At 72.6% G+C, this 57,101-nt stretch carries 52 protein-coding genes, 1 tRNA gene, 2 pseudogenes and 1 riboswitch (2 of these 56 cut by a window edge); of the genes and pseudogenes, 43 read left to right on the top strand and 12 right to left on the bottom strand.

The features are described 5' to 3' along the window. Nucleotides 1-657: the 5' portion of a FadR/GntR family transcriptional regulator gene (locus tag BLV76_RS19175; RefSeq protein WP_090971219.1), read on the bottom strand. The gene continues 75 nt to the left of window position 1, outside the view; 657 of the gene's 732 nt are visible here — the first part of the coding sequence; the start codon lies at nt 655-657; its stop codon lies off the left edge, out of view. A 142-nt stretch (nt 658-799) separates the two neighbouring features. Between BLV76_RS19175 and BLV76_RS19170 the strand changes: the two genes are divergently transcribed. Continuing rightward, nucleotides 800-2,371, top strand: coding sequence for an amino acid permease (locus BLV76_RS19170; RefSeq protein ID WP_090971217.1), 1,572 nt, complete (start codon nt 800-802; stop codon nt 2,369-2,371). A 24-nt stretch (nt 2,372-2,395) separates the two neighbouring features. On the opposite strand, the gene BLV76_RS19165 is transcribed toward BLV76_RS19170, so the two are convergent. Continuing rightward, nucleotides 2,396-3,034, bottom strand: a complete 639-nt coding sequence (locus BLV76_RS19165; RefSeq protein ID WP_090971215.1) for a DUF1345 domain-containing protein — start codon at nt 3,032-3,034, stop codon at nt 2,396-2,398. A gap of 134 nt (nt 3,035-3,168) precedes the next feature. Between BLV76_RS19165 and BLV76_RS19160 the strand changes: the two genes are divergently transcribed. From BLV76_RS19160 to BLV76_RS19105, 12 genes are all read left to right on the top strand, one after another. Then, complete coding sequence (locus tag BLV76_RS19160; protein WP_090971213.1) at nt 3,169-4,140, top strand: FKBP-type peptidyl-prolyl cis-trans isomerase; 972 nt, start codon at nt 3,169-3,171, stop codon at nt 4,138-4,140. Nucleotides 4,141-4,181: 41 nt separating this feature from the next. Beyond that, nucleotides 4,182-4,949 (top strand): thioesterase family protein, encoded by a 768-nt coding sequence (locus tag BLV76_RS19155; RefSeq protein ID WP_090971211.1) that lies wholly within the window; start codon nt 4,182-4,184, stop codon nt 4,947-4,949. A 108-nt stretch (nt 4,950-5,057) separates the two neighbouring features. Continuing rightward, nucleotides 5,058-6,446: a serine hydrolase domain-containing protein gene (locus BLV76_RS19150; protein WP_090971209.1), complete on the top strand. Its 1,389-nt coding sequence runs from the start codon at nt 5,058-5,060 to the stop codon at nt 6,444-6,446. Nucleotides 6,447-6,475: 29 nt separating this feature from the next. Next, on the top strand, nt 6,476-8,086 hold the full coding sequence (locus tag BLV76_RS19145) for an ABC transporter substrate-binding protein (protein ID WP_090971207.1): 1,611 nt from the start codon (nt 6,476-6,478) through the stop codon (nt 8,084-8,086). A gap of 2 nt (nt 8,087-8,088) precedes the next feature. Continuing rightward, entirely contained in the window at nt 8,089-9,099 is a 1,011-nt protein-coding gene (locus BLV76_RS19140; RefSeq protein ID WP_425433736.1) for an ABC transporter permease, read from the top strand. Nucleotides 9,100-9,101: 2 nt separating this feature from the next. Beyond that, the gene (locus BLV76_RS19135) at nt 9,102-11,051 is read left to right on the top strand and encodes a dipeptide/oligopeptide/nickel ABC transporter permease/ATP-binding protein (RefSeq protein WP_090971205.1); all 1,950 of its coding nucleotides are present in this window, start codon (nt 9,102-9,104) and stop codon (nt 11,049-11,051) included. Further along, entirely contained in the window at nt 11,048-11,788 is a 741-nt protein-coding gene (locus tag BLV76_RS19130) for an ABC transporter ATP-binding protein (protein ID WP_090971203.1), read from the top strand. The genes BLV76_RS19135 and BLV76_RS19130 overlap by 4 nt, the downstream gene beginning before the upstream one ends. Then, a complete protein-coding gene (locus tag BLV76_RS19125) occupies nt 11,785-15,123 on the top strand; it encodes a serine hydrolase (RefSeq protein ID WP_090971201.1) in 3,339 nt (1,112 codons plus the stop codon). The genes BLV76_RS19130 and BLV76_RS19125 overlap by 4 nt, the downstream gene beginning before the upstream one ends. Beyond that, complete coding sequence (locus BLV76_RS19120) at nt 15,120-16,250, top strand: M20 family metallopeptidase (RefSeq protein WP_090971199.1); 1,131 nt, start codon at nt 15,120-15,122, stop codon at nt 16,248-16,250. The genes BLV76_RS19125 and BLV76_RS19120 overlap by 4 nt, the downstream gene beginning before the upstream one ends. Further along, nucleotides 16,247-17,179, top strand: coding sequence for a GNAT family N-acetyltransferase (locus BLV76_RS19115; RefSeq protein ID WP_245734764.1), 933 nt, complete (start codon nt 16,247-16,249; stop codon nt 17,177-17,179). Before BLV76_RS19120 ends, BLV76_RS19115 begins: the two co-directional genes overlap by 4 nt. Beyond that, nucleotides 17,176-18,282: an o-succinylbenzoate synthase gene (gene menC, locus BLV76_RS19110; RefSeq protein WP_090971197.1), complete on the top strand. Its 1,107-nt coding sequence runs from the start codon at nt 17,176-17,178 to the stop codon at nt 18,280-18,282. The genes BLV76_RS19115 and menC overlap by 4 nt, the downstream gene beginning before the upstream one ends. A 39-nt stretch (nt 18,283-18,321) precedes the next feature. Further along, on the top strand, nt 18,322-19,980 hold the full coding sequence (locus BLV76_RS19105; RefSeq protein ID WP_090971195.1) for a PucR family transcriptional regulator: 1,659 nt from the start codon (nt 18,322-18,324) through the stop codon (nt 19,978-19,980). Here the strand turns inward: BLV76_RS19105 and BLV76_RS19100 are convergent. Both BLV76_RS19100 and BLV76_RS19095 read right to left on the bottom strand, forming a co-directional pair. Further along, nucleotides 19,968-20,480: a hypothetical protein gene (locus BLV76_RS19100; protein ID WP_090971193.1), complete on the bottom strand. Its 513-nt coding sequence runs from the start codon at nt 20,478-20,480 to the stop codon at nt 19,968-19,970. The two genes, BLV76_RS19105 and BLV76_RS19100, sit on opposite strands and share 13 nt — an antisense overlap. Nucleotides 20,481-20,607: 127 nt before the next feature. Continuing rightward, nucleotides 20,608-20,693, bottom strand: a tRNA-Leu gene (locus tag BLV76_RS19095). Nucleotides 20,694-20,773: 80 nt separating this feature from the next. Here BLV76_RS19095 and BLV76_RS19090 point away from each other — a divergent pair. The 6 genes and pseudogenes from BLV76_RS19090 (at nt 20,774) to ribH (ending at nt 26,651) form a co-directional block, all read left to right on the top strand. Next, nucleotides 20,774-22,105, top strand: coding sequence for a M20/M25/M40 family metallo-hydrolase (locus tag BLV76_RS19090; RefSeq protein ID WP_217630394.1), 1,332 nt, complete (start codon nt 20,774-20,776; stop codon nt 22,103-22,105). A gap of 127 nt (nt 22,106-22,232) precedes the next feature. Further along, nucleotides 22,233-22,362: riboswitch (FMN riboswitch) on the top strand. 83 nt (nt 22,363-22,445) lie between these two features. Next, nucleotides 22,446-23,501: a bifunctional diaminohydroxyphosphoribosylaminopyrimidine deaminase/5-amino-6-(5-phosphoribosylamino)uracil reductase RibD gene (gene ribD / locus BLV76_RS19085; RefSeq protein ID WP_245734762.1), complete on the top strand. Its 1,056-nt coding sequence runs from the start codon at nt 22,446-22,448 to the stop codon at nt 23,499-23,501. Further along, nucleotides 23,502-24,080: pseudogene (locus BLV76_RS19080) on the top strand (riboflavin synthase); the annotation flags it as partial. It abuts the gene before it with no gap. 128 nt (nt 24,081-24,208) lie between these two features. Continuing rightward, the gene (pnuC, locus tag BLV76_RS19075; protein WP_090971187.1) at nt 24,209-24,907 is read left to right on the top strand and encodes a nicotinamide riboside transporter PnuC; all 699 of its coding nucleotides are present in this window, start codon (nt 24,209-24,211) and stop codon (nt 24,905-24,907) included. Next, the gene (locus BLV76_RS19070) at nt 24,904-26,175 is read left to right on the top strand and encodes a bifunctional 3,4-dihydroxy-2-butanone-4-phosphate synthase/GTP cyclohydrolase II (protein WP_090971185.1); all 1,272 of its coding nucleotides are present in this window, start codon (nt 24,904-24,906) and stop codon (nt 26,173-26,175) included. The genes pnuC and BLV76_RS19070 overlap by 4 nt, the downstream gene beginning before the upstream one ends. Continuing rightward, entirely contained in the window at nt 26,172-26,651 is a 480-nt protein-coding gene (gene ribH, locus BLV76_RS19065) for a 6,7-dimethyl-8-ribityllumazine synthase (protein ID WP_090971182.1), read from the top strand. Before BLV76_RS19070 ends, ribH begins: the two co-directional genes overlap by 4 nt. Nucleotides 26,652-26,657: 6 nt before the next feature. Here ribH and BLV76_RS19060 read toward each other — a convergent pair whose 3' ends face one another. After that, nucleotides 26,658-26,915 carry a DUF3072 domain-containing protein gene (locus BLV76_RS19060; RefSeq protein WP_090971180.1) on the bottom strand — a complete coding sequence of 86 codons (258 nt, stop codon included), beginning with the start codon at nt 26,913-26,915 and terminating at the stop codon, nt 26,658-26,660. Between the two features lie 105 nt (nt 26,916-27,020). Between BLV76_RS19060 and BLV76_RS19055 the strand changes: the two genes are divergently transcribed. The 3 genes from BLV76_RS19055 to BLV76_RS19045 are packed head-to-tail and all read left to right on the top strand — an operon-like array spanning nt 27,021 to nt 28,593. Then, nucleotides 27,021-27,284: a phosphoribosyl-ATP diphosphatase gene (locus tag BLV76_RS19055; protein WP_090971179.1), complete on the top strand. Its 264-nt coding sequence runs from the start codon at nt 27,021-27,023 to the stop codon at nt 27,282-27,284. A 21-nt stretch (nt 27,285-27,305) separates the two neighbouring features. After that, the gene (gene hisG, locus BLV76_RS19050; protein WP_090971177.1) at nt 27,306-28,151 is read left to right on the top strand and encodes an ATP phosphoribosyltransferase; all 846 of its coding nucleotides are present in this window, start codon (nt 27,306-27,308) and stop codon (nt 28,149-28,151) included. After that, nucleotides 28,135-28,593 carry a PH domain-containing protein gene (locus BLV76_RS19045; protein ID WP_090971176.1) on the top strand — a complete coding sequence of 153 codons (459 nt, stop codon included), beginning with the start codon at nt 28,135-28,137 and terminating at the stop codon, nt 28,591-28,593. Before hisG ends, BLV76_RS19045 begins: the two co-directional genes overlap by 17 nt. A gap of 32 nt (nt 28,594-28,625) precedes the next feature. Here BLV76_RS19045 and BLV76_RS19040 read toward each other — a convergent pair whose 3' ends face one another. From BLV76_RS19040 to BLV76_RS19025, 4 genes are read right to left on the bottom strand one after another with little or no spacing between them, the layout of a single operon-like run. Next, complete coding sequence (locus BLV76_RS19040; RefSeq protein WP_090971174.1) at nt 28,626-29,531, bottom strand: aldose 1-epimerase family protein; 906 nt, start codon at nt 29,529-29,531, stop codon at nt 28,626-28,628. A gap of 35 nt (nt 29,532-29,566) precedes the next feature. After that, complete coding sequence (locus tag BLV76_RS19035; protein WP_245734761.1) at nt 29,567-30,118, bottom strand: uridine kinase family protein; 552 nt, start codon at nt 30,116-30,118, stop codon at nt 29,567-29,569. A gap of 4 nt (nt 30,119-30,122) precedes the next feature. Beyond that, nucleotides 30,123-31,340, bottom strand: coding sequence for an amino acid deaminase/aldolase (locus tag BLV76_RS19030; protein WP_175539754.1), 1,218 nt, complete (start codon nt 31,338-31,340; stop codon nt 30,123-30,125). Continuing rightward, nucleotides 31,337-31,789 (bottom strand): cellulose synthase, encoded by a 453-nt coding sequence (locus tag BLV76_RS19025; protein ID WP_139306633.1) that lies wholly within the window; start codon nt 31,787-31,789, stop codon nt 31,337-31,339. Before BLV76_RS19025 ends, BLV76_RS19030 begins: the two co-directional genes overlap by 4 nt. 46 nt (nt 31,790-31,835) lie before the next feature. On the opposite strand from BLV76_RS19025, the gene BLV76_RS19020 reads away from it, so the two are divergent. From BLV76_RS19020 to BLV76_RS19000, 5 genes are all read left to right on the top strand, one after another. After that, on the top strand, nt 31,836-32,381 hold the full coding sequence (locus BLV76_RS19020) for an SseB family protein (RefSeq protein WP_245734760.1): 546 nt from the start codon (nt 31,836-31,838) through the stop codon (nt 32,379-32,381). Between the two features lie 247 nt (nt 32,382-32,628). Next, nucleotides 32,629-33,366, top strand: coding sequence for a translation initiation factor IF-3 (infC, locus tag BLV76_RS19015; protein WP_245734949.1), 738 nt, complete (start codon nt 32,629-32,631; stop codon nt 33,364-33,366). Between the two features lie 63 nt (nt 33,367-33,429). Next, nucleotides 33,430-33,642 carry a large ribosomal subunit protein bL35 gene (locus BLV76_RS19010; RefSeq protein WP_090971167.1) on the top strand — a complete coding sequence of 71 codons (213 nt, stop codon included), beginning with the start codon at nt 33,430-33,432 and terminating at the stop codon, nt 33,640-33,642. A gap of 79 nt (nt 33,643-33,721) precedes the next feature. Then, on the top strand, nt 33,722-34,108 hold the full coding sequence (gene rplT / locus BLV76_RS19005) for a 50S ribosomal protein L20 (protein WP_090971165.1): 387 nt from the start codon (nt 33,722-33,724) through the stop codon (nt 34,106-34,108). A 5-nt stretch (nt 34,109-34,113) separates the two neighbouring features. Then, nucleotides 34,114-34,890 carry a TrmH family RNA methyltransferase gene (locus BLV76_RS19000; RefSeq protein WP_342712210.1) on the top strand — a complete coding sequence of 259 codons (777 nt, stop codon included), beginning with the start codon at nt 34,114-34,116 and terminating at the stop codon, nt 34,888-34,890. A gap of 4 nt (nt 34,891-34,894) precedes the next feature. On the opposite strand, the gene BLV76_RS18995 is transcribed toward BLV76_RS19000, so the two are convergent. Continuing rightward, nucleotides 34,895-35,881, bottom strand: a complete 987-nt coding sequence (locus BLV76_RS18995) for a helix-turn-helix transcriptional regulator (RefSeq protein WP_090971161.1) — start codon at nt 35,879-35,881, stop codon at nt 34,895-34,897. Nucleotides 35,882-35,960: 79 nt separating this feature from the next. Here BLV76_RS18995 and BLV76_RS18990 point away from each other — a divergent pair, with 79 nt between their 5' ends. The 7 genes from BLV76_RS18990 to pheT all read left to right on the top strand — a co-directional run bounded on the left by BLV76_RS18990 (nt 35,961) and on the right by pheT (nt 45,681). Beyond that, nucleotides 35,961-37,064: an epoxide hydrolase family protein gene (locus BLV76_RS18990; protein WP_090971160.1), complete on the top strand. Its 1,104-nt coding sequence runs from the start codon at nt 35,961-35,963 to the stop codon at nt 37,062-37,064. A gap of 71 nt (nt 37,065-37,135) precedes the next feature. Then, nucleotides 37,136-37,396, top strand: a complete 261-nt coding sequence (locus BLV76_RS18985; RefSeq protein ID WP_090971159.1) for a DUF4031 domain-containing protein — start codon at nt 37,136-37,138, stop codon at nt 37,394-37,396. A 28-nt stretch (nt 37,397-37,424) separates the two neighbouring features. Then, entirely contained in the window at nt 37,425-38,495 is a 1,071-nt protein-coding gene (locus BLV76_RS18980; protein ID WP_245734759.1) for a PAS domain-containing sensor histidine kinase, read from the top strand. A 93-nt stretch (nt 38,496-38,588) separates the two neighbouring features. After that, nucleotides 38,589-39,314, top strand: a complete 726-nt coding sequence (locus BLV76_RS18975; protein WP_090971157.1) for a response regulator transcription factor — start codon at nt 38,589-38,591, stop codon at nt 39,312-39,314. After that, complete coding sequence (locus BLV76_RS18970; protein ID WP_090971155.1) at nt 39,311-41,923, top strand: DUF4153 domain-containing protein; 2,613 nt, start codon at nt 39,311-39,313, stop codon at nt 41,921-41,923. The genes BLV76_RS18975 and BLV76_RS18970 overlap by 4 nt, the downstream gene beginning before the upstream one ends. A gap of 155 nt (nt 41,924-42,078) precedes the next feature. Continuing rightward, a complete protein-coding gene (gene pheS / locus BLV76_RS18965) occupies nt 42,079-43,176 on the top strand; it encodes a phenylalanine--tRNA ligase subunit alpha (protein ID WP_090971153.1) in 1,098 nt (365 codons plus the stop codon). 18 nt (nt 43,177-43,194) lie between these two features. Further along, nucleotides 43,195-45,681 carry a phenylalanine--tRNA ligase subunit beta gene (gene pheT, locus BLV76_RS18960; RefSeq protein ID WP_090971151.1) on the top strand — a complete coding sequence of 829 codons (2,487 nt, stop codon included), beginning with the start codon at nt 43,195-43,197 and terminating at the stop codon, nt 45,679-45,681. A gap of 75 nt (nt 45,682-45,756) precedes the next feature. Here pheT and BLV76_RS18955 read toward each other — a convergent pair whose 3' ends face one another. Continuing rightward, a complete protein-coding gene (locus tag BLV76_RS18955; RefSeq protein ID WP_090971149.1) occupies nt 45,757-47,199 on the bottom strand; it encodes a calcium-binding protein in 1,443 nt (480 codons plus the stop codon). Nucleotides 47,200-47,270: 71 nt separating this feature from the next. Then, nucleotides 47,271-48,074 carry a maleylpyruvate isomerase N-terminal domain-containing protein gene (locus BLV76_RS18950; RefSeq protein ID WP_090971147.1) on the bottom strand — a complete coding sequence of 268 codons (804 nt, stop codon included), beginning with the start codon at nt 48,072-48,074 and terminating at the stop codon, nt 47,271-47,273. A gap of 85 nt (nt 48,075-48,159) precedes the next feature. Here BLV76_RS18950 and argC point away from each other — a divergent pair. From argC to BLV76_RS18905, 9 genes and pseudogenes are all read left to right on the top strand, one after another. Beyond that, nucleotides 48,160-49,193 (top strand): annotated as a pseudogene (gene argC / locus BLV76_RS18945) (N-acetyl-gamma-glutamyl-phosphate reductase). Beyond that, entirely contained in the window at nt 49,190-50,341 is a 1,152-nt protein-coding gene (gene argJ, locus BLV76_RS18940) for a bifunctional glutamate N-acetyltransferase/amino-acid acetyltransferase ArgJ (protein WP_090971145.1), read from the top strand. Before argC ends, argJ begins: the two are co-directional and overlap by 4 nt. Before the next feature lie 5 nt (nt 50,342-50,346). After that, nucleotides 50,347-51,306, top strand: coding sequence for an acetylglutamate kinase (gene argB, locus BLV76_RS18935; RefSeq protein WP_217630513.1), 960 nt, complete (start codon nt 50,347-50,349; stop codon nt 51,304-51,306). After that, nucleotides 51,303-52,499, top strand: coding sequence for an acetylornithine transaminase (locus BLV76_RS18930; RefSeq protein WP_090971142.1), 1,197 nt, complete (start codon nt 51,303-51,305; stop codon nt 52,497-52,499). Before argB ends, BLV76_RS18930 begins: the two co-directional genes overlap by 4 nt. After that, nucleotides 52,496-53,422 carry an ornithine carbamoyltransferase gene (gene argF, locus BLV76_RS18925; RefSeq protein WP_090971140.1) on the top strand — a complete coding sequence of 309 codons (927 nt, stop codon included), beginning with the start codon at nt 52,496-52,498 and terminating at the stop codon, nt 53,420-53,422. The genes BLV76_RS18930 and argF overlap by 4 nt, the downstream gene beginning before the upstream one ends. Continuing rightward, complete coding sequence (locus BLV76_RS18920; RefSeq protein WP_175539753.1) at nt 53,419-53,961, top strand: arginine repressor; 543 nt, start codon at nt 53,419-53,421, stop codon at nt 53,959-53,961. Before argF ends, BLV76_RS18920 begins: the two co-directional genes overlap by 4 nt. Then, nucleotides 53,958-55,412, top strand: a complete 1,455-nt coding sequence (gene argG / locus BLV76_RS18915) for an argininosuccinate synthase (RefSeq protein WP_090971138.1) — start codon at nt 53,958-53,960, stop codon at nt 55,410-55,412. The genes BLV76_RS18920 and argG overlap by 4 nt, the downstream gene beginning before the upstream one ends. Further along, entirely contained in the window at nt 55,412-56,842 is a 1,431-nt protein-coding gene (argH, locus tag BLV76_RS18910) for an argininosuccinate lyase (RefSeq protein WP_090971136.1), read from the top strand. The genes argG and argH overlap by 1 nt, the downstream gene beginning before the upstream one ends. Continuing rightward, nucleotides 56,826-57,101, top strand: partial view of a DNA-3-methyladenine glycosylase gene (locus tag BLV76_RS18905; RefSeq protein WP_090971134.1) — the 5' end (the start) only. It continues 291 nt past the right edge of the window; the window shows 276 of its 567 coding nt (coding positions 1-276); it begins with the start codon at nt 56,826-56,828; the stop codon falls past the right edge of the window. Before argH ends, BLV76_RS18905 begins: the two co-directional genes overlap by 17 nt.

Raw genomic sequence — 57,101 nt, 5'->3', positions numbered from 1 at the left:
ACGCCCGGCGAGGATGGCCTTGCAGATCTGGCGGTGCTGCTGGTGGGAGTGGCCGATGTTGGGCTCGAGCGACGGGATCGCGCCGAGCATCCGGTCGAGGGTGGACTGGACCGAGGTGACGGCCTCCTGGAGCCTGGCCGAGCCGCTCAGCGAGGCGATCGTGAGGTGCAACCGCGAGTCCGCCTGGCGGTGGGCGCGCTTGCCGGAGGCGTCGGCGACCGCGGCCTCGGCCGAGCTCAGCCGGCCCCGGTCGGCGTCGGTGAGCTCGTGGCTGGCGGCGAGGTGGGCGGCGCCCGGCTCGACGACGCTGCGGAACGCGAGTGCGTCGAGCCACTCGGACTTGGTGGCCGCCGACACGCGGGACAGGCCGGTCGACCGGGAGCGTGCCTGTGCCGTGACGGACGACCCGCCGCCCCGGCCGCGCCGGGTCTCGATCAGCCCCGCCTGCCGCAGTGCGGCGATCGCCTCGCGCAGCGTCGCGCGGCTGACGGCGAGCCGCTCGGCGAGCTCTCGCTCGGGCGGCAGGAGGCTTCCGACGGGGTAGACGCCGAGCCGGATCGCGGTCGCGAGCTGCTCGACGCAGCCCTCGAACGCGTGGTGCCCACGCACCGGCCGCAGGACCGCCGCCGTGAGGTGCTCGTGCGGCTGGGCGGTCATGCCGGTCAGTCTCCGGGGTGACGACCTGCACAGTCAATGGTCGGAGTTCATACCAATTTCCACGAGTTCTCGTCAGACCCCTTCACAATGCTGACCGGGCGGGTCTAGGTTGCCGAGCACCCACTGACGCGAGAGGTGCCACATGTCTGCTGAGCCCGCTGCCGAGCGACACCTGACAGAGGACGAGGAACACCTGGCCAAGCTCGGCTACAAGCAGGAGCTCGCCCGCTCCTGGTCGGGCTTCTCCAACTTCGCCATCTCCTTCTCGATCATCTCGATCCTGGCCGGCTGCCTCACGACCTACGGCGCGGGCATCGCCAACGGCGGCCCGGTCTCGATCTCCTGGTCCTGGCCGATCATCTCGGTGTTCATCCTGATCATCGGGTTCACGATGTCGGAGCTCGTCTCGGCGATGCCGACGTCGGGCGGCATCTACTACTGGGCGTCCAAGCTCGGTGGTCCGGCGGCCGGCTTCTTCACCGGATGGCTGAACCTGATCGGCCTCGTCGCCGTGACCGCGTCGGTCGCCTATGGATGTGCGACGTTCTTCGAGCTCACGTTCCTGGCGTGGGGCTGGATGGACGAGTTCTCGCTCAACACGGTCTTCGCGATCTTCCTCGTGATCCTGGTCTTCATCACGGTGGTCAACATCTTCTCCAGCCACCTGCTCGCACTGATCAACAACGTCTCGGTGTGGTGGCACGTGGCCGGCGCGGCGTTCCTCGTGCTCGTGCTGATCATCGTCCCCGACCAGCACCTCAGCGTGTCCCAGGTCTTCACCGACACCTACAACGGGTCCGGCTGGGCCGACGGGTCGACGAGCAGCCTCGTCTTCTTCTTCGCGATCATCCCGTTCGGCTTCATCCTCACCCAATACACGATCACCGGCTTCGACGCCTCCGTGCACCTCTCCGAGGAGACCCAGGGCGCGGCGAAGACCGCGGCCCGCGCCATCTGGCAGTCGATCTTCTACTCGGCCGTCGGCGGCTACATCCTGCTGCTGGCGGTGACCTTCGCGATCCCGCAGGTCGACGGTGCGCCGGACTACGCGAGCATCCCCGCCGGAGGAGTGGCGTACGTCTTCGACGCCGCGCTCGGCTCGACGTGGGGCGGCCTGCTGCTCTTCATCTCCTCGTGCGCCCAGCTCTTCTGCGCGACCGCCTGCCTGACGTCCACGTCGCGGATGATGTTCGCCTTCAGCCGTGACCGCGCCGTCCCCGGCTCGCGCCTCTGGTCCAAGGTCAACGCCCAGCGCACCCCTGCCAACGCCGTCATCTTCGCCGCGGTCCTCGGTGCGCTGATCACGCTCCCGGCCCTGAAGTCGGTCAACGGCATCCCGACCGCGTTCTACGCGGTCACCTCGGTCTCGGTCATCGGCCTCTACTTCTCCTTCGCCGTCCCGATCTTCCTGCGCTGGCGCGCAGGCGACTCGTTCGAGGTCGGCAGCTGGAACAACGGCAGCAAGTACAAGTGGATGAACCTCGTGGCCACGATCGAGATCGTCGTCGTCGGCATCATGCTGATGCTGCCGACGTCGCCGTTCGGCGCACCGTGGCGCGACGAGTTCGACTGGGCCGCGGTGAACTACGCGCCGATCATGGTCGTCGCCGTGCTCGCGCTGCTCGCGATCTGGTGGAACGTGTCGGCGAAGCACTGGTTCACCGGTCCGGTCAACACGATCGACCAGGCCGTGGTCGACGCCTTCGAGGACTGATCCGCACGCACCCGGGGCGGGTGCTCACCCCAGGTAGCTGGTCGTGAACGTGATCGCCACCGTCAGCACGAGGGTGTTGAACACGAAGGCCAGCACCCCGTGGGTGAGCACCTGCCGCCGGAGCGCGGAGTGCCGCACCTCGACGTCGGTGGTGCCGAAGGTCGTCCCCACCGCGACGGTGAAGTAGAGGTAGTCCACGACGCCGGGCTCGGCACCCTCGGGGAAGGCCAGCCCGCGGTGCTCGCTGTGGAGGCCGACGTAGCTCATCAGGAACCCGGCCTGCAGCACCATCCACGCCGTGACGACCGCGAGCAGGCAGACAGCCAGCACGTAGGACTCGGCGGCGGACTGGTCGTCGGCCCGCGGCATCACCAGGAGCACCGACACCAGCGCGACCATGGCGGCGGCCTGCGCGAAGCTCTCCGGCGAGATGGCGAACCACCGCTCGGCGCGCGACATGCGGCGCGACTGGCGTGCCATCGCGGTGAGCCCGTTCAGCCCGCCCCGACGGACCGCGGCCCACGTGAGGGCCAGATAGAGCAGGGCGTACAGGTCCCAGGACGCCAGGAAGACGAGCAGCGCCTCGCCGGGGGTCAGGAGTCCGACCACGATCCCGACGCCGGCCAGGACCTGACGGGAGATCTCGCGCTGCCACCACTGCATGCCACCGGAGCCTAGGTGCCGGACTGCGCCCGGGACGTCCTACCAAGGTCGCTCACAGGTCCGGCACACGGTCCTCCCAGCCTCGCCGCCTACCCTGTCGTGGTCCCCCTCATGACCCCGACGCAGAGGACACCGTGACTTCACGCCCCATCGCCGCGCTCACCGCCAGCATCGTGCTGGCCCTGGGCGCGACCGCCTGCTCCAGCACCACCGACGAGAGCGACACCGCGAAGGACAGCACGTCCTCGGCGCCCGCCACCACTGATGCCCTCGACGGCGTGACCGTCACGGGTGACTTCGGCGAGGAGCCCGAGATCGAGGTCGCCGACCTCACGGTCGACGAGCCGGTGAGCGCCGTCGTCATCCCGGGCTCCGGCGAGGAGGTGGCCGACGACAGCAGCGTCAACTACCGCTTCCGGATCGTCTACGCCAAGGACGGCACGGACGTGTCCGGCAACTACTCCGAGGAAGCGCCCCAGAAGCTCGACGTGACCCAGCAGGCTCCCTTCATCACCGATGCCGTCGTGGGCGCCACGATCGGCACGCGGGTCGCGATCGCGCTCAAGGTGAAGGACCTCGTCGGCGACGGACAGGCCTCGCAGTACGGCATGAAGGGTGCCGACGACCTCGTCATGGTGCTCGACCTGATCTCGATGACGCAGGACCCGCTCGACGGTCCCGAGGGCGACGTGGTCGACCCGCCGGCCGACGCGCCCACCATCACCGAGGAGGACGGCGTCGTCACCGGCATCGGCTTCGACGACGCCCCGAAGACGCCCAGCGACGAGCTGCAGGTCATCACGCTGATCGAGGGCTCCGGTGACGAGGTTGCCGAGGACGACAACGTGACGGTCGACTACTTCGGCACGGTCTACGGCGACGGCAAGGCGTTCGACGAGTCCTACTCGGCGGAGCCGGTCGCGTTCCCGCTGACGCAGGGAAGCCTCATCGACGGCTGGGTCGAGGGCCTCCAGGGCGTCACCGTCGGGAGCCGGGTGATGCTGATCATCCCGGCGGACCAGGCCTACGGCGACCAGGACTCCGGCGACATCCCCGCGGGGTCCACGCTCGTCTTCGTCATCGACGTGCTGGGGGCGAACCTCTAGTCCGCCGTCGCGGGCCGCGCCGGCGACTAGCATCCGGCTGCGTGGCCTACTTCGAGCGCACCGGCGCGGACACGTTCGAGCCGACCCGGCACGCGGGCGGCGCGTGGAACACCGAGGAGCAGCACATCGCACCCGCGCTCGGACTCCTGGTCCACGTGCTCGAGCAGGACCGGGACGCCCGCCGGGACGACGGGCTGCTGCCGGGTCGCCTGTCCTACGACATCTGGGGCACCGTGCCGATGGCCGAGGTCACCACGTCGGTGCGCGTCGTGCGGCCGGGTCGCACGATCGAGCTCGTCGAGGCGGCCCTGGCCCACGGCGGTCGCACGGTCGTCACGCTCCGCGCCTGGCTGAGCGGTGGCGGTGACACCACGGCGATCGCGGGCACGCACCTGGCCGGCGTGGCCGGTCCGGAGCGGGTGCCGGCGTGGGACCCCACGACGGTCTGGCCGGGAGGCTTCATCGCCTCGGTCGAGGTCCGTCGACAGCAGGTCGCGCCGGGGCGGGCCGTGGTCTGGGCGCGTGCGTCGGAGCCGCTGCTGGCCGGTGAGGAGGTCAGCACGCTCGCCCGGACGGCCGGCATGCTCGACGTCGTCAACGGGATGAGCGTGCGAGCCGACCCGCGCGAGGTCTCCTTCCCCAACCTCGACCTCACCGCCCACCTGCTGCGCGAGCCCGTGGGGGAGTGGGTCGGGTTCGACGCCACCGTCTCCTTCGGGGCGTCCGGGCTCGGCCTCACCAGCAGCGTCCTGCACGACGCGTCCGGACCGCTCGGCACCGTGGCGCAGACCCTGACCCTGCGGACCTGATCGACGGCGGGTCCCCACCACGCCCCTTGTCCGGTCGGACGGATCCGGGGCAGCCACCTTGTCTGCTCGCACCAACATCCGATCCACGGCGCTTCCTACCGTGGCGACATGAGTGACCTGGCGCACATCAAGTCGTGGTTCGAGGAGCACCTGCCCGAGCTGCTCGCGCGGCATCGCGTGCCGTCGGCGGCATGGGCCGTCCTCAAGGACGGTGAGGTGGTCGACGGGGCGCACGGCGTGCTCAACCTCGCGACCGGCGTGACAGCGACGCCGGACTCGGTCTACCAGATCGGGTCGATCACCAAGCTGTGGACGAGCACCCTGGTCATGCAGCTCGTGGACGAGGGCCTCGTCGACCTCGAGGCGCCGGTGCGCACCTACCTCCCGGAGCTCCGGCTCGCGGACGAGGACGCCGCCGCTGCGATCACCGTGCACGAGCTGCTCAACCACACGTCCGGGTTCGAGGGCGACATCTTCACCGACACGGGCGTCGGGGACGACTGCGTCGAGAAGTTCGTGGCGACCCTCGCCGACACCCCGCAGCTCTTCGCGCCCGGCGAGCAGTTCTCCTACAACAACGCTGGCTACTGCGTGCTCGGCCGTCTCGTCGAGGTCGTCCGGGGCACGACGTACGACCAGGCGCTGCGCGACCACCTGATCGAGCCGCTCGGCCTCGCGCACGCCGCGCCGAGCGTGCAGGAGGCGATCATGCACCGCGCCGCCATGGGCCACGTCGAGTCCGGTCCCGACGGGGCGATCGAGCCCGCGCCGTTCTGGTCGATGGCGCGCTCCAACAGCCCGGCGGGGTCGATGCTGTCGATGAGCCCGCGCGACCTGCTCGTCTTCGCCCGCATGCACCTGGAGGACGGCGTGGCGCCTGACGGGACCCGCGTCCTGGCGTCCGGCACGACGTCGCGGATGCAGGCCCGCGAGGTGGACCTGCCCGACCTCGGGCTCATGGGCAGCTCGTGGGGGCTCGGCTTCGAGCGGTTCGACACCCCTGAGGGACCGATCGTCGGCCACGACGGCAGCACCGTTGGCCAGGGCGCGTTCCTCCGCATGGTCCCCAGCGAGGGGGTCGCGGTGGCGCTGCTGACCAACGGCGGCGACATGATCTCGCTCTACCACGAGATCGTCGGCCAGGTGCTGGACAGCATCTCCGACGTCCACCTGCCCAGCCTCCCGCAGCCACCGGCCAAGCCCTCGCGCATCGACGCACGCCGGTTCGTCGGCACCTACTCCGCCGACGTCTTCGACCTCACGGTCAGCCAGGACGACGACGGCCGGATCTGGATCGAGCAGGTGCCCAAGGGCGCCTTCATCGAGCTCGGCGGCCAGGTCGAGCGATCCGAGCTGGTGGCCTACCGCGACGACATGCTGATCCCGATCGAGCCCGACCGCGGGATGCACATGCCGCACGCCTTCCTCGGCGACGACGGCGAGGGTCGCGCCCTCTACCTCCACCTCGGCCGCGCCGTCCGCCGCGCCGGCGCCTGACCCGCACTCCCCACGGAAGAGAGACCGGCATGACGCGCACCCTGATCGGCCCGGCTGCACTGGCCCTGGCCCTGTCGGCCACCCTCAGCGCCTGCGGGGGCGGTGGCGGCGGTGGTGGCGGCGGCACCGGCGGCGGTGAGGCGCCGTACGTCGACGGGGCGACGTTCACCCTCGGCCTGTCCTCCGACCCGGGCAACCTCGACCCGCAGATGGGCGCAGGCAGCTCGCTGTTCGCCGTGAGCCAGTTCGCCTACGACCCGCTCGTGAGCGTCGACGGCGAGACGGGTGAGATCGGCTCCCAGCTCGCCGAGGAGTGGAGCGTCGACGGCACCACGGTCAGCCTCACCCTCGCCGACGGCATCACCTGCTCGGACGGCGACGAGCTCACCGCCTCCGACGTCGCCGACAGCCTCAACTTCGTGACGGACCCGGAGAACCAGAGCCCGTTCCTCGGCACCTTCATCCCCGTCGGCGCCACGGCGAAGGGCGACGACGCGTCGCGGACGGTCACCCTGACGCTGGAGACGGCCTCGCCGTTCGTGCTCAACGGCCTCGGCAGCCTGCCGATCGTGTGCCCCGGTGGCATGGACGACCGCGACAGCCTGGCCCAGGCCACCAGCGGCACCGGCCCCTACGAGCTCACCGAGGCGGCGCCGGGCGACCACTACACCTACACGCTGCGCGACGGCTACACGTGGGGACCCGGCGGAGCCACGACCGACGAGCAGGGACTGCCCGCGACCGTCGTGGTCCAGGTCGTCGAGAACGAGACCACCGCCGCCAACCTGCTGCTCTCCGGCGGGCTCAACGCTGCGCAGATCGCCGGGCCCGACGGTGACCGGCTGGAGAAGTCGGGCCTCTTCGTCGCCGGGACCACCGGCCTGGTCGGGGAGCAGTGGTACAACCACGCCGACGGTCGCGTCACCAGCGACCCCGACGTGCGGATGGCCCTCACCCAGGCCCTCGACCTCACCGAGCTCGCCGGCGTCGTGACCTCGGGTCGCGGCGGTCCTGCCACCACCCTCGCGGTCAACGAGCCGGTCGCGTGCCCCGGGGACTCGGTCTCCGGCGCGCTGCCCGCCCACGACCCGGAGGCGGCCGCCGACCTGCTCGACGCGGCCGGCTGGCAGGAGGGCAGCGACGGCATCCGCACCAAGGACGGCGAGCCGCTCGCCGTCACCTTCCTCTACCAGAACGACCTCGGCAGCAGCGGCGACGCCGGCGCCGAGCTCGTGGTGCAGCAGTGGAAGGCGATCGGCGTCGACGCCACCGCCAAGAGCCAGAACGAGACCCAGTTGACCGGCACCATCTTCTCCGCCGGCGACTGGGACGTCGCCTGGGTCGGCCTCAACGTCAGCTCGCCCGACCAGCTCGTGCCGTTCCTCTCCGGCCCGGCCGCACCGGACGGCACCAACTTCTCCGCGATCGCCAGCGACGACTACGACGCGGACGTCGAGGAGGCGATGGGGATGGACGGCACCGCGTCGTGCGACACGTGGCTGGGTGCGGAGGCGACGCTCGTGGAGAACGCCGACATCATCCCGTTCGCCAACAACACGGTGCGCACGTTCGGCAAGGGCGCGGAGTTCGAGACGCCGGGTCAGCTGATCCCGCTCAGCATCCGGATGCTGGCCCCGTAACGGTGTCCGCCACGACGATCCCGCTCGGTGCGGGACCCAGGACCGGGCCGAGGCCGCCGGCGTGGGAACGGCCGTGGGTCAGGTTCGCCGGGCGGCGGCTGGCGCGGTTGCTGGTCTCGCTGTGGGTGCTGGTCACCGCGTCCTTCGCGATGATCCACCTGATCCCCGGCGACCCGGTGCGCGCCGCGCTCGGGCCCACCGCTCCGGCCGAGCTGGTGGCCGCGCGCCGTGCCAGCCTCGGCCTCGACGACCCGCTGGTCGTGCAGTACGGCCACTACCTCCGCTCGCTGGTCACCGGTGACCTCGGCACGACGCTCGGGTCGCAGCTGCCGGTGGCCGACGTGGTGGGGCAACGGCTCCCGGCGACGCTCCTGCTCGCCCTGCTGGGGTTCCTCCTCACGGTCGCCATCGCGGTCCCGGTCGGCACGCTCGCCGGGGTGCTCACCCGGCGCGGCCACGGCCGGCGCGCCGAGCTCGGCTTCACCACCTCCAGCATCGTGGTGGCCACCGTCCCCGACTTCCTGCTCGGCGTCGGCCTGGTCTACGTCTTCGGCGTGCACCTCGGCTGGCTCCCCGTCGCCGGCAACGCCACCCCGTCGGCCTACCTCCTGCCGGTCGTCTCGCTGGCGGTGGGACCCGCGGCCATCCTGGCCCGCATCGTGCGGGTCGAGCTCGTCGAGGTGCTCGACGCCGACTACATCCGCACCGCCCGCGCCAAGCGCCTGGCACTGTGGAAGATCTACCTCGGCCACGCCCTGCCCAACGCGGTGACGTCCGCCCTGACCCTCGGCGGGCTGCTGCTGGGGTCGATGGTGGCCGGGACCGTGCTGGTCGAGAACGTCTTCGCGTGGCCCGGCCTCGGCAGCACCATCGTCTCCTCGATCCTCGCCAAGGACTACCCGCTCGTGCAGGCGATCGTCCTCGTCTACGGCGTCGGCGTGCTGGTGGTCAACACCCTCGTCGACGCGGCCCTCGCCGTGCTCGACCCGCGATCGATGATCAGGGAGGACTGATCATGTCCGAGCCGATCTCCCGGGTCCGCGCCTGGCGCGACGTGCTCACCACGCCGCTGGGTGGCACGGCAGCCGTCCTGGTCGTGGTGGTGCTCGCGCTGGCAGTGGTGGGTCCCCTCGTCTGGGGCGACGCCGCCGACGCCGTCGACACCGGCGACATCCTGTCGGTGCCGTCGGGCGAGCACTGGGCCGGCACCGACAACCTCGGCCGCGACATCCTGGCCCGGGTGCTCGTCGCCGCCCGGCTCTCGATGCTGCTCGCGATGGGCGCGATCACCATCGCGATCGTCGTCGGCCTGGTCCTGGGCTCGGCACCGTTCCTGCTCGGCGGCCGCGCCGGTCGCCTGGTGTCGGCCGTGGTCAACGTCGCGGTGGCCTTCCCCGGCCTGCTGCTGGCCCTCTTCTTCGCCGTCATCTTCGGCGTCGGTGCCACGGGTGCGGTGCTCGCCATCGGGCTGTCCGGTGCGCCCGGGTTCGCCCGCCTCGTGCAGACGCTGGTCGCCGGCCTCGCCGGACGGGAGTACGTGGCCGCGGCGCGGGTCGCGGGCGTCGGCCGCCTGCGCATCCTGGTGCGGCACGTCCTGCCGAACCTCGCCGAGCCGCTGGTGGTCAACGCGACCATCGGCGCCGGCAACAGCCTGCTCGCCTTCGCCGGTCTGTCCTTCCTGGGCCTCGGCGTCCAGTCGCCGGCGTACGACTGGGGACGGCTGCTCTACGACGGGCTCAGCGCGCTCTACGTCAACCCGGCCGCGGCGCTCGCGCCCGGCGCCGCGGTGCTCGTAGCCGGGCTGGCGTTCAACCTCTTCGGCGAGTCCGTGGCCAAGGGCTTCGGGGTCACCGACCTCGCCGGACCGCGCGTGCGGACGGCGACCACGCGCCCGGCTCCCGAGCCACAGGTCGACCACGACCCCACCGACGCTCGACCCGAGCGCGACGTCGTCCTCGAGGTGCGCGAGCTGCGCGTCGGCTTCGCGGGCCGCCACGGCACGGTGCGCCCGGTCCGCGGCGTGAGCTTCTCGGTGCACCGCGGGGAGGCCGTGGGCGTGGTCGGGGAGTCGGGGTCGGGCAAGTCGCTGACCGCGCTCGCCGTCACCCGCCTCCTCGGCGACGACGCGACCGTCGAGGCCGACCGGCTCCGGCTGCTGGGCGAGGACCTCCTCGGCGCAGCCTCACCCGCCCGGCGGCACCTGCTCGGCACCTCGCTCGCGATGGTCTTCCAGGACCCGATGTCGTCGTTCAACCCGACGCGGCGCATCGGTCGCCAGCTCGCCGAGGTGGCCACCGAGCACCAGGGCCTGTCGCGCGCCGACGCGCTGGCGCGGGCCGTCGACCGGCTCGCCGCGGTGCGCATCGACGACGCGGGCGACCGGGTGCGGCAGTATCCCCACGAGTTCTCCGGTGGCATGCGCCAGCGCGCGATGATCGGCATGGGCCTGATGGGCTCCCCGGCGCTGGTGGTGGCCGACGAGCCGACCACCGCGCTGGACGTCACCGTGCAGCAGCAGGTGCTCGGCCTGCTCGCGAGCATCCGCGAGGCCGACGACGTCGCCCTCGTGCTCATCAGCCACGACGTCACGGTGGTCGGCGAGGTGTGCGACCGGGTGCTGGTGATGTATGCCGGGCGCATCGTGGAGGACCTGCCCGCGGCCGACCTCACGAGCCGCGCACAGCACCCCTACACCCGCGCCCTGGTGAGCTCCGTCCCCGACATGGCGACCGACATCACCCAGCCGCTCGCGACGATCCCGGGCCGCCCGGTCGGTCCCGCCGACGTGCCGCCGGGATGTGCGTACGCCGACCGGTGCCCGCTCGCGGACGCCCGCTGCCGCACCGACGAGCCCGTGCTGGAGGAGACGGCCGCCGGTGGGCGGGTCGCCTGCTGGCACCCCGGCGGCGGTCCGGTGCTGGTCGGCCAGGACCTGCTGGCTCGGCCGACGGGGGAGGAGCGATGAGCGAGCTCTGCTTCGACGCCGTCACCGTCCGCTACGACCGGCACACCGCGGTGGACGCGGTCAGCCTGACCGTCCCGCCCGGGACCGTCGTCGGCCTCGTGGGGGAGTCGGGGTCGGGCAAGTCGACCCTCGCCCGCGCCGCCGTAGGCCTCGTCGAGCCCACCTCGGGCAGCATCACCCTCGGTGGCGCGGCGATGCCGCGACGCGGCCGGCGGCCGGTGCAGATGGTCTTCCAGGACCCCTACTCCTCGCTCGACCCGCGGATGAGCATCGGCGACAGCGTCGCCGAGGCGATGCCGAAGGAGGGCGACACCCGCACCCGCGAGGGTCGCCGCGAGGAGGTGCGCCGCCTGCTGGACCTGGTCCACCTCGGGTCGGCCGACCCGGGCGACCTCCCGGGTCGGCTCTCCGGCGGCCAGCGCCAGCGCGTCGCGCTCGCCCGCGCCCTGGCCGGGCGTCCCGACGTGGTCATCGCCGACGAGATCACCTCGGCGCTCGACGTGTCCATCCAGGGCGCGGTCCTCAACCTCGTGCGCGAGCTCCAGCAGGAGCTCGGCCTGTCGATCCTCTTCATCTCCCACAACCTCGCCGTGGTCCGCTACGTCGCCTCACGCGTCGCCGTGATGCGGTCGGGCCGGATCGTCGAGGAGGGCACCACCACCCAGGTGCTCGAGCAACCCGAGCACGCCTACACCCGCGCGCTGCTCGACGCCGTCCCCGGAAGGAACCCGCGATGACCACTGAGCCCACCGACGTCGACGCCACCACGAGCGGTCCGCGCCGACTCCGCATCGACGACCTGCTCGACCTGGCCGTGCCCTCGCAGCCCGCGCTGTCGCCCGACGGGAGCCAGGTGGCCTACGTCCTGCGGACCCTCGACGGTGCTGCCGACCGGGCCGTCGACGAGCTCTGGCTGACGGACACCTCCGGCGAGGTGCCACCGCGCCGCCTCACCCGCGGCCCGACCGACACGTCACCGGCGTGGTCACCGGACGGCACGACCGTGGCGTTCCTCCGCGAGGGCCGGGTGGCCGTGCTGGCGGTCCGGGGCGGCGAGGTGGACGTCCTCGCCGACCTGCCTGCCGGGGCCGGGGCGCCGCTGTGGAGTCCGGACGGCCAGCGGCTGGCCTTCACCGCTCCTGTGGATCCGGCCGGCGCCGGTGCGTCGTCGACGGCGCCGATGGTCACCGGCGGCACCGACTACCAGTCCGACGGCGCCGGCATGCACGGCGCCGTGCGCGCCCAGCTGCACGTGGTCGCCGCGGACGGGACGGACCTGCGCGTGCTCACCGACGGAGAGCACGGCGTCGGCAGCCCGGCGTGGTCGCCGGACGGCGGGAGCATCGCCTTCACCCGCGGCACCGGCGAGCGCTTCCGGGTCCCGGTCCACGTGCTGCCGGCGGACGAGGTGGGCGCCCGCTCCCGGCTCGTCGGGCTCGCCGACGGCATCACCTCCGTCGTCACCTGGTCTGCCGACGGCGACTCGCTGCTGGCCGTGGCCCACCCGGGGGACCCGGTCGGCCACCAGCACCTGCTCCGCGTCCCCCTGTCCGGGGACGACGTCGTCGACCTGTCCGCCTCCGTCGACCGCAACGTGATGGGCGGCGCCCCCGCCTACCCCGGCGGCACGCCGGTGGAGGAGGGCGGCCGCACCTGGTTCTGCCTGCGCGAGCACGGGTGCACGCACCTCTGGTCGGTCGCCGACGACGGCGGCGACGCCCGCGCGCTGGTGGCCGGTGAGGGTCGCGTGGTCTCCGGGCTCTCGGTGGGCCCGGGACGTGCGGCGTACGTCCTCACCACCCCCGACTCCTACGGCGAGGTCGCGGTGGTCGACCTCGCCGACGGCACCGAGACCGTGCTGACCGACCACGGCGCCCCGCTCGCGGACGTGGTCCACCACCCGCGCGAGCCGCGCACCTTCACGATCTCCGACGGCACCGAGGTGGAGGCCTGGCTGGTGCACGACCCCGACCAGCGGGGCGCCCGCCCGGTGCTCCTCGACGTGCACGGCGGTCCGCACAACGCGTGGAACGCCGCCGCCGACGAGATCCACCTCTACCACCAGGAGCTGGTCGAGCGCGGCTGGGCGGTCCTGCTGGTCAACCCCCGCGGTAGCGACGGCTACGGCGAGGAGTTCTTCGCCGCCGTGCGCGGAGGCTGGGGGACCGCGGACGCGAAGGACTTCCTCGAGCCGCTCGACCAGCTCGTGGCCGAGGGGCTGGCCGACCCCGACCGGCTCGCGGTGGCGGGCTACAGCTACGGCGGGTTCATGGCGTGCTGGCTCACCGGGCACGACGACCGGTTCGCCGCCGCCGTCGCGGGTGGCACGGTGAGCGACCTGATCAGCATGTACGGCACCAGCGACGACCTGTGCCTCAGCGCGTACGAGCTGGGCGGGACGCCGTGGACGGAGCCGGAGCTCTACGCCGCGATGTCGCCGCTGACGCGGGTCGCCGACGTGCGCACCCCGACGCTCGTCCTCCACGGGGCCGAGGACCGCACCTGCCCGCTGGGCCAGGCGCAGCAGTGGCACACCTCGCTGGTCGAGCTGGGCGTGGAGACCGAGCTGGTCGTCTACCCCGACGCCAGCCACGTGTTCCTCCTGCTCGGCCTCCCCTCGCACCGGCTCGACCTCAACCGCCGGATCCTCGACTGGGTCACCACCCACACCACCGGAAGCGGGCGTGCAGCCCTCGACGCCGCCCACTGGGAGCGCCGGCTGCGCACCCTCGCCGAGCGCTACGGCACCCCCGGTGCACAGCTCGGCATCCTGCGGATGGCCGACGTCCCGGGCGCCGACGAGGTGGTCACCGCGACGCACGGCGTGCTCAACGTCCGCACCCAGGCCCCCGTGTCGGCCGAGGCGCTCTTCCAGATCGGCTCGATCAGCAAGGTCTGGACCTCGACCCTGGTCATGCAGCTGGTCGACGAGGGACTGCTCGACCTCGACGTCCCGGTCGTGAAGGTGCTGCCCGGGCTCGAGCTCGCCGATCCCGAGGCGACGGCCACCGTGACCACGCGGCACCTGCTCACCCACACCAGCGGGATCGACGGCGACGTGTTCACCGACACCGGTCGCGGCGACGACTGCCTGGAGAAGTACGTCGGCATCCTCGGCGACGCCGGGCAGAACCACCCGGTCGGCGCGACGTGGTCCTACTGCAACTCCGGCTTCACCGTGCTGGGGCGGATCGTGGAGGAGCTGACCGGCCTGACCTGGGACCAGGCGCTCCGCGAGCGCATCTACGAGCCGCTCGGCCTCGACCACACCGCGACGCTGGCGGAGGACGTCCTGATGCACGCCGCTGCGGTCGGCCACGACGACCACGACGGCGTGCCGGCTCCCGCGGCCGCCTGGCAGCTGCCGAGGTCGATCGGCCCCGCCGGCCTCATCTGCTCCGACGCCGCCGACGTGCTGGCGTTCGCGCGGATGCACCTGGCCGGCGGTGTCGCCGCCGACGGCACGCGCGTGCTGAGCGAGGAGAGCGCGGCCGCCATGACGTCGCACCAGGCCGACCTGCCCGACACCCTCGTCCTCGGCGACTCCTGGGGCCTGGGCTGGATCCGGTTCGGCTGGGACGGGCGGCGCCTGATCGGGCACGACGGCACGACGCTGGGGCAGAACGCCTACCTCCGCATCCTGCCCGAGCAGGGCCTGGCGGTGGTCCTGCTCACCAACGGCGGGCACGCCCACGACCTCTACCAGCGCCTCTACGAGGAGATCTTCGCCGAGGTCGCCGGGGTCGCGCTGCCCGAGCCGTTCGCGCCGCCCGCGGAGCCGGTGGACGTCGACGTCACGCCCTTCGTCGGCACCTACGAGCGCACCTCGGTGCGCATGGAGGTCGAGGCGGGACCCGACGGCCCGCTGCTGCGCGCCACGCTGCTCGGCCCGCTCGCCGAGCTCGAGCCGGACCCGGTCGAGGAGCACGAGATGGTCGCGGCGGGACCGGGCCTGTTCGCGGTCCGCCCCGGTGGCGGCGAGACGTGGATGCCCGTGACCTTCTACGAGCTCGAGACCGGAGAGCCCTACCTCCACTTCGGGGTGCGCGCGACCCCCCGGGTCTCGCCGTGAGCGACCTGCTCGACGAGCTGCTGGCCGACGTCCGGGCGCTGGTCGAGTGCGAGTCCCCGTCGCACGACCTCGAGGCCGTCGCCCGTTCCGCCGACGTGGTCGCCGCCGTCGGTACGACGCGGCTCGGGGTCGAGCCGGAGCCGATCGTGCTGGACGGGCGGACGCACCTGCGATGGCGGCTCGGTGACACGCCCTCGCGCGTCCTGCTGCTGGCCCACCACGACACGGTGTGGCCGATCGGCACGCTCGCGCGGCGTCCCTTCTCCGTCGAGGACGGCGTGCTGCGGGGTCCGGGCTGCTTCGACATGCTGTCCGGTCTGGCGATGGCACTACACGCCGCCGCCGGACTGGACGGCGTGACCCTGCTGGTCACGGGTGACGAGGAGATCGGGTCTCCCTCGTCGCGGGGCCTGATCGAGGAGGAGGCTCGCGCCGCCGAGGCGGTGCTGGTGCTGGAGGCCTCCGCCGACGGCGGTGCCCTCAAGACCGAGCGCAAGGGAGTCTCCCTCTACGACGTGCACGTCACCGGGCTCGCGGCGCACGCCGGCCTCGAGCCCGAGCGGGGCGTCAACGCCACCCTCGAGCTGGCCCACGCCGTCCTGGCGCTGGCCGGGCTCGGTGATGCCGACCTCGGCACGACGGTGACACCCACCGCCGCGCGGTCGGGCACCACGACCAACACCGTCCCGGCGAGCGCGACGCTCGCCGTCGACGTACGCGTCCGGACCCGGGCCGAGCAGGAGCGGGTCGATGTCGCCGTGAGGTCGCTGGCCCCGGTGCTCCCCGGTGCCGCGCTCGAGGTGAGGGGTGGTCCGAACCGACCGCCGCTCGAGGCCGCGTCGTCCGCCGGCCTGCTGGAGCGCGCCCGGTCCGTCGCGACGTCGCTCGGGCAACCGGCGCCCGGGTCGGCGGCGGTCGGGGGAGCCTCCGACGGCAACTTCACGGCCGGCGTCGGCACCCCGACGCTGGACGGCCTGGGCGCGGTCGGCGGGGGAGCCCACGCCGAGCACGAGCACGTCCTGGTCGACCACCTCGTCGGCCGCACGGCCCTCCTGCGCGGTCTCGTCCGCGACCTCCTCGCCGACCCGGCGCCGGTGCGGGAGCACGTGGGCGGTGGCCCCCGGTGACGGCGCAGGGTGAGAGCGGTGCCGCCGTGCCCGTCGTGCGCGCGGTCTCGCCGCACACGCCGATCGGCGTCGACGACCTGGAGCAGGCCAGCCAGGTGTGCGACGCCGCCGCCCGCCAGGCCGGGGTGACCGTGCGCAGCCTCACCGACCTCGCCGACCTCGCAGCGGTGGTGGAGCTCTTCGCCGACGTGTGGGGCCGCTCGGCCAACCCGCCGGTCTCGCTGGAGATGCTGCGCGCGCTGACCAAGGCGGGCAACTACGTCGGCGGCGCGATGGACCGGGGTCGGCTCGTCGGTGCCTGCGTCGGTTTCTTCCACGCTCCTTCCGAGGACGCCCTGCACAGCCACATCGCCGGGGTCGCACCCGGGTCCACCGGCCGCAACATCGGCTTCGCGCTCAAGCTGCACCAGCGGGCCTGGGCCCTGGGCCGTGGCGTGGAGGAGGTCGCCTGGACCTTCGACCCGCTGGTGTCCCGCAACGCGTGGTTCAACCTGGTCAAGCTCGGTGCCCACCCCACGGAGTACCTCACCAACTTCTACGGTCCGATGGTCGACGACCTCAACGGGACCGACGACACCGACCGGCTGCTGGTCCGCTGGCGGCTGCGCGACCCGGCCGCTGCCGCGGCGTGCGTGGGAGACGTACGTCCCGCGGACGCGGCCCGCGAGGTCGCGCTCGGCGCCGCCGTGCTCCTCGACGTGGACTCCGGTGGCCGTCCGGTGCGGGCGCGCGGGCGGACCCGGGCGGAGGCACCGGTCGCGCTCGTGCGGGTGCCACCCGACATCGAGGCGCTGCGGGGCAGCGACCCCGTCACGGCGCGGCTGTGGCGGGAAGAGGTGCGCGAGGTGCTGGGAGAGCTGGTGCAGGCCGGTCACCGGGTCGAGGGGTTCGACCGGTCCGGGTACTACGTCGTCAGGAGGAACCCGTGAAGATCACCGGAGTCGAGCTCCGTCGGATCGCGATGCCGCTCGTGGCGCCGTTCCGCACGTCCTTCGGGACCGAGACCGCCCGCGACGTGCTGCTCGTGCGCGTGGTGGGGGAGGACGCCGAGGGGTGGGGCGAGTGCGTGGCCATGTCGGCACCGCTCTACTCCAGCGAGTACGTCGACGGGGCCGTGGACGTGATGCGTCGCTACCTGCTGCCCCGGCTGCTCACGGGGGCACCCCTCGCCGCGCACGAGGTCGCGCACCGGCTCGAGCCGGTGAAGGGGCACCGGATGGCCAAGGCGGCGCTGGAGATGGGAGTGCTCGACGCGGAGCTCCGCAGCGAGGGACGCTCGTTCGGTCGCGAGCTCGGTGCGGTGCACGACCGCGTCCCGTGCGGCGTCTCGGTCGGCATCATGGACTCGGTGCCCGAGCTCCTCGACGCCGTGGACGGCTACCTGGGCGAGGGCTACCTGCGGATCAAGCTCAAGATCGAGCCCGGCTGGGACGTCGAGCCGGTGCGTGCGGTCCGCGAGCGGTTCGGGGACGACGTGCTGCTGCAGGTGGACGCCAACACCGCCTACACGCTCGGCGACGCCCCGCACCTGGCCCGGCTCGACCCGTTCGACCTGCTGCTCATCGAGCAGCCGCTGGACGAGGAGGACCTGCTCGGCCACGTCGACCTCGCCCGGCTGATCCGCACGCCCGTGTGCCTGGACGAGTCGATCACCTCCGCGCGTGACGCGGCGGCGGCGATCCGGCTCGAGGCCTGCCGCATCGTCAACGTCAAGCCCGGCCGGGTCGGTGGCTACCTCGAGGCCAGGCGGATCCACGACGTGTGCGTCGCCGCCGGGGTGCCCGTGTGGTGCGGCGGGATGCTCGAGACCGGGCTGGGCCGCGCAGCCAACGTCGCGCTCGCCGCCCTCCCCGGGTTCACGCTGCCGGGCGACACCTCCGCGTCGGGGCGCTACTTCGCCACCGACATCACCGAGCCCTTCGTCCTCGACGACGGCCACCTCGCGGTGCCCGCGGGCCCCGGGCTCGGGGTGGCCCCGGACCCCGACCGGCTGGAGGCCGTGACGACGTGGAGCGAGTGGTTCGCCGGGTGAGCGCTGGCGGAGCCGCGACCCCCTGCCTACGGTGACCCGGTGGAACCCGAACAGCCGCGACCGCGGCTCAGCCTGCGCCGCGTGCTCGACGACCTCGGAGTGACCTTCCTCGAGCTGGCGGTCGGCCGGGCCGAGGAGTCCGGCGAGGTGCGCGGCCTGGTCATCTGGGACCCCGCCGACCCGCCGACGCTGCTGCCGCGCTCCCTCGTGCTGGGTGTCGGGGTCACCTCGGACGAGGAGGTGCTCGACCTCCTCGACCGCGTCGCCGGGCACGACGTCGCCGGGGTCGTGCTCCGGGCACCGGTGCCGCGCACCGGTCGGGTCGTCGAGCAGGTCGAGCGCACCGGCACCCCCGTCCTGGGCCTGTCCCGGGGAGCGTCCTGGGCCCAGCTCACCGAGATGCTGCGCTCGATGCTCACCCCGGGCGACCTGTCCTCGGGCCACCAGACGTCCGACTCGCTGGGTGGGCTGCCGTCCGGCGACCTCTTCGCGGTCGCCAACGCGATCGCGGCGCTGATGGGGGCGCCCATCACCATCGAGGACCGCAGCTCACGGGTGCTCGCCTTCTCCGGGCGCCAGGACGAGGCCGACCCCTCCCGCGTGGAGACGATCCTGGGCCGCCAGGTGCCCGAGCGCTACGCCCGGATCCTCCAGGAGCGTGGGGTCTTCCGCGACCTGAACCGCAGCAACGAACCCGTCTTCATCGAGCCGCTGCCCTCCGACGAGGGCCACTTCACGATGCCGCGGGTGGCGATCGGCGTACGAGCCGGGGACGAGGTGCTGGGCTCGATCTGGGCGGCGGTCACCGAGCCCCTCGACGCCGGGCGCCTCGAGGCGCTGCAGGACTCGGCCAAGCTCGTCGCCCTGCACATGCTCCGTCACCGGGCAGGCTCGGACGCCGCGCGTCGCATCCGGGCCGACCTGCTGAGCACGGCGCTCGCCGGCGGCGCCAACGCCCACGACGCGCTCGTGCGTCTCGGCCTGGCCGCGCGCCCGCTGACGGTGATGGGCCTGCGCCCGGTGCTGGCAGCCGGCGACGCCGGCACCGAGGACGCGTCCGTGGCGCAGGAGCGCCAGCGACTCACCGACGCCTTCGCGATGCACCTCGCCGCCGTCCAGCCGGTCTCCGCCGTGGCGACCATCGGCGACACGACCTATGCGCTGCTCGCCGCGACCGAGCCGCTGGAGGAGGCCGACGCCCGCGCGGTGCGCCTGCTCCACGACTTCGTCAGCCGGGTCGACGACCGCATCCACCCCCTCGCGGCGGTCGGGCCGATCGCCGCCGACCTGCAGGGCATCGCGCGCAGCCGGGTGAGCGTCGACCGGGTGCTGCGGGTGCTGGCCGAGAACAGCGGTGCGCACCGGGTGGCGCGGCTCGAGGAGCTGCAGGCCGAGGCCATGGTGCTCGACCTGCGTGACCAGGCCGCCCAGCGCGGCGACCAGGTGAGGGGCGCGCTGGCCCGCCTGGTGGCCTACGACGCCGAGCACGCCACCCACCTCGTCGAGACGCTGCGCGCCTGGCTGGACGCCTTCGGCGACGTGGGCGCCGCCGCCGAGGCGATGTTCGTGCACCCCAACACCTTCCGCTACCGCGTGCGCCGGGCCTCGGAGGTCGGCGAGGTCGACCTCGCCGACCCCGGGCAGCGGTTCTCGCTGATGCTGCAGCTGCGGGTGTTCGGTCCCGGTCAGCGCGGGTAGGACACGACGGCGTCGCCGTCGTAGCACGTGCGGGACGGCACGATCGCGGCCGGCACGTCGAAGCGCTCGAGCACCCGGCACCCGTAGACCTCCTGGGTGCCCAGCCGGGTCGGGGTGCGCCAGCGGCCGTCGGTGCGCACCGCGATCTGCACGTAGCCCCCGTCGGGGCAGGGTGCGAAGTTGCCCATGTCGCTGATCAACGCGTAGCCGTCCGAGCGCCACTTCTTCACGACCATCGTCGCCGCCGTCCGGCACTTCTCGCGCGGGTCGTTGGCCTTCCAGAGCTGCGTCAGTCGCCGCTCGACGAAGTCCCCGAAGGCCGGTGACGTGTCGGCGATGCGGTCGAGGTGGTCGAGGGTGACCTCGGCGCCGGCCCCCGGATAGGTGACGGTGCGCACGTACGCGCTCGCGGGCGCCGACGCCGTGGCCGGGAGGGCGAGTGCCGGGGCCAGGACGGTCGAGGCGACCAGGGTGAGGAGGACGGTCAGGGTGCGGCGCATGTGCGACTCCCGAGGTGGTGCGGCCGCCGATCGGCCGTTCACTGGAATGGACGCGATCGGAGGGCGTGACGTTGCACGTGCCCGTAAAGCGGAGAACCCCAGGCCGGAGGCCTGGGGTTCGTTCCTGTGTCCGAGGGGGGACTTGAACCCCCACGCCCTAATACGGGCACTAGCACCTCAAGCTAGCGCGTCTGCCAATTCCGCCACCCGGACGAGTGCTGGAGAAATGTAGCAAAGCACCTCCGGACCGACGAATCGGGGCTGGTGCTTGCTCGTGGGGCAGGATGGACGACATGGACCAGGTGCCTGCTGACGCCCAGACGGACCGCGCGTACGACCCCGCGAAGGAGGTCGTCGAGCTGTGCCAGGAGCTCATCCGCATCGACACGTCCAACTACGGCACCGACGACGGGCCGGGGGAGCGCAAGGCGGCCGAGCACGTCGCCTCCCTCCTCGACGAGGTGGGGATCGAGAGCCAGGTCATCGAGGGCCGGCCCGGTCGGGCCAACGTCGTCGCCCGCTGGGGCGGGGGCGACGGCAGGGCCCCGCTGCTGCTCCACGGCCACCTCGACGTCGTACCCGCCGAGGCGTCGGACTGGCAGGTCGACCCGTTCAGCGGCGAGATCAAGGACGGCCACGTCTGGGGTCGCGGCGCGGTCGACATGAAGGACTTCGACGCGATGCTGCTCAGCGTCGTGCGCGCCCGTGCGGCCGCGGGTGCGGCGCCCGACCGCGAGGTGGTGCTCTGCTTCACCGCCGACGAGGAGGCGGGCGGCGGCCACGGCGCCAAGGTGCTCGTCGAGGAGCACCCCGACCTGCTCGCCGACTGCACGGAGGCCGTCGGCGAGGTCGGCGGCTTCTCGGCGACGATCCGCGGTCGCCGCGTCTACCTGATCGAGGCGGCCGAGAAGGGCATGGCGTGGATGCGCCTCACCGCCCGCGGTCGCGCCGGCCACGGCTCGATGATCAACGGCGACAACGCCGTGACAAGGCTCGCCGGCGCCGTCGCGCGGATCGGTGCGCACGAGTGGCCGGTCCGGCTGACGCCGACGATGGAGGTCCTGCTCGCCACGGTCGGGGAGCTCGCCGGCACCGAGGCCACGCCCGACAACGCCGAGGCGCTGGTCGAGGAGTTCGGCGACGCCGCGCGCATGCTCGGCGCGGTCATCCGCAACACCGCCAACCCGACGATGCTGCGGGCCGGCTACAAGACCAACGTCATCCCGACCGAGGCGACGGCGACGGTCGACGGCCGCTTCCTGCCCGGCTACGAGGACGAGTTCTTCCGGACCCTCCACGAGCTCGCCGGCGACGGCATCGAGTTCGACTTCGAGTCCAAGCAGGACCCGTGGGAGACGCCCTACGACGGCGACCTGGTCGGTGCGATGACCCGCAGCCTGGTCGCCGAGGACCCCGACGCGCTCGTCGCGCCCTACCTCATGAGCGGGGGCACCGACGCCAAGCACTTCCGCAAGCTCGACATGCGGTCCTACGGCTTCGCGCCGCTGCGCCTGCCGGCCGACCTCGACTTCACCGCGCTCTTCCACGGCGTCGACGAGCGCGTGCCCGTCGACTCGCTCGAGTTCGGCGCGCGGGTCTTCGACCGCTTCCTCGACGACATCTGACCGAGGCCGGGCCGGGCACGGCCCGACAAGCACCGCCGATCGCACCCTCGGAACTGTTGCGCACGCCACAGCCGGACACCGGCGAGGGAATGCATCGCGCTGTGGCACAGTTGCGACCACGAAGAGCTTGCGTGCTCTGGGGGCGGTGGAACTCCGCACCGGCGGTCACAGTCCGCGACCCGACCACAGCCAGTGGCCGGTTGACCAGGTGGAACTCCTGGACCGACGGTCACAGTCCGGATGAGAAGTGCACGCAGACGGCTCCGCGTCCCTCGCCTGGAGGGATGCGCGCCCGTCGCCCGCGCCCCCGGAGTCCGACCACCCGGACCGGAGGGCAGTGATGACGACCAGCGACGCCGAGCAGCGCGCCATGCAGCGTGCATTGGCGCTCGCCGTCACGCCGGGCGTGCCCCTCGGCCCCAACCCTCGTGTCGGCTGCGTGCTGCTCGCCCCGGACGGTACGACGATCGCGGAGGGCCTCCACCGCGGCGCGGGCACGCCCCACGCCGAGGCCGCTGCACTCGCCGAGGCCGGCGAGGCAGCCCGCGGCGCGACCGCGGTCGTGACCCTCGAGCCGTGCAACCACACCGGCCGCACCGGGCCGTGCAGCGAGGCGTTGATCGCCGCGGGCGTACGACGCGTCGTCTTCGCCCAGCCCGACGCCAACCCGGTCGCCGTCGGAGGCGCGCGACGCCTCCGCGAGGCGGGGGTGGAGGTCGTCGGGGGCGAGCAGGTCGAGGCGGCGCAGGCGATCAACCGCGCCTGGACGTTCGCGATCGCGCACCGCCGCCCGTTCGTCACGTGGAAGTTCGCGACCACCCTCGACGGCCGCAGCGCGGCGGCGGACGGCACCAGCCGCTGGGTCTCCAGCCGGGCCGCCCGCCTCGACACCCACCGGCTCCGCAGCCTCTGCGACACGATGCTCGTGGGCACGAACACCGTCGAGGTCGACGACCCCGAGCTCACCGTCCGCGACGAGGTCGACGAGCCCGTCGCGATCCAGCCGCTCCGCGCCGTGATGGGCCTGCGCGACCTCGACCCCGGCCGCCGCGTCCTCGACGACCGCGCGGAGACCGTCCACCTCCGCACCCGCGACCCCGAGGAGGCGCTGGCCCGGCTGCACGAGCTCGACCGCCAGCACGTGTTCCTGGAGGGTGGCCCCACGCTGGCGCGCGCCTTCCTGGCCGCCGGCCTCGTCGACGAGGTCGTCACCTACGTCGCCCCGATGCTCCTCGGCTCGGGGCGCAACGCCGTCGCCGACCTCGGCATCGGCACCATCGCCGACGCCCTGCACCTCCACGTCACCGACGTGGTCGTGCTGCAGGGCCACGACGGCGAGGACACCAACGTGCGGCTCACCATGAGGCCGCTGATCCCCCAGAAGAGGAGTGCCTAGATGTTCACCGGGATCGTCGAGGAGCTCGGCACCATCGCCGAGGTCACCGACCAGGGCGACGCCGTCCGGCTCACCGTCGAGGCCGGCACGGTGCTCGAGGGCACCGGGCTGGGCGACTCGATCTCCGTCAACGGCTGCTGCCTCACCGTCGCCGAGCTCGGCGACGGCCGGTGGACCGCCGACGTGATGCAGGAGACGCTCGACAAGACCTCGCTGCGCGGCGTCACGCCCGGTGACCGGGTCAACCTCGAGCGCGCGATCACCGTCGACAAGCGGCTCGGCGGCCACATCGTCCAGGGCCACGTCGACGGCGTCGGCGAGGTCGTCTCCCGCTCGCCCAGCGAGCACTGGGACGTCGTCGAGATCTCCCTGCCCACCCACCTCTCGCGCTACCTCGTCGACAAGGGCTCGATCACCGTCGACGGCGTCAGCCTCACCGTCGTCGAGGCCCGCGACTCCAGCTTCACCGTCAGCCTCATCCCCGAGACCCTGGCCCGCACGACGCTCGGCACCCGCCGCGTCGGCGACCTGGTCAACCTCGAGGCCGACGTGATCGCCAAGCACGTCGAGAAGCTCCTCGGGGGCTACCTCCCCACCCCTGACTCGACGCCGGACCCGACGCCGGACTCGACGCCGGACTCGACGCTGGGCTCGACGCTGGGCTCGACCACCGTGCACGACCTACTCACGAACGACGAGGAAGACTGATGAACGACCTGCTCGAATGGCTCGTCCACGGCACCATCCCGGTGCCGGGTGGCGAGCTCGGTGCCCGCGAGGTCATCGGCAACCTCTTCGGCCTCGCCAGCGCGATCCTCGGCATGAAGCGCGTGATGTGGGCCTGGCCGGTCGGTCTCGTCGGCAACGTCCTGCTCTTCACGGTCTTCGCCACCGGTGAGCTCTCCGGCCACATCGACGAGCCGCTGTGGGGCCAGGCCGGCCGCCAGGTCTTCTTCGCCGTCGTCTCGGTCTACGGCTGGTGGCGCTGGTCGCACGTCAGCCGGGCCGGAGGAGCCTCCGACGGTGGCGCGATCGCCCCCCGCTGGGCGACCCGCACCGAGCGGCTCCAGCTGCTCGCCCTCGGCGTCGTCGGCTACGCGGCGGCCTACGTCGTGCTCACCCAGGTGCTCGGCTCCTGGGGCCCGACGACCGAGGCGTGGATCCTCGCGGGCTCGATGCTCGCGACCTACGGCATGGCCCGCGGCTGGGTGGAGTTCTGGCTGGTCTGGGTCCTCGTCGACGTCGTCGGCGTGACCACGCTCGTCCAGGCGGGCTACTACCCGACGGCCGGCATGTACCTCTTCTACGCCGTCTTCGTCGTGATCGGCTTCGTGGTGTGGCTGCGCGACGCGCGCACCGTGGTCGACACCTCCACGGTGGACGAGAAGGAGGCGATCCCCGCATGAGCGACAGCAGCGTGAGACTCGACTCCGTCGAGCGGGCCATCGCCGACATCGCCGCGGGCAAGGCGGTCGTGGTCGTCGACGACGAGGACCGCGAGAACGAGGGCGACATCATCTTCGCCGCCGCCAAGGCGACGCCGGAGCTGATGGCCTTCACGATCCGGCACTCGTCGGGGGTGATCTGCGTGCCGATGCCGGCCGAGATGCTCGACCGGCTCGAGATCCCGCTGATGACACCGCACAACAAGGACAAGCTGCGCACCGCCTACACGATCTCCGTCGACGCCCGCGACGGCGTCAGCACCGGGATCAGCGCCGCCGACCGTGCCCACACCGCGCGCACCCTCGCCGACTCGGCGACCGAGCCGTGGGAGCTCACCCGTCCCGGCCACGTCTTCCCGCTGCGCTACCGCGACGGCGGCGTGCTCGTACGCCGTGGGCACACCGAGGCGGCCGTCGACCTGGCCATGCTGGCCGGCCTCACGCCTGCGGGCGTGCTGGTCGAGGTCGTCAACGACGACGGCACGATGAAGCGCGCGCCCGAGCTGCGGGAGTTCGCCGACGAGCACGGGCTCGCGATGATCTCCATCGAGGACCTCGTCCGCCACCGCCGCCGCCACGAGGTCCACGTCGAGCGGGTCGCCGAGACCCGGCTCCCGACGCGCCACGGCGAGTTCACCGCCTACGGCTACCGCATCACGATCGACGGCAGCGAGCACGTCGCGCTGGTGCACGGCGACGTCAGTGGTGACGAGCCGGTCCTCACCCGCGTGCACAGCGAGTGCCTGACCGGCGACGTGTTCGGCAGCGAGCGCTGCGACTGCGGCCCGCAGCTCGACGAGGCGCTCCGCGCAGTCGTCGCCGAGGGCAGGGGAGTGGTGGTCTACCTGCGCGGCCACGAGGGCCGGGGGATCGGCCTGGTCGCCAAGCTCCAGGCCTACGAGCTCCAGGACGGCGGCCGCGACACCGTCGACGCCAACCTCGACCTCGGTCTGCCCGCCGACGCCCGCCACTACGGCACGGCGACCCAGGTCCTGCGCGACCTCGGCATCTCGGCGGTCCGGTTGATGACCAACAACCCCGACAAGACCGCGAGCCTCGAGGACTTCGGGATCACGGTCACCGAGCGGGTCCCGCTCGCGCCGCACGCGACCGACCACAACCTCGCCTACCTGCAGACCAAGCGCGACCGGATGGGCCACGACCTGCCCGACCTCGCCGTCGACCACCAGGCAGAACATCCCCTCGACCAGCACGGAGAAGCACGATGAGCGGCCACGGCGCCCCCACCTCCCAGCCCTTCGACGCCAGCGGCCTCAAGGTCGCCGTCGTCGCCGCGACGTGGCACACCCAGGTCATGGACGGCCTCGTCGCCGGCGCCGAGCGCGCGTTGGCGGCCTACGGCATCACCGAGCCGGAGGTGGTCCGGGTGCCCGGCACCTTCGAGCTCCCGGTCGTCGCCGCAGCCCTCGCCCGGGGCGGGTACGACGCCGTGGTGGCCCTCGGCGTCGTCATCCGCGGCGGCACCCCGCACTTCGACTACGTCTGCTCGGCCGCGACCGTCGGCCTCACGCAGGTCAGCGTCGACCACGCCATGCCGGTCGGCTTCGGCGTGCTGACCTGTGACACCGAGGAGCAGGCGCTCGACCGTGCCGGGCTCGAGGGCTCGGCCGAGGACAAGGGCTGGGAGGCCACGGCCGCCGCCCTGGACACCGCGCGCGTCCTCAGGACCGCACGCGCGAGCTGAGTCGGGTCAGCTCGTCCGGTCGCTGCCCTTCTGGAGCCGGTCGATGTGCTCGGAGGCCTCCGCCTTGGTGAGGTCGGCGGAGATCTCCTCGCCGTTCTCGCGGGCGAGGGTGTCGAGGTAGCTGCGCTGGGCCCCGGTCATCGGCTCGTCGCCGGTGACCCACTCCTCGGGATCCTTGCGGGTGCTGTCGCCCTGGGGTCCGCCGAGGGTCTCCTGGGTGGGGTCGGGTGTCACGTCGTCCGAATGTGTGTTCGATTCAGTCATGGTCCGACCGTACTCCTCCCTGCCGACAGGGCCACCACTCCTCGGGGTGGTCCGCGCCCGGGACCGGCGGCGAGCCGGAGCCGCGAGCGCCGTAGGCTTGCCTCCGTGAAGACGTTCGAGGACCTGTGGGCAGAGCTGTCCACCAAGGCCGTGGAGCGCCCCGAGGGCTCCGGCACCGTCCAGCAGCTCGACGCCGGCGTCCATGCCATCGGCAAGAAGCTCCTGGAGGAGGCCGCCGAGTCGTGGATGGCCGCCGAGCACGAGGGCAAGGACGCGACGGCGCTGGAGATCAGCCAGCTGCTCTACCACGCCCAGGTGCTGATGCTCGCCTCCGGACTGACCCTCGACGACGTCTACGCCCACCTGTGACCCGAAGCCTGTGAGTTCCTCATGACCCTCCGCATCGCCGTCCCCAACAAGGGGGCGCTGTCCCAGGCCGCCACCGACATCCTGCGGGAGTCGGGCTACCGCCAGCGCACCGACTCCAAGGAGCTCGCGCTCGTCGACCACGACAACGACGTCGAGTTCTTCTACCTGCGTCCGCGCGACATCGCGCTCTACGTCGGCGAGGGCACCCTCGACGTCGGCATCACCGGCCGCGACCTGCTGCTCGACTCCGGTGCCAAGGCCGACGAGGTGATGAACCTCGGCTTCGGCCGTTCGCGCTTCCACTTCGCCGGCCCGGCCGGGCGGTACTCCTCACTGGAGGACCTCCGCGGCCTGCGGATCGCGACGTCCTACGTCGGCGTGGTCGAGGACTACCTCTTCCGCCACGGGATCGACGCGACCGTCACGCGCCTCGACGGCGCCGTCGAGACGAGCATCCAGCTCGGCGTCGCCGACGTGATCGCCGACGTGGTGGAGACCGGCTCGACCCTCCGGGCGGCCGGCCTGGCCACCTTCGGCGACGTCATCCTCGACTCGCAGGCCGTGCTGATCACCCGCGGCGGGGACGTGTCGGCCGACTTCGACATCTTCCGTCGCCGGGTCGAGGGCGTCCTGGTCGCGCGCAGCTACGTGATGATGGACTACGACATCGAGGAGTCCCACCTGCCCGAGGCGACCGCGCTCGCCCCCGGCCGCGAGGGCCCGACGATCTCCCCGCTCGGCAAGGCCGGCTGGGTCGCGGTCCGGGTGATGGTGCCCCGCGCCAACTCCCAACGGCTGATGGACGACCTCTACTCGATCGGGGCGCGTGCCATCCTCCTCACGGACATCCATGCCTGCCGCCTCTGAGGTCGCCCTGCCCCGCACGTGGCGGCCGGCGGGCGTGCGCTTCGCCGTCATCGGCTTCGGCGTGATGCTGCTCGTGGTGTGCGTGGCGTGCTGGTTCGGCTTCGACGAGTCGGTGCGCGAGCGCTTCTCGTGGCTCCAGCGCATCACGGTGCTGGCCATGGGTGCCGGTCTCGCCACGTGTGGCTGGGCGCTCGCCCGCGCGCGGGTGACCGCCGACGCCGAGTCGCTCACGGTCGTCAACGGGTTCCGCACCCGCCGGCTGGAGTGGGCCGAGGTCGTCGCCGTGCACCTGCCCGCGGGGGCCCCGTGGGCGACCCTCGACCTCGCCGACGGCACGGAGATCTCGGCGATGGCGCTCCAGGGCAGCGACGGCCGCGGCGCCCGCGACGGCGTGCGCGAGCTGCGCGCGCTGATCGACCGCCAGCCCTCCGACGACAGCTGACGCCCGGCCCTCGGATGGCCCTCAGAGGGCCCTCAGAGGGCGTGGATGCCCCACGACACCGACAGCTCGTCACCGTCCGTGCCGGCGGGCGCGAGGGTGGCGAGGTCGGTGCCGGAGTTGTACGCGTCGGCCGGCGCGGTCATCGGCTCGACCGCGATCGCAGGGCGGGGTCCGTCCGTCGGGGCCGTGTAGAGCTGGAGCCACCGGTGGCGCCCGTCCACCCAGAGGGCTGCGCCGTCGCCGCTCGCCGGGTCGCGGAGCGTCACGGTGGCGCGGCCGTCCTCGTGGTCGAGGTCGCCGAACCCGTGGTCGAGCTCGGTGTCACCGATCCGTCGTGGCGTCGTGAAGTCGCTCTCGCCCGACACCGGCTCGGTGCCGGTGGGGAGCTGGCGGTCGTCGACGAGCAGGCGGGTGCGTGCCGGCACGTGCAGCTCGAGGTCCTCGATGGCGTCGCCCACGCAGAGGTACGGGTGCGCCCCGCTCGCGTACGGCGCGGGCTCGGGCGCGAGGTTGGTCGCGGTCTGCGTGACGACGAGCCCGTTCGCCGACAGGTCGTAGAGCACGTGCAGGTCCAGCGTCCACGGGTAGCCGGTCTGCGCCATCACCCGGTAGACGAGCGAGACCGAGGTCCCGGTGTGTTCCTCCAAAGTCCACGCGGCCCAGCGGGCCAGGCCGTGCGAGGCGTTGCCGTGGCCGGGGTCGGTCAGCCCCAGCTGGAGGTCGCGCCCGCCGAAGGAGTAGCGCCCGTCGCGGATCCGGTTGGGCCACGGCATGAGCAGCTGGCCGCGGCCGCCACCCGACATGGCGTCCTCGGCGAATCCGTGCACCAGGTCGCGCCCGTCGCGGGACAGGACCCGGAGGGCCGCACCGCTCTCGGTGACGACGGCCCGGTAGCCGGCCGCCGCGATCTCGTACTGCTCACCGCTCGGAAGCACCATGCTCGCCACCCTAGACATCGGCGGGCCTGGTGACGTCAGTCGGTCGACACGACCAGGTCGGCGTGTTCCCGCGTGCGGTGCGCGGCGTGGAGCGCCTCCTCGTCCGTGCGCCAGCGCAGCAGGTGCTCGCGCATCGCCTCGCCGTCGCGTGCGACCCCGCGCTCGAGCCTGAGGTCGCTGTCGGCCTCCAGCCAGACGAGCAGGCCCACGAACGGTGCGATCGCCGGTGACCAGCAGCCGACGCCGTCCAGCACGAGCAGTCCGCCGGGCGCGACCCGGTGGGTCTCGGCCCACGCGCTCGCGTGCCAGTCCCACCGGGTCCACGACCCCGGCTCGCCCCAGGCGAGGGGTCGGACGAGCGCGTCGACGCTGGCCGCCAGTCCCGGCAGGCCGTCCCACCCGTGCAGGAGCTCGTCGGTGTGCACGAGCGTGGTCCCCGGTACGACCCGGGCGAGCGCCCCGGCCAGGGTGGTCTTGCCCGAGCCGGTCGGCCCGTCGATGCACACCAAGCGACTCGCGCCGAGCGTGGGCGGTGCGGAGAGCGCGCGGTCAGCGACCTCCCGCGCCAGGGAGCCCGGCGTGGTCACGGTGTCAGAACGCGAGGCCGTGGCCACGATAGGACGGCACCACGTCGGTGACGGCCTCGCCGCGGACGAGGTGCACGTCGCGGACGTGCTCGAAGAGCTCGCCGGACTTCGCGTGCCGGAACCACACCAGGTCGCCGATCTGCAGCAGCGCCGCGGGGTGCCCCGTGAGCGGCGTCTGGACCTCCCCGGCTCCCTCGAGCCCGGTCAGGTGCAGGCCGGGCGGCGCCCACGGGACCGGGGACCGGTCCTCCCCGGTCGCCCCGCTCGCGATGAGGCCGCCGCCGTGCACGGTCGCCATGGTCGGGAGGGGCTTGCGGCTGACCCGCAGCCCGAAGAAGGCGGCCGGGCGGGGGTCGAAGGACGCGTAGTGGTCGAAGATGCCGGGCACCAGCAGCCCGGAGCCGGCGGCGATCTCGGTGACGGCTCCGTCGGCGGCGGTGGCCTCGACCGAACCCGAGCCGCCGCCGTTCCAGAACTGGAGGTCGGCGAGCCGGGCCAGCGCGTCGGCGATCTCGCGGCGGCGCACCTCGAGCTGCGTCATCGACGCCTGCTTGAGGCGGCGGACGAGCAACGACTTCGTGCGCTGGTCCGGGACGTCGTCCTGGACGCCGGCGACCTGCCCCTCGTAGGTCATCACGCCGACGAGGTCGAACCCGTCGCGCTCCACGACCTTGCGGGCCAGCGCGACGACGTCGGCGGTGTCGAAGAGGGGCGAGCGCTTCGGGCCGATGTGCTGCCCGCCGAGTCGGAGCCCGGCGTCGATGTCCAGGGCGATCCGCACGGGCACGTCCAGGGACAGCCGCGTCTCGTCGACGATGTCGAGGTGGGCCGGGTCGTCGACCATCAGCGTGATGGCCGCGGCCGCAGCCGGCGACGAGGTGAGCCGCCGCAGGGCGGTGAGGTCGACGCTCGGGTAGGCGACGACGATGTCGTCGCTGATGCCGGCCTCGTGCAGCCACAGCGCCTCGGCCACGGTGTAGGCCAGGACGCCGGCGAACCCGCCGTGCGCGAGCGCGCGCTCGATGAGCCCCGGCACCCGCAACGACTTGGACGCCACCCGGACCGGCTTGCCACCGGCCCGCCGGACGAGGTCGGCGGCATTGGCGTCGAACGCGTCGAGGTCGACCACCGCGATCGGCGTGGCCGGCGCGTCGGGAAGCGCCCCGATCGCGGTGCCGAGGCGCGACCAGAGGCGGTTGCGGTCGACGAAGTGGTCGCTCACTCGATGCCCCGCTTGCGCAGCAGGGCCTCGATGTCGGCCAGGTCGTCGTCGATCGGGGACCCGCCGGCAGCCCTCGCGGAGCTGGGCGGCAGCGACTCGCGCGCCCCGGGCTTCGTGGCAGCCTTGCCGCCGCCCGCCTGGGCCTTGCCGAGCTGGCGGTCGCGCAGGAAGCCGCTGATGACGTAGAGGACGACGGCGAGGCCGGCCAGGCCGACGCCGACCCAGGTGCGTACGTCGAAGACGAGGCTGGTCGCCCAGTCGGTCACCGAGCCGCCGATCTCCACCACCATCTCGAGCGTCCCGGTCAGCCAGGCGGCCGCGGGGAGCAGGGTGAAGCCGAGCGCCCGCAGCCCGTTGACGGCTCCGCGGCGACGGAACGCGATCCACGTCCAGATGGCACCGGCCACGGTGAGCGCGGCGGTCAGGGCGGCCCAGGTACTCGCTTCCACGGCCCCAGAGTCCCACAGCGCACCACGGCGCTGGGACAATGTCGGCGTGCCCCACGACGACCACGCCCACGATGGCGAGCTGGTCCGGACGGTCCCGGACTCCGGCTTCGCCGACGACAGCGGCGCCGCCGACCCGCGGGTCGCAGCCGCCCTCGTCGCGCACGCCGCGGGTCGGACGTCGTCGGCCGAGGCCCTCGCCGCGCTCCAGGACGCGCGCCTGCTCGTCCCGGTCGTGGCCGTGCTCGGCGAGGTCGAGCTCGACGCGGCCGGGCTCGCCCACGACAAGTCGTCCGACATGGCGGCCGTGCTCGTGCAGGCTGCTGACGGCAGCAAGGGCCTGCTCGCCTTCACCTCGACGGAGACGATGTCGAGGTGGGACCCCGAGGCCCGCCCGGTCCCGGTCACGACGCCCACCGCGGCCACGGCCGCCGTCCAGGACGGCGCCGAGGCGCTGCTGGTCGACCTCGCCGGCCCGGCGACCTACGTCCTCGACGGCGACGACCTCACCCGCCTCGCCGCCGGTTGGCGCCTGGTGGCCATCGGTGACGGCCCGGGGGAGGGCCACGGCTGGATTGGCCCCTCGACGGAATGATCGGCTAGTCTTCGGTGTTGACCGATCAGTGCCGCCACGCTTCACGGCGGCGCCGATCCCGCCAAGCGGAGTCGAGCACCACCCGTCTCCCACCCGCATCGATCGCCCAGCACCACAGATCGTCGGGTCCGGTCCAGTGACACGGTCGTCGAGAGACACCCGTGGACACCAGCTTTCCCGTGAGGGGAGGCGTGTGATGACTGGCTCCCGCTTGGCAACAGCGGGAGCCCTTGTTCATTTCACACACCTGCATGACCAGTGCGGACAGGGACTCCCACCCACCCGAACCACTGGAGGACCCATCAGCACCGAGCTGCGCATCAACGACCGGATCCGCGTACCCGAGGTCCGGCTCGTAGGACCCAACGGCGAGACCGTTGGCATCGTGCCGACCGACCAGGCACTCAAGCTGGCCGTGGAGGCCGACCTCGACCTCGTCGAGATCGCCCCCCAGGGTCGCCCCCCGGTCTGCAAGCTCATGGACTACGGCAAGTTCAAGTACGAGAACGCCCAGAAGGCGCGCGAGTCCCGCCGCAACCAGACGAACGTGATCATCAAGGAGATGAAGCTTCGTCCCAAGATCGACAAGCACGACTACGAGACCAAGAAGGGTCACGTCGTGCGGTTCCTGGGTGCGGGCGACAAGGTCAAGATCACGATCATGTTCCGCGGCCGCGAGCAGCACCGCCCCGAGCTCGGCTTCCGCCTGCTGCAGAAGCTGGCCGAGGACGTGCAGGAGCTCGGCTTCGTCGAGTCCTCGCCCAAGCAGGACGGGCGCAACATGACCATGGTCATCGGCCCGCACAAGAAGAAGGCCGACGCCAAGATCGACGCCGACGCCGCCCGGGCCTCGAAGGCCCAGGAGCGTGCCGACCGTCAGGCCGAGGAGGACGCCGAGCGCGAGGCAGCACACGCCGCCGGGCCCGTCGCCCAGAAGAAGGAGCGTCGCCGCTCCGAGAACCTCGACGCCGACATCGACGTCTGAGACCCACCGTTTTCCGCCGCCCCGTCCACGAGCCGGGGCAGCACCGATGAGGAGAGAATCAACATGCCGAAGAACAAGACCCACTCGGGCGCGAAGAAGCGCTTCAAGGTGACCGGCTCGGGCAAGATCATGCGCCTGCAGGCCGGCCGCAAGTCCGGCGCTGCGTTCGCCTCCGCGCCGACCACGGGCAGCCGCAAGAAGCACCGCCGCAACGCCGGCATGGTCGAGCTCGAGAAGGGCGACGTCGCCCGCGCCAAGAAGATGCTCGGCATCTGAGCCTCACCCCACCTGGTGGCACCAGACCTGGCTCAGCCGCCGTCCCGATCTTCAACCCATTGCACCAAGGAGTAACCCCATGGCACGCGTGAAGCGCGCAGTGAACGCCCAGAAGAAGCGTCGTACCACCCTCGAGCGCGCCAGCGGCTACCGCGGCCAGCGCTCGCGGCTCTACCGCAAGGCCAAGGAGCAGGTCACCCACTCCTTGGTCTACAGCTACAACGACCGCCGCAAGAACAAGGGCAACTTCCGCAAGCTGTGGATCCAGCGCATCAATGCCGCTGCCCGCGCGAACGGCATGACCTACAACCGCTTCATCCAGGGCCTCGGCCTGGCCGGCATTGAGGTCGACCGCAAGATCCTCGCCGAGCTCGCCGTCAACGACGCCCCGGCCTTCGCCGCGCTCGTCGAGGCCGCCAAGGCCGCGCTGCCCGAGGACGTCAACGCGCCCAAGGTCTCCGCCTGAGCCACGTGACGCCCCTCGCCGCGAGCAACGCTCGCGTCAAGGACGCCCGCAAGTTGAGCCGCCGCTCGGTCCGCACCGAGCGGCGGCTCTTCCTTGCCGACGGCCCGAAGGCCGTCGAGGGGGCCCTGTCGGTCGACGGCTGCGTCGTCGAGGTCTTCGCCACGCCAGCGGCCCTCGAGCAGCACGCCGACCTGCTGGCTCCGGCGACCGTCACGCTCGTCGACGAGCGTGCCCTCGCCTCCCTGTCGGACGCGGTCTCCCCGGCCGGGGTGGTCGCGCTCTGCCGCCACTTCGATGCCCCGCTCGAGCACGTCGTGGCCGCCTCGCCCCGGCTGCTCGCGATCTGCGCGGACGTCCGCGACCCCGGCAACGCCGGCAACGTGATCCGCACCGCCGACGCCGCCGGGGCGGACGGCGTCGTCCTCGCCGGCCAGTCGGTCGACGCCTACAACCCCAAGACCGTGCGCAGCACGGTCGGCAGCCTGTTCCACCTGCCCTTCGCCGTGGAGCCCGACCCGGCGACGGCGGTCCGCACCGCCCAGGCGCGAGGCCTGACCGTCCTCGCCGCCGACGGCGCGGGCGAGGTCGACCTGTTCGAGGCCGACCTGTCCGGGCCGACGGCCTGGCTCTTCGGCAACGAGGCGTGGGGCCTGCCCGACGACCTCGCCGGGCTGGCCGACCACCGGGTCGCGATCCCGATCCACGGGCGCGCCGAGAGCCTGAACCTCTCCACCGCGGCGGCGGTGTGCCTCTACGCCAGCGCCCGCGCGCAGCGTTCCTGAGACCTCATCGCACGCGGGTGGACGGCACCGCTCCGGCGTACCTCTCGGCGAGGGTCGCGACGTGCGCGACCAGCTCGTGCGGCTCGTCGACGTGGAAGTCGAGCCCGAGCATGCCGATCCAGACGGCGACCATCTCGACGCTGTCCGCGCCGGTGACCAGCACGCTGTGGTCGTCGTCGACCTCTTCGACGACCCCGACGGTGGGGTTGATCCTGCGCAGCACCTCGGCAGCGGACGCGTCCACCGCGATCCGGCAGTGCACCGACCATCCCGAGTGGGCGACCTCCCGGAGCACGAAGGCCGCGTAGTCGCCGCCGTCCATCGGTCGGGGCGCGAACCTCCCTGCCCCGGGCGTGCGCACCTCGAGCCAGTCGACCCGCAGCGCCCGCCACGCCCCGTCGCGGCTGCGGGCGACGACGTACCAGCGCTCCTGCCAGCTCACCAGCCGGTAGGGGTCGACCTCGATCGGCTCCTCGGCCTCGTGGTCGCCGCCGGCGCGGTAGCGCAGCCGCAGCCCCTCGTGGTCGCGGATCGCGGCCGCGAGCTCGGCCAGGAGGGCGACGTCCACGACGGGTGCCTCGACGTTGGTGCCGGTGTTCGCGGGGCCGACGTCGGTGCTCTCGTGCAACGCCCGGACCCGTCGTCGCAGCCGGTCGGGCAGCACCTGCTCCAGCTTGCCGAGCGCGAGCAGGCTCGGCTGCTCCAGACCGCGCACCGCGGCCGCGGTGCCGAGCCCGACGGCGACCGCGACCGCCTCGTCCGGCTCGAGCAGCAGGGGCGGGAGCCGGCCGTGGTCCCCGAAGCGGTAGCCGCCCGACGGCCCGCGCACCGCGTCGATCGGGTAGCCGAGCTCGCGCAGCCGCTCCACGTCCTTGCGCACCGTCCGTTCCCCGACGCCGAGCCGCGTGGCGAGGTCGGTGGCCGGCACGACCGTGCGCGCCTGGAGCAGCCCGAGCAGGGCCAGCAGCCGGGACGAGGTCTGGAGCGGCACGTCGGCCTCCTGGAAGCTCGTGAGGTGGTGTCGAGAGTAGCGGAACGATCGGTGCCGGAATGGTTCCTACCGTCCCTCCATGACCACTCACCAGCACCTCACCGTCCGCCCGTTCACCGTCGCCGTCGACCAGGACGCGATCGACGACCTCCAGTCCCGGCTGGCCCGCACCCGCTACGCCGCCGAGCCGGCCTCGACCGCGCCCGGCGACTGGTCCGCCGGCGCTCCCGTCTCCTGGCTCCGCGACATGGTCGACCACTGGCGTCACGGCTTCGACTGGCGCGCGCAGGAGGAGCGGATGAACGCCCACCCGCAGTTCCTCACCGAGATCGACGGCCAGACGATCCACTTCGTGCACGTCCGGTCATCGAACGACGACGCCACGCCGCTGCTCCTGCTGCACACCTACCCCGGGTCGTTCGTCGACTTCCTCGACCTCGTGCCGCACCTGACCGACGACTTCCACCTCGTGATCCCGAGCATCCCGGGGGTCGGCTTCAGCCAGCCGCTGACCGACGGCGCCTGGGACTCGCGCCGCAACGCCCGGCTGTGGGACGCGCTGATGCGCGGCCTGGGCTATCCGTCGTACGGCGCACACGGCTCCGACAACGGCGCGATCGTGGCCCGCGAGCTGGCGATGCTGGCACCGGAGGGCTTCCTCGGCGCGCACGTGCTCCAGCTCTTCTCGTTCCCGTCGGGCGACCCGGCGGAGTTCGAGAGGATGACGCCCGCCGACCACGCCGCGCTCGAGTTCGCCGGCTGGTTCCAGACGGTCAACGGCTACGCCACGATGAACGCCTCCCGCCCGCGGACCATCGCCGCCGCGCTCAGCGACTCCCCGGTCGGGCAGCTGGCCTACAACGAGCTCTTCGAGAGCTTCGGCAACGGCACCGCGAGGGTGACCCGCGACCAGGTCCTCACCCAGGTCAGCCTCTACTGGTTCACCAACAGCAGCGGGGGAGCGGTGCAGACCTACCGCGCCGAGCAGTCGGTCGAGCCTCAGGTCAACCACGGCAGGATCGGCGTCGCCGTGTTCGCCGACGACTTCCGCTCGATGCGGCCGTTCGCGGAGCGCGACAACACCGACATCGTGTCGTGGACCGAGCACGAGGGCGGCGGTCACTTCGCCTCGATGGAGGCACCCGAGGAGCTCGCGGGCGCGATCCGCGCCTTCTACGCCTGACCCCCGGCGCCCGACGGCGGCCCAGCGGCGCACGGACCCGTCCGTGCGCCGCTGGGCTACGCTCGCCCGCGATGATCCTGATCGATCCACCGGCCGTCCCGCGCTGGGACCGGCTGTGGTCCCACCTCGCGAGCGACACGTCCTACGACGAGCTCCACGAGTTCGCGGCCGCCCACGGCATCCCGGCCCGGGGCTGGGACCGGGACCACTACGACGTGCCCGCCGACCACTACGACGCGATGGTCGCGGCCGGGGCGGTCCCGGTGACGTCGCGCGAGCTGGTCGCCGCCCTGCGACGCGCCGGGCTGAGGCGGCCCAAGGCGAGCTCGTGAGGCTCGCCTCGCGACTAGGGTGACGGGCGTGTCAGCACAGCGGAGGGTCGACAGCGCGCCGACACGCCTGCGCTCGCTGGCCGACGCGTACCCCGACGGCATCCTCGGCGCCACCCGCGAGGGGATCGTCACGATCCTCAACGCCCAGGGCGCCGCACTGCTCGGCATCGACGCCCAGGAGGCGCTCGGGCTGCCTCTGCCCGAGGTGCTCCGGCTCCTCGACCAGGACGGGAAGACCTGGCTCGAGGTCAACCGGCCCTTCGAGAGCATCTCGATCGTGCGCGGCGTGCCCGAGCAGTCGTGGCTCAACGCGTCGGGCGAGGAGGTGCTCACCACCGGCAAGCTCGTGCGCGACGGCGACCTCGGGCCGGTCCTCGGGATCGCCGTGGGCCTGCGCAGCGGACGCGGCCGAGCCCGTCTGGACCGCGAGCGCTCCGACCTCGTCGCGATGGTCGCCCACGAGCTGCGCTCGCCGCTGACCGGCGTGAAGGGCTTCGTGCAGGCCCTGCTCAACCGGTGGGACAAGCTCAGCGACGACCAGCGCAAGCTGATGCTCACCACGGTCAACGCCGACGCCGACCGGCTCGCCCGGCTGATCGCCGAGCTGCTCGACGTCGCCCGCATCGACACCGACCGGCTCCAGCTCTATCCCCGCGAGTCGTCCGCCGAGGTGCTGGTGCGGCGCGTGGTCGACAACATCGAGGCCGGCACGTCGCGCGCGATCCGGCTCGAGGTCGAGGACGACCTGCCCGAGGTCTTCGCCGACCCCGACAAGTTCACCCAGGTCGTCACCAACCTCGTCGAGAACGCGATCCGGCACGGACAGGGCCAGGTGAGCGTGGGCCTGGCGGCCTCGCCCAGCCTGGACGGCGTCCGCATCACCGTCGACGACGAGGGAGACGGCATCCCCGTCGAGCTCCGCCGGCGCGTCTTCACGAAGTTCTGGACCACCGGCGACTCCGGTGGCACGGGGCTCGGGATGTACATCGTCGGTGGGCTGGCCCGCGCCCACGGCGGGTGGGTCACCATCGACGACGCCCCCGGCGGCGGTGCGCGGGTGATGGTCGACTGGCCGACCGAGGACCGCCGGCCCGACTGAGCCCGCCTGGTCACGGCTGGTCCCGGCTGACCTCCACACAACCTTCACGAGTCGTCCGCACCTCCCGACCGGCTCGGCTCCTAGGGTCGTGCCATGACGTCTCAGCACTCCTCGAGCGGGTCCGTGAGGACGGCCCTGGTGGTCGAGGACGAGCGCACCATCAACGACGCGCTGGCCCAGCGGCTGGTGGCCGAGGGCTTCCGGGTCGTCCAGGCCTACGACGGCCCGGCCGCGGTCGAGCTGGCAGCCGTGAAGCGCCCCGACGTGGTGCTCCTCGACGTGATGCTGCCCGGCTTCGACGGCCTCGAGGTCTGCCGCCGGATCCAGGCCGATCGTCCGGTCCCGGTGCTCATGCTGACCGCCCGCGACGACGAGGCCGACGTCCTCGTCGGGCTGGGCGTCGGGGCCGACGACTACCTGACCAAGCCGTTCTCGATGCGCGAGGTCGTCGCGCGCGTGGCGGCACTCCTGCGTCGCGTGGACCGGGCCGCGGCGCTGGCCGAGGAGCGTCCGGGGTCGATCACGGTCGGGGGACTGTCGATCGACCCCGGCACCCGGCGTACGACCGTCGCGGGCGAGCCCGTCCACCTCACCCCGACCGAGTTCGACCTGCTGCTCTGCCTGGCTCGCGAGGCCGGCCAGGTGCTCACGCGCGATCGCCTGCTGCGCGAGGTGTGGGACTGGGGCGACGCGTGGGGGAGCGCCAGCGCGGCACGCACGGTGGACAGTCACGTGAAGGCGCTGCGGAGCAAGGTCGGCGCCGCCCGGATCCGCACGGTGCACGGCGTCGGCTATGCACTCGAGGCGATCGCAGGATGAGCACCCTCCTCGACGCCGTCTCGAGCCTCAAGGTCAAGCTCGGGCTCCTCGTCGCCGCCTCCGTCGTCACCGCGGTGCTGCTGACCCTGCTCGGGTCGGCCGCCCACGTCTCCCCGTTGCTGGTGCTGCCGGTCAGCGTCGCCCTCGCCCTCGGCGTGACCCAGCTCCTCGCGGCCGGCATGGTCGCGCCGCTGCGCCGGATGACCGAGGTGACCCGCGCGATGGCGCGCGGCGACTACTCCGGGCGGGTCCGCACGTCCGCGACCGACGAGGTCGGCCAGCTCGCCGCCGCCTTCAACACGATGGCGGAGGACCTCGCGACCGTCGACCGGGAGCGGCGCGACCTGATCGCGACCGTCTCGCACGAGCTGCGTACGCCGCTCACGGCGATGACGGCGCTCCTCGAGAACCTCGCCGACGGCGTGGTCCCCGCCGACGCCGACCACCTCGCGGCCGCGCTCGAGGAGGCCCAGCGGCTCGGGAGGCTGGTCGACGACCTGCTCCAGCTGTCGCGTCTCGAGGCCGGGGTGGTCGACCTCGACCGCCAGGAGCTCGGGCTGCGGGCGCTGGTCGACGAGTCGGTGGCCCAGGTCAGCGCGGCCGGCCGCGCGGGCGTCGTCGTGGCCGAGGTGGCCGACGACCTCGTGGTGCCGGGCGATCCCGCGCGGATGCGCCAGCTGCTCGTCAACGTCCTCGACAACGCACTGCGCCACGCGCCGCCCGGGACCGTCGTCCGGGTCTCCGGTGCCGCCGTCGTCGACGGCTGGTGGCTCGAGGTCGTCGACGACGGCAGGGGAGTCGCCCCCGCCGACCGGGAGCGCGTCTTCGAGCGATTCGGCACCGACGGTGCCGGCGGCACCGGCCTCGGCCTCGCCGTCGCCCGCTGGGTGGCCCAGCTCCACCACGGCACGCTGCGCTTCCTCGACCCGGCCTCCGGCCACGGCGCGCGCCTGCGCCTGGAGGTCCCCACCGCCTCTTCCCCGACACCCGAGCCCACCCAGGGCCTGCGCCAGGAGACCGATATGACCACGACCGCACCGCAACCGGCCCAACCGCCGGCACCCCCGGCGCCCCCGACCGTCCGCGCACCCGGCCTCGACTCCCTCTTCGGCCGCTTCTGGCCCGAGCAGGGCCCGTCGTCGGGGCTGCACACGGTCGTGGCCGCCGCCCTCGCCGGCCTCGTCGCGGGCGTCGCGCTGTCCTTCACCGACGTCGGCGCCAGCTGGACCCTCGTCGCCCTCACGTGCGGTGCCGCCGCCCTGGCCACGGCGCAGCGACGCCGCGAGCCCTGGACGCTCCTGTGCGCCGGGCTCGCCCTCTTGCTCGTGCTGCCGCTCACGCTCCTCGACGCGTGGTGGCTGCGCCCCCTCTGCATCGTCGCGGCCACGGCGGTCTTCCTCTGCGGGGTCACCGGCGCCCGAACCGTGGCCGGCATCCTGCTCTCGGGCATCTCGTGGCCGCTCGCCTCGCTGCGCGGACTGCCCTGGTTCGGTCGCTCGCTGCGGATCGCGGGCACCGGGTCGCGCACGCCCGCCCTCGTCCGCACCACGGCCTGGTCGCTGCTGGGCCTGGCCGTGTTCGGCACGATCTTCGCGAGCGCCAACCCGGTGTTCGGCTCCTGGGTCGACCAGCTCGTCCCCAACCTCACCTTCAACGACCTCGTCGGCCGGGCCTTCCTCGCCTGCTTCGTCTTCGCCACCACCCTCGGGGCGGCCTACCTCGCCCTCAACCCCGCCCACGTCGAGGTCCTCGGGAGCCGTCGCCCGACCGCGCTGTCGAACCGCTTCGAGTGGCTGGTCCCGGTGCTGGTGGTCGACGTCGTCTTCCTCGTCTTCATCGCCGCCCAGGCCCGTGCGCTGGTCGGGGGCGAGGACTACATCCAGCAGACCACCGGCCTGACCTATGCCGACTTCGTGCACCAGGGCTTCGGCCAGCTGACCCTCGCGACCGCACTCACCGTGCTGGTCGTCTGGGTCGCGTCGCGCCGGGCCGGCGACACCCCGACCGACCGGCGCTGGCTCTTCGGGGCGGTCGGCCTGCTCTGCACGCTCACGCTCCTCGTGGTCGCGTCCGCGTTGCGCGGGATGGCGGTCTACCAGGACGCGTACGGCTTCACCACGCTCCGGCTCTTCGTCGACGTCTTCGAGGGCTGGCTGGGGTTCGTGGTGCTCGCGATCATGGTCACGGGGGTCGCGCGACGCTCGCACTGGCTGCCCCGCGTCGCGCTCGTGTCCGGCGCGGTCGGCCTCATCGGGCTCGCCGCGATCAACCCCGACGCGTGGGTGGCGGAGCGCAACATCGACCGTTACGAAGTGACCGGCAAGCTCGACCTCTCCTACCTCCAGGGGCTGTCCGCCGACGCGACGCCGGTGATCGCGGATCGGCTGCCCACGGAGGTCGCCCGCTGCGTCCTGGACCTCCTGCCCTACAACTCGATGAACGCCCAGACGCTGGACGACCCCCGCGCGTGGAACCTCGGGCGAGCCCGCGCCGAGGGTCCGCTCACCGACCTCGGGCTGCTGCCGGTCCGCGAGCCCCGCGCGAGCACGGTGGGCCAGCAGCCGCCGGTCGATCCGTGCGATCGGGTCTGGGCGGCGTTCGAGGAGTAGCATCGCCGTCGTGGACACGAGCTTGCGATTTCAGCGCCCCGGACCTGGTCCGACGGGCAGCTGACGTCACCGGGTCCGGGGAGTCCCCGTCCGACCCGACGCTCATCCACTTCTAGACTCTGCGGCGACGTCATGCCACCGCTGGAAAGGGAGCCATGTCCGGCCCCAACACCGACTACGACCCTGTCGAAGTGACCCCGCTCAAGTCCGAGCAGGTCGAGGAGATGCGTGAGGCGGCGCTCGCCGCGATCGCCGCCGCCACCGACCTCGACGCGCTCAAGCAGGTCCGCCTCGACCACGCAGGAGACCGGTCGCCGATCGCCCTCGCGAACCGCGAGATCGGCGCCCTCCCGCCCCAGGCCCGCAAGGAGGCCGGCCAGCGCATCGGCCAGGCCCGCGGGGCGATCAACCAGGCGCTCGCCGCCCGTCAGGCCGTGCTCGAGGCCGAGCACGAGGAGCGGATGCTCGTCGAGGAGACGGTCGACGTCTCCCTGCCGACCACCCGCCGTCGCCGCGGCAGCCGCCACCCGCTGACGCTGCAGTCGGAGCTGATCGCCGACCTCTTCGTGGCCATGGGCTACGAGGTCGCCGAGGGCCCGGTCGTCGAGGCCGAGTGGCTCAACTTCGACGCGCTCAACCTGGGCCCCGACCACCCGGCCCGCACGATGCAGGACACCTTCTGGACCGAGCCGGCCGACCACCACGTCGTGCTGCGCACCCAGACCTCGCCGGTCCAGGCGCGCACCATGCTGACCCGCAAGCCCCCGATCTACGTCGTGTGCCCCGGTCGTGTGTTCCGCACGGACGAGTACGACGCCACGCACTCGCCGATGTTCCACCAGGTCGAGGGGCTCGTGGTCGACGAGGGCATCACCATGGCCCACCTCAAGGGCACGCTCGACCACTTCGCCTCGCAGCTGTTCGGTGACGGCATCAGCACGCGGTTCCGCCCGTCCTACTTCCCCTTCACCGAGCCGTCCGCCGAGGTCGACGTGCTCTGCTTCGTGTGCCGCAACGTCGACCCCGAGTCGTGCCGCACCTGCCGTGGCGAGGGCTGGATCGAGTGGGGCGGCTGCGGCGTGGTCAACCCGCGCGTCCTGGTTGCCTGCGGCGTCGACCCCGAGGTCTACAGCGGCTTCGCCTTCGGCATGGGCATCGACCGGTCGTTCATGTTCCGACACAACCTCGAGGACCTGCGTCCTCTGTTCGAGGGGGACGTGCGGTTCTCCAGCTCCTTCGGCAGTGAAATCTGAGTGGGAGAGATCTGAGCCATGAAAGCCCTCAAGTCCTGGATCCTCGACCACGTCGACGTACCCGCCGGCACGACGACCGACGACCTCACCGCCCGGCTGACGCTGACCGGCCTCAAGCTCGAGGCGATCGTCAGCCCCGGCCGTGACATCACCGGTCCGCTGGTGATCGGCCGCGTGCTGACGATGGAGCCCGAGCCGCAGAAGAACGGCAAGACGATCAACTGGTGCACCGTCGACGTCGGCGACGCCAACGGCACCGGCGAGCCGCAGGGGATCGTCTGCGGAGCGCACAACTTCGCGCCCGGTGACCTCGTGGTCACGGTGCTGCCCGGCGGTGTGCTGCCCGGCGGCTTCGAGATCGGTGCGCGCAAGACCTACGGGCACATGTCCGCGGGCATGATCTGCTCAGCGCGCGAGCTCGGCCTCGGCGACGACCACGACGGCATCATCGTGCTGCCCGCGGACGCCGGCACGCCCGGTCAGGACGTCCGTCCCGTCCTCGGCCTCGACGAGGAGACCATCGAGTTCGAGATCAACCCCGACCGCGCCTACGCGCTCTCGCTGCGGGGCATCGCCCGGGAGGTGCTGGTGTCGGTCGACGGAGCCAGCAACCTTCGCGACCCCGCGATCCGCGACACGCCTGCCGCCAACGCCGTCGGCCACCCGGTCGTCGTCGAGGACGCCGCCGGCTGCCCGGTCTTCGTGGCTCGCAAGGTCACCGGCTTCGACCCGACCGCCTCCACGCCGGACTTCATGGTCCAGCGGATCACCGCCGCCGGGATGCGCCCGATCTCGCTCGCGGTCGACGTCACCAACTACGTCATGCTCGAGACCGGTCGGCCCATCCACGGCTACGACGCCGACAAGCTGCAGGGCGCGATCGTCGTACGACGTGCGCGCGACGGCGAGACGCTGACGACCCTCGACAACACGTTGCGCACGCTCGACGCCGCCGACCTCGTCGTCACCGACGACTCCGGCATCATCGGCCTGGGTGGCGTCATGGGCGGCGAGACCACGGAGATGTCAGGGTCCACGACCTCGATCCTCGTCGAGTCCGCCCACTGGGACGCGGTCTCGATGTTCCGCACCGGGCGACGGCACAAGATCACCTCCGAGGCCGGCAAGCGCAACGAGCGCGGGGTCGACCCGACGATCTGCGAGGCGGCCGCCGACCGGGTCGTCGAGCTGCTGGTGGAGCACGGCGGCGGACAGGCCGACCCCGGAGTCACCGTGGTGGGCACCCCGCCCGCCATGCCCGTGGTCGACGTGCCCGGTCACCTCGCCGAGCGGGTGTCCGGCATGCCGATCTCCGAGGAGCGCAGCATCGAGGCGCTCCGCGCGGTCGGTTGCGTCGTGGAGGGCTCGGGCACCCTGACCGTCACCCCGCCGCCGTGGCGACCCGACCTCACCGACGCGCAGGACTTCTCCGAGGAGGTCATCCGGCTCGTCGGCTACGACCGGGTCCCCTCGGTCCTGCCGACGCCGCCGTCCGGTCGCGGGCTCACCCGCGCCCAGCAGCTGCGCCGACGCATCGGTCGCACCATGGCCGGCGACGGCTTCGTGGAGGTCGTGAACTTCCCGTTCGTGGGGGAGACCGACCTCGACGACCTCGGCCTGCCCGCCGAGGATCCGCGCCGTGACCTCCTCCGGCTGTCGAACCCGCTCAGCGCCGAGGCCGGGTTCATGACCACGACGCTGCTGCCCGGCCTGCTCCGCACGGCCGGCAAGAACGTCGGGCACGGCAACGCCGACGTGGCGATCTTCGAGACCGCCACGGTCACCCTGCCGCGCGACTCCGGCGCGGCCGCGATCCTCCCGGTCGACCGGCGCCCGACCGAGGCCGAGTTCGCGGCGCTCGACGCGGCGTTGCCCGCGCAGCCGCTGCACCTCGCGCTCGTGGCCGCGGGCGACGCCGCCACCGACGGCTGGTGGGGCGACGCGCGTCCGACCACCTGGGCCGACGCGGTCGACGCCGTCCGCTCGGTCGCTGACGCGCTCGGTCTCGAGGTGACTGCGACCTCGGCCGAGGTGGCCCCGTGGCACCCCGGTCGCTGCGCCGAGCTCTCCGTCGACGGCGAGGTGGTCGGCCACGCCGGCGAGGTGCACCCGACCGTCTGCCAGGCCTTCGGCCTCCCGAAGCGCACGGTCGCCGCCGAGGTCGACCTCGACCTGCTCATCGAGAAGGCGGTCCACCTGCGCCAGGCGCCGACCTTCTCGTCGTACCCGGTCGCCAAGGAGGACGTCGCCCTCGTCGTCGACGACTCGGTCCCGGCTGCCGACGTGGAGTCGGCGCTGCGCGAGGGCGCCGGCGAGCTGCTCGAGTCGATCCGGCTGTTCGACCTCTTCACGGGCGAGCAGGTGGGCGACGGCAAGAAGTCCCTGGCCTACGCCCTGCGCTTCCGCGCCGCCGACCGCACGCTCAAGGAGGGTGAGTCGGCCGCCGCGCGCGATGCTGCCGTCGCCCGAGCGGCCGAGCGCACGGGAGCCGTGCAGCGCGCCTGAGCGGCACCCGCCCGACGCGACACTGGCCCGTGAGTCTCCAGGAGACTCACGGGCCAGTCCGCATGTTGTCGCAGGTCAGCGCCGTTCGCAGGAATGCAGGATCTCGGCAACGCAGCGATCCCGGCCCTTCTGGCCATCGGCCCGGTCCCGCCCGGGTCCGCCCAGCAATGTGTCATCTCCCTTGCCGCCGAACATGCGGTCGCGACCGGCGCCGCCCAGCACGACGTCGTCGCCCCCGTTGCCTCGGACCAGGTCGGCACCCGGCCCGCCCACGAGCCGGTCGGCGAGGTGACCCCCGCGGAGCTCGTCGTCGCCGGCGCCTCCTCGGACCACCGCAGGTCGCGGGTTGCGGCCGGCGCCCGCCGACCCGATGGTGGTCAGGACGTCGTCACCTCCGCGCCCGTCGAGGCGGACCCGGGTCTGGCCGCCGACCTTGATCACGTCGGGGCCGCTGGTGCCGACCACGTCGACCTCGTCGGCCAGCACGACAGCCTTCTCCCAGGCGTCGATCGTCGAGGAGAAGTGGACGGTCGCGCCCCGACCTACCTCGCAGTCGTAGGTGGATCCGAGCCGGACCTTCGAGGCGCGGCACCAGCCACCGCCGTGCAGCATGTCGCGCCCAGCGCCGCCGGTCATGGACCCGCTCGCCGATTCCCACAGGTCCAGTCGGTCGTCCCCGCCCCGCAGGTCGACCTCCAGTCGCCGGTCGGGGTCGAGGGGCACGCTGCTGCTGCCGTCGTCCGTCCGGACCTCGGGCCAGTAGGTGACCCTCTCGTCCGCGTCCGTGCCGACGAAGGACGTCCGCAGGTTCGGAAACCTCAGCTGGTAGTCGGCCACGTGGCCGGACCAGCGCAGCACGGTGGTGCCCGCTGCCGTGACGGTCGCGCTCGGGGCATCGATCGCGACGTCGCCCACCCAGCCCTCGGCCAGGGTCAGGTAGTTGCTGCCGTCACCGAGGTCCAGTGAGCCCGTGACCTGCTGCCCCGCCCACTCGACCCGGTCGTCGCCGGGTCCAGTGGCGACGACGTCGGGATTCGTCGCGCCCGACGCCTCCGAGCCGGTGGCCACGTAGTCATCACCGCCGCCCGCGTCGATCACGTCGATCTCCGTGTCGCTGGTGCCACCGCTGAGTCCCGGTCCGGCATAGACCGTCTCGTCCGAGTCGCTGCCCACGAACGTGTCGGCTCCGGCACCGAGCATCACGGTCACGCCCCGGGGGCTGGACGTCGTCTCGTTGCGGACGGCGTCGTCACCAGGACCGGTGTCGAGGAAGAGGTATCGCTTGACGTCGTCATCCTCGGTGAGTCGGATGCACACGATGTCGTCGCCGGCGCCGGTGGTCACGGACTTCTGGCCCGGCCCCACGACCATGACGTCGTCACCGTCGGTGCCGGTGTCGCCCTGGGTGGTCACCGGCATCCCCTGGCAGGTGGCTGGTTCGGCGCTCGCCGGGGCCACCTGGACCAGCGCGGCGAGTGCGAAGGCGGACAGGGCGAGGGCGACTGGTCCGGGCTTCATGCAGGTGACCTCCGAGACGGGCGCGGTGCGTACGCCTCGGGAGACGCACGAGCGGCCCCGAAGGTTGTCGATCAGTTGATCGGCGAGGCGACGATCGCCCGGAACCGCGCCAGCACGCCGGGGTCACCGGCGACCGAGATGTCGCCGTCGTCGCCCCGGCTCCACAGCCACAGGTCGAGGGACTCAGCGGTGCCGTCGACGACGACGTCGGGCTCCGCGTCCTCGCCGCCGGGTGCCTCCACGACGTGGAAGTCCTCCTCGTCGGCGTAGGTCGTCCCACTCTCGGGATCCGTGCCGGAGAACAGCCCGAAGCGGACCCAGTACGACGTCCCCGTGTCGGTCACGTCGACACGGACCAGGTCCTCGCCGGGCGCCCAGCGCCCCCACGGCGGGCACCCGCCGTACATCACGTCGAGGCACTCGTGCACACCGTCGGAGGCGAGCACCGGGTCCAGGGCCGAGCCGAGACCGGCAGCCTGCTCGGCGTCCACCCGGTGCACGAGCGCCTCGTGCGCCTGGCGCCGCAGGACGAAGCCGACCGTGTGGTCGCTCGACCAGTTCCAGGCCTCCTCGCGAGGGTCCGCCTCGTCGAGCACGGCCGACAGCGCGGCCGACCACTCGTCGAAGGCCGCCAGCAGCCCGTCGTAGGTCGAGGGCCGAGGCGGCGGGACGTCCTCGGGCTGCGCCGGACGTGCGGCGAGCACGGTGGCCCACCAACGCTGCACGGTGGCGAGGTGCCAGAGCAGGTCGGAGGCGTCCCAGTCCGGGCACGCCGGGACGCGTGCGGCCGGATCGCAGCCGGCCATCACCTCGCGGAACCGGAGGGACTCCGAGCGGAGGTGCGTGCGATAGTCGTCGGCAGGAAGACGGGTCACTCCTGCACCGTAGGGGAGCGGACCCACGACACGCCTGCGGTTATCGCCCCCGGATGCGACACGACATGCAGACCTCTGTATAGTCATGCACATGTCCGCATCAGTAGCCGTCGCCGGAGCCAGTGGGTACGCGGGGGCGAGGTCCTCCGACTCCTGCTCGGCCACCCCGGCGTCGAGATCGGCACGCTGACCGCGGGCTCCAACGCGGGCGAGAAGCTCGGCGCGCTCCAGCCCCATCTCCTCCCGCTCGCCGACCGGGTCCTCGAGGACACCACCGTCGAGGCGCTCTCGGGCCACGACGTCGTCTTCCTCGGCCTGCCTCACGGGCAGTCCGCCGCCATCGCGCAGGCGCTCGGCGACGACACGGTCGTCATCGACTGCGGGGCCGACTTCCGACTCACCGACCCTGGGGAGTGGCAGGCCTTCTACGGCGGCGAGCACGCGGGCTCCTGGCCCTACGGCCTGCCCGAGCTTCCCGGCCAGCGCGACCTGCTGCGCGGCGCGCGCCGGATCGCCGTGCCGGGGTGCTACCCGACCGTGTCCACGCTGGCGGCCTTCCCGGCGATCGCCGCGGGCCTGGTCGAGCCCGACGTCACGGTCGTCGCGGCCTCCGGCACCAGTGGCGCCGGCAAGGCAGCCAAGCCGCAGCTGCTCGGCAGCGAGGTGATGGGCAACGCCAGCGCCTACGGAGTCGGTGGCACCCACCGGCACACCCCCGAGATCGTGCAGAACCTCAGCGGCGTCGTCGGCTCGCCGGTCAGGGTCGGCTTCACGCCGCTCCTCGTCCCGATGTCCCGGGGCATCCTCGCCACGGTCCAGGCGCCGCTCCTCGGCGGCGTCACCGACGAGGACGTCCGGAGCGCCTACGCGACGGCCTTCGCCGACGAGACGTTCGTGCACCTGCTCCCCGAGGGCCAGTGGCCCCAGACCCAGTCCGTGCTCGGCTCCAACGCCGTCCAGGTGCAGGTCGCCGTCGACGAGCGCGTACGACGACTCGTGGCGGTGGCCGTGGTCGACAACCTGGCCAAGGGCACCGCCGGCGCCGCCGTCCAGTGCATGAACCTCGCCCTGGGCCTCGACGAGGCCACCGGGCTCTCCACGATCGGAATCGCACCATGAGCGTCACCCACCCCAGCGGCTTCACCGCCGCCGGCGTCGCGGCCGGACTCAAGTCCACCGGCGCCAAGGACCTCGCCCTCGTCGTCAACCAGGGCCCCACGTTCGACTCGGCCACCGTCTTCACCGCCAACCGCTGCAAGGCCAACCCGGTCCTGTGGAGCCAGGAGGTCGTCAAGGACGGCACGGTCAAGGCCGTCGTCCTCAACTCCGGCGGCGCCAACTGCTACACCGGCCCGGAGGGCTTCCAGACCACGCACGCCGTGGCGGAGAAGGTGGCCGAGGGCCTCGGCATCGGGGCGATCGACGTCGTCGTCTGCTCGACCGGCCTGATCGGACTCGCCAACGACCGCGACGACCTCCTCGCCGGCGTCGAGGCGGCCACTGCCGGTCTCGCGCACGACGGCGGCCCGAGCGCGGCCGAGGCGATCATGACCACCGACTCGGTGAGCAAGAACGTCGTCGTCGAGGGCGCCGGCTGGTCGATCGGCGGCATGGCCAAGGGTGCGGGGATGCTCGCGCCCCAGCTCGCCACGATGCTCGTCGTCATCACCACCGACGCCGTCGTCCCTGCCGCCGACCTCGACGCCGCGCTCCGCACCGCCACCCGGGTGAGCTTCGACCGGCTGGACTCCGACGGGTGCATGTCCACCAACGACACCGTCACCGTCCTGGCCAGCGGTGCCAGCGGGATCACCCCGACGCCGGAGGACTTCACCGCCGCCCTCACCCAGGCGTGCACCGAGCTCGCGATGCAGCTGCTCAAGGACGCCGAGGGCGCCGACCACGAGATCGCCATCACCACCCTGCACGCCGCGAGCGAGGACGAGGCCGTCGAGGTGGGCCGCAGCGTCGCCCGGAGCAACCTCTTCAAGGCCGCGATCTTCGGCAACGACCCCAACTGGGGCCGCGTCCTCGCCTCGATCGGCACCACGCAGGCACAGTTCGACCCCGCCGACCTCGACGTCGCGATGAACGGCGTCTGGGTCTGCCGGCAGTCGACCCCCGCGGAGGACCCGTCGACGGTCGACCTCACCGGTCGCGAGGTCACCGTCACCATCGACCTCAAGTCCGGCGACGCCCGCGCGACCGTCTGGACCAACGACCTGACCCACGCCTACGTCCACGAGAACAGCGCCTACAGCTCATGAGCGAGATGACCAGCAGCAGTCCCGACCAGCTCGAGACCGACCTCAACCCGCGCCGCCCCGACCCGGCGAAGGCCCGCACCCTCGCCGCCGCGCTGCCGTGGCTCAAGCGTTACCACGGCCAGACGATCGTGGTGAAGTACGGCGGCAACGCGATGATCGACGACGCGCTCAAGGTCGCCTTCGCGGAGGACATCGCGTTCCTCCGGTTCGCCGGCTTCAAGCCCGTCGTCGTGCACGGCGGCGGTCCGCAGATCTCCCGGATGCTCGACAAGCTCGGCATCGAGTCGGAGTTCCGCGGCGGCCTGCGCGTCACCACGCCCGAGGCGATGGACGTCGTCCGGATGGTGCTCGTCGGCCAGGTCCAGCGGGAGCTCGTCGGCCTGATCAACCAGCACGGCGCCCTCGCCGTCGGGCTCTCGGGCGAGGACGCCGGTCTGTTCACGGCGGAGCGCACGAACACGGTTGTCGACGGCGAGGAGGTCGACCTCGGCCTCGTCGGCGAGGTCGCCACGGTGCGTCCCGAGGCCGTGCTCGACCTGATCGAGGCCGGTCGCGTGCCGGTCGTCAGCTCGGTCGCGCCCGACGTCAACGGGCTCGTGCACAACGTCAACGCCGACACCGCGGCGGCAGCACTCGCCGTCGCGCTCGGCGCCGAGAAGCTCATGGTCCTCACCGACGTCGAGGGCCTCTACCGCGACTACGGCAACTCCGACGACCTGATCCAGGAGATCAGCCCGGAGGCGCTCGGCGAGCTCCTGCCGACCCTCGACGCGGGCATGGTCCCGAAGATGCGGGCCTGCTACGAGGCCGTGACCGGGGGAGTCCCGCGCGCCACCGTCGTCGACGGTCGCGAGCTGCACGCCGTGCTGCTCGAGATCTTCACCGACGAGGGCGTCGGCACGCAGGTGCTTCCCGGCGCCACGACCAAGATGCGCAAGCCCTACGCGAAGGAGGACCGGTCATGAGCATCCAGCAGCGCTACGAGGGCGCCGTGATGAACACCTTCGGCCCACCTGCGCTGGCCCTCGTCCGGGGCCGGGGCGCCCACGTCTGGGACGCCGACGGCAAGGACTACGTCGACCTGCTCGGCGGCATCGCCGTCAACGCGCTCGGCCACGCGCACCCCGCGTTGGTCGAGGCGGTGACTGCCCAGATGCAGACCCTGGGCCACGTGTCGAACTTCTTCGCCACCGAGCCGCAGGTCGCGCTGGCCGAGAAGCTCGTCTCGCTGCTCGGCTGGGGCGACGAGGCGCGGGTCTTCTTCAGCAACTCCGGCGCCGAGGCCAACGAGGCCGCCCTCAAGCTCACCCGGCGCACCGGCCGCACCCGTGTCGTCGCCGCGGAGGGGTCCTTCCACGGCCGCACCATGGGTGCGCTGTCGCTCACCTCGAAGGCCGCCTACCGCGAGCCCTTCGAGCCTCTGCCGGGCGACGTCACCTTCGTGCCGTACGACGACGTGGCAGCGCTGGAGGCCGCCGTCGACGAGACGGTGGCTGCGGTGGTCCTCGAGCCGGTGCAGGGTGAGGCGGGCGTCGTCGTACCGTCTGCCGACTACCTGGCGGAGGCCCAGCGCATCGCCCACGCCCACGGCGCGCTGCTGTGGCTCGACGAGGTGCAGACCGGCATCGCGCGCACCGGGGCGTGGTTCGCCCACCAGCTCCTCGACGGTGTGCAGCCCGACGTCATCACCCTCGCCAAGGGGCTGGGCGGCGGCATCCCGATCGGCGCCACCGTCGCCCGGGGCGGGGCTGCCGCGCTCCTCCAGCCGGGCAACCACGGCTCGACCTTCGCCGGCAACCCGGTCGCGACGGCCGCGGCGCTCGCGGTCCTCGCCACGATCGAGGCCGACGGCCTGCTGGACGCCACCGTCGAGCGGGGACAACAGCTCGAGGCGCTGCTGCGCAAGCAGACCGGCGTCGTCGAGGTCACCGGGTCCGGCCTGATGCGCGGCGCCGAGCTCGACGGCCCCTACGCCACGCAGGCCGTCGTCGCGGGTCGCGACGCCGGCTTCATCCTCAATGCCACCGGGCCGTCCCGCCTGCGGTTCGTGCCGCCGCTGGTCATCACCAGCGCCGACCTCGACGCGCTCGACGCAGCGCTTCCCTCGATCCTCGACGCCGCCCGGGCGGCGATCGCGAGCCAGGAGACCACAGCATGATCCGCCACTTCCTCCGCGACGACGACCTCTCGCCGTCGGAGCTGCTGGAGGTCCTCGACCTGGCCGACGAGCTCAAGGCCGAGCCGTTCGACCACAAGCCCCTCGAGGGGCCGCGCACGGTCGCGCTGGTCTTCGACCGGCCCACCCTGCGCACCCAGGTGTCGTTCGCGGCCGGCATCGCCGAGCTCGGCGGCAACCCGATGACCGTCGACGGCGGGCTCGCCGCGATGGGCAAGCGCGAGGGCGTCGAGGACGTCGCGCGCATCCTCGGTCGCCAGGCCGCTGCCATCGTGTGGCGCACCGCCCACCAGAGCGACGTCGACACCATGGCCGACCACGCCGGCGTGCCGGTCCTCAACGCCCTCACCGACGAGTTCCACCCGTGCCAGCTGCTCGCCGACCTCCAGACGGTCCGCGAGCACAAGGGCCGGCTCGCCGGCGTCCGTGCCGCGTTCGTCGGCGACGGAGCCTGCAACATGGGCAACTCCTGGGTGCTCGCCGGAGCGGCCGCCGGGATGCACGTCGTGATCGGCGCGCCCGAGGGCTTCACGCCCGACGCCGACGTCGTCGCGAGGGCGCGGGAGATCGCGCAGGGCACCGGCGGGTCGATCGAGCTGTCGACCGACCCCGCGGAGGCCGTCACCGGCGCCGACGTCGTGATCACCGACTCCTGGGTGAGCATGGGCCGCGAGGAGGAGTCCGCCGAGCGGCTGCGGATCTTCCCGCCCTACGGCGTCACCGAGGAGCTTCTCGCCCACGCCCAGGCCGATGCGATCGTCATGCACTGCCTCCCGGCCTACCGCGGCAAGGAGATCGCCGAGGCGGTCATCGAGGGTCCGCAGTCGGTCGTCTGGGACGAGGCGGAGAACCGTCGCCACGCCCAGAAAGCGGTGCTCACCTGGCTCCTGGAGCGCTCCTCGTGAGCGCCGTGACCCCCCTGACCAAGCGGGCCCGCCACCAGCGGATCATCGACATCGTCACCAGCCACCCGGTGCGCTCGCAGACCGAGCTCGCCGACCTGCTCGGCGACCACGGTGTCAAGGTCACCCAGGCGACGCTGAGCCGCGACCTCGTCGAGCTCGACGCGGTCAAGGTCCGCAGCGCCGACGGGGCCCTGGTCTACGCCGTGCCCGGCGAGGGGGGTGACCGCTCGGCCTCCGCGCCCCGCGAGAGCGCCGCCGGACGCGATCGCCTCGCCCGCCTCTGCGGAGAGCTGCTCGTCAGCGCCGAGGCCAGCGCCAACCTCGTCGTCCTCCGCACGCCGCCCGGCGCCGCCCAGTTCCTGGCCAGCGCGTTCGACAAGGCCGAGCTCGGCGGCATCCTGGGCACCATCGCTGGCGACGACACCGTCCTGGTCATCGGTCGCGACCCGCAGGGCGGCGACGCCCTCGCGCAGCAGTTCCTCGACCTGGCCAACCACCACGCACCCATCACCCCTGACTCTGCAAAGGACTCCCAGTGAGCAAGGTCCTCACCTCCCTCCCCGTCGGCGAGCGCGTCGGCATCGCCTTCTCCGGCGGCCTCGACACCTCCGTGGCGGTCGCCTGGATGCGCGACAAGGGGGCGGTGCCCTGCACCTACACCGCCGACATCGGCCAGTACGACGAGCCCGACATCAGCGGCGTGCCGTCCCGCGCGATGCAGTACGGCGCCGAGCTGGCCCGCGCGGTCGACTGCAAGACGCAGCTGGTGGAGGAGGGCCTCGCGGCCCTGGCCTGCGGTGCGTTCCACATCCGCTCCGGCGGCCGCATCTACTTCAACACCACGCCGCTCGGTCGCGCCGTCACGGGCACGATGCTGGTCCGCGCCATGCACGACGACGGCGTCAACATCTGGGGCGACGGCTCGACCTTCAAGGGCAACGACATCGAGCGGTTCTACCGCTACGGCCTGCTGGCCAACCCCGACCTGCGCATCTACAAGCCGTGGCTGGACGCCGACTTCGTCACCGAGCTCGGCGGCCGCCACGAGATGAGCGCCTGGCTCACCGAGCACGGCCTGCCCTACCGCGACAGCCAGGAGAAGGCGTACTCCACCGACGCCAACATCTGGGGCGCCACCCACGAGGCCAAGACGCTCGAGCACCTCGACGTCTCCCTCGAGACCGTCGACCCGATCATGGGCGTGAAGTTCTGGGACCCCTCGGTCGAGATCGAGGCCGAGGACGTCACGATCCGCTTCGACCACGGACGCCCGGTCGCCCTCAACGGCACGCACTACGACGACGCGGTCGCGCTGGTCCACGAGGCCAACGTCATCGGCGGTCGCCACGGGCTCGGCATGTCCGACCAGATCGAGAACCGCATCATCGAGGCCAAGTCGCGCGGCATCTACGAGGCCCCCGCCATGGCGCTGCTCTTCATCGCCTACGAGCGGCTCGTCAACGCGATCCACAACGAGGACACCGTCGCGCAGTACCACAACGAGGGCCGCAAGCTCGGCCGGCTGCTCTACGAGGGCCGCTGGCTCGACCCCCAGGCGCTGATGATCCGCGAGTCGGTCCAGCGCTGGATCGCCTCCCTCGTCACCGGCGAGGTCACGATCCGGCTCCGGCGCGGCGAGGACTACACCGTGCTCAGCACGAGCGGTCCCGCGTTCTCCTACCACCCCGACAAGCTCTCGATGGAGCGCACGGACAACGCCGCCTTCGGCCCGACCGACCGCATCGGCCAGCTGACGATGCGCAACCTCGACATCGCCGACTCGCGTGCCAAGCTCGAGCAGTACGCCGCGCAGCCGCTCGACCAGGGCCAGGTGCTCGTCGAGAACGGCACCCTCTACGGTGCCATCGAGGCCGGCGGCTTCGACCGGATCGCCGCCACGTCGTCCTCGTCCGCGGCGATCGAGGCGGCCGACGACGAGGTCGACGAGACCGCCCTCGACAACGCAGCGATGGAGTTCGGGACCGACTGATGGCAGACGCGAGCACGGGCACCACCAACGAGGGCTCGCTCTGGGGCGGCCGCTTCGCGAGCGGGCCGTCCCCCGAGCTGCAGGCGCTGTCGAGGTCGACGCACTTCGACTGGCAGCTGACGTCCTACGACCTCGCCGGGTCGCGCGCCCACGCCAACGCGCTGCACCGCGCCGGGCTGCTCACCGATGCCGACCACGCCGAGCTCCTCCGCGGCCTGTCGGCACTGGGGGAGAGGTACGCCGCCGGCGACCTGCACCCGGCCGACTCCGACGAGGACGTCCACGGCGCGCTCGAGCGGCTGCTGCTCGAGGAGGTGGGTCCCGAGGTCGGCGGCCGGCTCCGCGCCGGTCGCTCGCGCAACGACCAGGTGGCCACCCTGTTCCGGGCCTACCTGCGCGACCACGCGCGGACCGTCGCCGCGCTCGTGCTCGACCTCGTCGACGTGCTCGAGCAGCAGGCCGCCGGGCACCTGGACGTGATCATGCCGGGACGCACGCACCTCCAGCACGCCCAACCGGTCCTGCTCTCGCACCACCTGCTCGCCCACGCGTGGCCGCTGGTGCGCGACGTCGAGCGGCTGCGCGACTGGGACGCCCGGGTCGCGAGCGACTCGCCGTACGGCTCCGGTGCCCTCGCCGGCCAGACGCTCGGCCTCGACCCCGAGGCCGTCGCCGCCGAGCTGGGCTTCTCCGGCTCGTCGCCCAACTCGATCGACGGCACGGCCTCCCGCGACTTCGCCGCGGAGTTCGCCTTCGTCACCGCCCAGGTCGGCGTCGACCTCTCCCGCCTCGCGGAGGAGGTCATCCTCTGGACGACGCGCGAGTTCGACTTCGCGACGCTCCACGACTCCTGGTCGACGGGGTCGAGCATCATGCCGCAGAAGAAGAACCCCGACATCGCCGAGCTCGCACGCGGCAAGTCCGGGCGGCTGATCGGCAACCTGTCGGGGCTGATGGCGACGCTCAAGGGCCTCCCGCTGGCCTACAACCGCGACCTGCAGGAGGACAAGGAGCCGGTCTTCGACTCCGTGCAGACCCTCGAGGTGCTGCTGCCCGCGGTGACCGGGATGGTCGCCACGCTGACCTTCAACACCGCCCGGATGGCCGATCTCGCCCCGCAGGGCTTCTCGCTCGCGACCGACGTCGCCGAGTGGCTGGTCCGCGAGGGCGTGCCGTTCCGTGACGCGCACGAGCTGGCCGGTGCCTGCGTACGCCGCTGCGAGGAGCTCGGCTGCGACCTGCCCGACCTCACCGACGAGCAGCTCGCGGAGATCTCGCCGTCGCTGACGCCGGACGTGCGCTCCGTGCTCACCGTCGAGGGATCGGTGTCGTCCCGCTCCGGACGCGGAGGTACGGCTCCCGTCAGCGTGCGTGAGCAGCTCGACGAGCTCCGGACGGCGAGCGCCGCCCACCGTGCTCGCCTGGGCTGAGGGCGACCCGCTCGAGGTCGCGCCGCGACTCCTCGGCGCCGTGCTCACCCACGGTGGGGTCTCGCTGCGCCTCACGGAGGTCGAGGCCTACGCCGGACCCGGCGACCCGGGCTCGCACGCCTTCCGTGGCCCGACGCCCCGCAACGCCGTGATGTTCGGACCGCCCGGCCGTCTCTACGTCTACTTCGTCTACGGCATGCACCACTGCGTCAACCTGGTCACCGGACCGGAGGGCGAGCCGGGTGCCGTGCTCCTCCGC

The organism is Nocardioides exalbidus, from assembly GCF_900105585.1.
GTDB lineage: Bacteria > Actinomycetota > Actinomycetes > Propionibacteriales > Nocardioidaceae > Nocardioides > Nocardioides exalbidus.
Note: the sequence above shows the minus strand (reverse complement) of the source record. Positions and strands in the feature narration are given on the sequence as shown.

Coding starts and splice junctions, on each gene's coding strand:
- BLV76_RS19170 (WP_090971217.1), top strand. CDS start 800: ATGTCTGCTGAGCCCGCTGCCGAGCGACACCTGACAGAGGACGAGGAA.
- BLV76_RS19165 (WP_090971215.1), bottom strand. CDS start 3,034: ATGCAGTGGTGGCAGCGCGAGATCTCCCGTCAGGTCCTGGCCGGCGTC.
- BLV76_RS19150 (WP_090971209.1), top strand. CDS start 5,058: ATGAGTGACCTGGCGCACATCAAGTCGTGGTTCGAGGAGCACCTGCCC.
- BLV76_RS19145 (WP_090971207.1), top strand. CDS start 6,476: ATGACGCGCACCCTGATCGGCCCGGCTGCACTGGCCCTGGCCCTGTCG.
- BLV76_RS19135 (WP_090971205.1), top strand. CDS start 9,102: ATGTCCGAGCCGATCTCCCGGGTCCGCGCCTGGCGCGACGTGCTCACC.
- BLV76_RS19130 (WP_090971203.1), top strand. CDS start 11,048: ATGAGCGAGCTCTGCTTCGACGCCGTCACCGTCCGCTACGACCGGCAC.
- BLV76_RS19125 (WP_090971201.1), top strand. CDS start 11,785: ATGACCACTGAGCCCACCGACGTCGACGCCACCACGAGCGGTCCGCGC.
- BLV76_RS19100 (WP_090971193.1), bottom strand. CDS start 20,480: ATGCGCCGCACCCTGACCGTCCTCCTCACCCTGGTCGCCTCGACCGTC.
- BLV76_RS19090 (WP_217630394.1), top strand. CDS start 20,774: ATGGACCAGGTGCCTGCTGACGCCCAGACGGACCGCGCGTACGACCCC.
- ribD (WP_245734762.1), top strand. CDS start 22,446: ATGACGACCAGCGACGCCGAGCAGCGCGCCATGCAGCGTGCATTGGCG.
- pnuC (WP_090971187.1), top strand. CDS start 24,209: ATGAACGACCTGCTCGAATGGCTCGTCCACGGCACCATCCCGGTGCCG.
- BLV76_RS19070 (WP_090971185.1), top strand. CDS start 24,904: ATGAGCGACAGCAGCGTGAGACTCGACTCCGTCGAGCGGGCCATCGCC.
- ribH (WP_090971182.1), top strand. CDS start 26,172: ATGAGCGGCCACGGCGCCCCCACCTCCCAGCCCTTCGACGCCAGCGGC.
- BLV76_RS19060 (WP_090971180.1), bottom strand. CDS start 26,915: ATGACTGAATCGAACACACATTCGGACGACGTGACACCCGACCCCACC.
- hisG (WP_090971177.1), top strand. CDS start 27,306: ATGACCCTCCGCATCGCCGTCCCCAACAAGGGGGCGCTGTCCCAGGCC.
- BLV76_RS19045 (WP_090971176.1), top strand. CDS start 28,135: ATGCCTGCCGCCTCTGAGGTCGCCCTGCCCCGCACGTGGCGGCCGGCG.
- BLV76_RS19040 (WP_090971174.1), bottom strand. CDS start 29,531: ATGGTGCTTCCGAGCGGTGAGCAGTACGAGATCGCGGCGGCCGGCTAC.
- BLV76_RS19010 (WP_090971167.1), top strand. CDS start 33,430: ATGCCGAAGAACAAGACCCACTCGGGCGCGAAGAAGCGCTTCAAGGTG.
- rplT (WP_090971165.1), top strand. CDS start 33,722: ATGGCACGCGTGAAGCGCGCAGTGAACGCCCAGAAGAAGCGTCGTACC.
- BLV76_RS18990 (WP_090971160.1), top strand. CDS start 35,961: ATGACCACTCACCAGCACCTCACCGTCCGCCCGTTCACCGTCGCCGTC.
- BLV76_RS18985 (WP_090971159.1), top strand. CDS start 37,136: ATGATCCTGATCGATCCACCGGCCGTCCCGCGCTGGGACCGGCTGTGG.
- BLV76_RS18975 (WP_090971157.1), top strand. CDS start 38,589: ATGACGTCTCAGCACTCCTCGAGCGGGTCCGTGAGGACGGCCCTGGTG.
- BLV76_RS18970 (WP_090971155.1), top strand. CDS start 39,311: ATGAGCACCCTCCTCGACGCCGTCTCGAGCCTCAAGGTCAAGCTCGGG.
- pheS (WP_090971153.1), top strand. CDS start 42,079: ATGTCCGGCCCCAACACCGACTACGACCCTGTCGAAGTGACCCCGCTC.
- pheT (WP_090971151.1), top strand. CDS start 43,195: ATGAAAGCCCTCAAGTCCTGGATCCTCGACCACGTCGACGTACCCGCC.
- BLV76_RS18955 (WP_090971149.1), bottom strand. CDS start 47,199: ATGAAGCCCGGACCAGTCGCCCTCGCCCTGTCCGCCTTCGCACTCGCC.
- argJ (WP_090971145.1), top strand. CDS start 49,190: ATGAGCGTCACCCACCCCAGCGGCTTCACCGCCGCCGGCGTCGCGGCC.
- argB (WP_217630513.1), top strand. CDS start 50,347: ATGACCAGCAGCAGTCCCGACCAGCTCGAGACCGACCTCAACCCGCGC.
- BLV76_RS18930 (WP_090971142.1), top strand. CDS start 51,303: ATGAGCATCCAGCAGCGCTACGAGGGCGCCGTGATGAACACCTTCGGC.
- argF (WP_090971140.1), top strand. CDS start 52,496: ATGATCCGCCACTTCCTCCGCGACGACGACCTCTCGCCGTCGGAGCTG.
- argH (WP_090971136.1), top strand. CDS start 55,412: ATGGCAGACGCGAGCACGGGCACCACCAACGAGGGCTCGCTCTGGGGC.